General features: G+C 50.6%; 51 protein-coding genes and 1 pseudogene (1 of these 52 running past the window's edge). 30 read left to right on the top strand and 22 right to left on the bottom strand.

What is annotated here, in order from left to right; translation table 11 throughout:
- Positions 1-239: 239 nt before the first annotated feature.
- The 4 genes from ABD028_RS14795 to istA all read right to left on the bottom strand — a co-directional run bounded on the left by ABD028_RS14795 (position 240) and on the right by istA (position 3298).
- Positions 240-920 (bottom strand): hypothetical protein, encoded by a 681-nt coding sequence (locus ABD028_RS14795; protein ID WP_343845923.1) that lies wholly within the window; start codon positions 918-920, stop codon positions 240-242.
- Positions 889-1278, bottom strand: coding sequence for a hypothetical protein (locus ABD028_RS14800; RefSeq protein WP_343845924.1), 390 nt, complete (start codon positions 1276-1278; stop codon positions 889-891). The genes ABD028_RS14795 and ABD028_RS14800 overlap by 32 nt, the downstream gene beginning before the upstream one ends.
- 11 nt (positions 1279-1289) lie before the next feature.
- Positions 1290-1577, bottom strand: coding sequence for a hypothetical protein (locus tag ABD028_RS14805; protein WP_343845926.1), 288 nt, complete (start codon positions 1575-1577; stop codon positions 1290-1292).
- Between the two features lie 185 nt (positions 1578-1762).
- Positions 1763-3298 (bottom strand): IS21 family transposase, encoded by a 1536-nt coding sequence (istA, locus tag ABD028_RS14810; RefSeq protein WP_343845928.1) that lies wholly within the window; start codon positions 3296-3298, stop codon positions 1763-1765.
- A 327-nt stretch (positions 3299-3625) separates the two neighbouring features.
- Here istA and ABD028_RS23300 point away from each other — a divergent pair, with 327 nt between their 5' ends.
- The 4 genes from ABD028_RS23300 (at position 3626) to ABD028_RS14825 (ending at position 5958) form a co-directional block, all read left to right on the top strand.
- Positions 3626-3757: a hypothetical protein gene (locus ABD028_RS23300; protein WP_425542118.1), complete on the top strand. Its 132-nt coding sequence runs from the start codon at positions 3626-3628 to the stop codon at positions 3755-3757.
- Entirely contained in the window at positions 3739-4098 is a 360-nt protein-coding gene (locus ABD028_RS14815) for a hypothetical protein (protein WP_343845930.1), read from the top strand. Before ABD028_RS23300 ends, ABD028_RS14815 begins: the two co-directional genes overlap by 19 nt.
- Positions 4099-4426: 328 nt before the next feature.
- Positions 4427-4735 (top strand): helix-turn-helix transcriptional regulator, encoded by a 309-nt coding sequence (locus ABD028_RS14820; protein WP_343845931.1) that lies wholly within the window; start codon positions 4427-4429, stop codon positions 4733-4735.
- Positions 4732-5958, top strand: a complete 1227-nt coding sequence (locus ABD028_RS14825; RefSeq protein WP_343845932.1) for a type II toxin-antitoxin system HipA family toxin — start codon at positions 4732-4734, stop codon at positions 5956-5958. Before ABD028_RS14820 ends, ABD028_RS14825 begins: the two co-directional genes overlap by 4 nt.
- 174 nt (positions 5959-6132) lie before the next feature.
- On the opposite strand, the gene ABD028_RS14830 is transcribed toward ABD028_RS14825, so the two are convergent.
- The gene (locus tag ABD028_RS14830; RefSeq protein ID WP_343845934.1) at positions 6133-6777 is read right to left on the bottom strand and encodes a dual specificity protein phosphatase family protein; all 645 of its coding nucleotides are present in this window, start codon (positions 6775-6777) and stop codon (positions 6133-6135) included.
- Positions 6778-7049: 272 nt separating this feature from the next.
- Positions 7050-8177: a GGDEF domain-containing protein gene (locus tag ABD028_RS14835; protein ID WP_343845936.1), complete on the bottom strand. Its 1128-nt coding sequence runs from the start codon at positions 8175-8177 to the stop codon at positions 7050-7052.
- A 466-nt stretch (positions 8178-8643) separates the two neighbouring features.
- On the opposite strand from ABD028_RS14835, the pseudogene ABD028_RS14840 reads away from it, so the two are divergent.
- Positions 8644-8976, top strand: a pseudogene (locus tag ABD028_RS14840) (helix-turn-helix transcriptional regulator); the annotation flags it as partial.
- 221 nt (positions 8977-9197) lie between these two features.
- Positions 9198-9983, top strand: a complete 786-nt coding sequence (locus ABD028_RS14845) for an alpha/beta fold hydrolase (protein WP_343845938.1) — start codon at positions 9198-9200, stop codon at positions 9981-9983.
- 179 nt (positions 9984-10162) lie between these two features.
- Here the strand turns inward: ABD028_RS14845 and ABD028_RS14850 are convergent, their stop codons facing one another.
- From ABD028_RS14850 to ABD028_RS14860, 3 genes are all read right to left on the bottom strand, one after another.
- Positions 10163-13876, bottom strand: a complete 3714-nt coding sequence (locus tag ABD028_RS14850) for a TonB-dependent receptor (protein WP_343845939.1) — start codon at positions 13874-13876, stop codon at positions 10163-10165.
- 434 nt (positions 13877-14310) lie between these two features.
- Complete coding sequence (locus ABD028_RS14855) at positions 14311-14973, bottom strand: hypothetical protein (RefSeq protein WP_343845941.1); 663 nt, start codon at positions 14971-14973, stop codon at positions 14311-14313.
- Positions 14974-15089: 116 nt separating this feature from the next.
- Entirely contained in the window at positions 15090-15884 is a 795-nt protein-coding gene (locus tag ABD028_RS14860) for a hypothetical protein (protein WP_343845942.1), read from the bottom strand.
- A gap of 103 nt (positions 15885-15987) precedes the next feature.
- Here ABD028_RS14860 and ABD028_RS14865 point away from each other — a divergent pair, with 103 nt between their 5' ends.
- The 7 genes from ABD028_RS14865 (at position 15988) to ABD028_RS14895 (ending at position 24066) form a co-directional block, all read left to right on the top strand.
- Complete coding sequence (locus tag ABD028_RS14865; protein ID WP_102798923.1) at positions 15988-16329, top strand: antitoxin Xre-like helix-turn-helix domain-containing protein; 342 nt, start codon at positions 15988-15990, stop codon at positions 16327-16329.
- A gap of 1 nt (position 16330) precedes the next feature.
- On the top strand, positions 16331-17065 hold the full coding sequence (locus ABD028_RS14870) for a hypothetical protein (protein ID WP_343845943.1): 735 nt from the start codon (positions 16331-16333) through the stop codon (positions 17063-17065).
- Between the two features lie 418 nt (positions 17066-17483).
- The gene (locus tag ABD028_RS14875) at positions 17484-17903 is read left to right on the top strand and encodes a hypothetical protein (protein ID WP_343845944.1); all 420 of its coding nucleotides are present in this window, start codon (positions 17484-17486) and stop codon (positions 17901-17903) included.
- A 112-nt stretch (positions 17904-18015) separates the two neighbouring features.
- Complete coding sequence (locus tag ABD028_RS14880) at positions 18016-18678, top strand: ABC transporter ATP-binding protein (RefSeq protein WP_343845946.1); 663 nt, start codon at positions 18016-18018, stop codon at positions 18676-18678.
- Entirely contained in the window at positions 18669-21212 is a 2544-nt protein-coding gene (locus ABD028_RS14885; protein WP_343845947.1) for an ABC transporter permease, read from the top strand. Before ABD028_RS14880 ends, ABD028_RS14885 begins: the two co-directional genes overlap by 10 nt.
- A 9-nt stretch (positions 21213-21221) precedes the next feature.
- On the top strand, positions 21222-22634 hold the full coding sequence (locus tag ABD028_RS14890) for a hypothetical protein (protein WP_343845949.1): 1413 nt from the start codon (positions 21222-21224) through the stop codon (positions 22632-22634).
- Positions 22635-22734: 100 nt separating this feature from the next.
- Positions 22735-24066 carry a glycoside hydrolase family 2 TIM barrel-domain containing protein gene (locus ABD028_RS14895; protein ID WP_343845951.1) on the top strand — a complete coding sequence of 444 codons (1332 nt, stop codon included), beginning with the start codon at positions 22735-22737 and terminating at the stop codon, positions 24064-24066.
- A gap of 48 nt (positions 24067-24114) precedes the next feature.
- On the opposite strand, the gene ABD028_RS14900 is transcribed toward ABD028_RS14895, so the two are convergent.
- Positions 24115-24567, bottom strand: a complete 453-nt coding sequence (locus ABD028_RS14900; RefSeq protein WP_343845953.1) for a hypothetical protein — start codon at positions 24565-24567, stop codon at positions 24115-24117.
- 185 nt (positions 24568-24752) lie between these two features.
- Positions 24753-26042 carry an alpha/beta hydrolase-fold protein gene (locus ABD028_RS14905; protein ID WP_343845955.1) on the bottom strand — a complete coding sequence of 430 codons (1290 nt, stop codon included), beginning with the start codon at positions 26040-26042 and terminating at the stop codon, positions 24753-24755.
- 224 nt (positions 26043-26266) lie between these two features.
- On the opposite strand from ABD028_RS14905, the gene ABD028_RS14910 reads away from it, so the two are divergent.
- Positions 26267-28306 carry a winged helix-turn-helix domain-containing protein gene (locus tag ABD028_RS14910; protein ID WP_343845957.1) on the top strand — a complete coding sequence of 680 codons (2040 nt, stop codon included), beginning with the start codon at positions 26267-26269 and terminating at the stop codon, positions 28304-28306.
- Positions 28307-28339: 33 nt separating this feature from the next.
- Here ABD028_RS14910 and ABD028_RS14915 read toward each other — a convergent pair whose 3' ends face one another.
- Both ABD028_RS14915 and ABD028_RS14920 read right to left on the bottom strand, forming a co-directional pair.
- Positions 28340-29236, bottom strand: coding sequence for a metallophosphoesterase (locus ABD028_RS14915; RefSeq protein WP_343845959.1), 897 nt, complete (start codon positions 29234-29236; stop codon positions 28340-28342).
- A gap of 104 nt (positions 29237-29340) precedes the next feature.
- On the bottom strand, positions 29341-30450 hold the full coding sequence (locus tag ABD028_RS14920) for a hypothetical protein (RefSeq protein WP_343845961.1): 1110 nt from the start codon (positions 30448-30450) through the stop codon (positions 29341-29343).
- A 318-nt stretch (positions 30451-30768) separates the two neighbouring features.
- Here ABD028_RS14920 and ABD028_RS14925 point away from each other — a divergent pair, with 318 nt between their 5' ends.
- The 5 genes from ABD028_RS14925 to ABD028_RS14945 all read left to right on the top strand — a co-directional run bounded on the left by ABD028_RS14925 (position 30769) and on the right by ABD028_RS14945 (position 40144).
- The gene (locus ABD028_RS14925) at positions 30769-31392 is read left to right on the top strand and encodes an RNA polymerase sigma factor (RefSeq protein WP_343845963.1); all 624 of its coding nucleotides are present in this window, start codon (positions 30769-30771) and stop codon (positions 31390-31392) included.
- Positions 31382-32395 carry a FecR family protein gene (locus tag ABD028_RS14930; protein ID WP_343845965.1) on the top strand — a complete coding sequence of 338 codons (1014 nt, stop codon included), beginning with the start codon at positions 31382-31384 and terminating at the stop codon, positions 32393-32395. The genes ABD028_RS14925 and ABD028_RS14930 overlap by 11 nt, the downstream gene beginning before the upstream one ends.
- 85 nt (positions 32396-32480) lie before the next feature.
- Complete coding sequence (locus ABD028_RS14935) at positions 32481-35378, top strand: TonB-dependent receptor (protein WP_343845966.1); 2898 nt, start codon at positions 32481-32483, stop codon at positions 35376-35378.
- Positions 35379-35553: 175 nt separating this feature from the next.
- Entirely contained in the window at positions 35554-38235 is a 2682-nt protein-coding gene (locus tag ABD028_RS14940) for a TonB-dependent receptor (RefSeq protein WP_343845967.1), read from the top strand.
- A 415-nt stretch (positions 38236-38650) separates the two neighbouring features.
- Positions 38651-40144 carry a dipeptidase gene (locus ABD028_RS14945; protein ID WP_343845969.1) on the top strand — a complete coding sequence of 498 codons (1494 nt, stop codon included), beginning with the start codon at positions 38651-38653 and terminating at the stop codon, positions 40142-40144.
- 18 nt (positions 40145-40162) lie between these two features.
- Here ABD028_RS14945 and ABD028_RS14950 read toward each other — a convergent pair whose 3' ends face one another.
- Entirely contained in the window at positions 40163-41263 is a 1101-nt protein-coding gene (locus ABD028_RS14950; protein ID WP_343845971.1) for a c-type cytochrome, read from the bottom strand.
- A gap of 202 nt (positions 41264-41465) precedes the next feature.
- On the opposite strand from ABD028_RS14950, the gene ABD028_RS14955 reads away from it, so the two are divergent.
- Entirely contained in the window at positions 41466-42815 is a 1350-nt protein-coding gene (locus tag ABD028_RS14955; protein WP_343845972.1) for a serine hydrolase domain-containing protein, read from the top strand.
- 40 nt (positions 42816-42855) lie between these two features.
- On the opposite strand, the gene ABD028_RS14960 is transcribed toward ABD028_RS14955, so the two are convergent.
- Both ABD028_RS14960 and ABD028_RS14965 read right to left on the bottom strand, forming a co-directional pair.
- Entirely contained in the window at positions 42856-42969 is a 114-nt protein-coding gene (locus tag ABD028_RS14960; protein ID WP_343845973.1) for a PEP-CTERM sorting domain-containing protein, read from the bottom strand.
- Between the two features lie 115 nt (positions 42970-43084).
- Positions 43085-44419: a DUF5690 family protein gene (locus tag ABD028_RS14965; RefSeq protein WP_343845975.1), complete on the bottom strand. Its 1335-nt coding sequence runs from the start codon at positions 44417-44419 to the stop codon at positions 43085-43087.
- 79 nt (positions 44420-44498) lie between these two features.
- On the opposite strand from ABD028_RS14965, the gene ABD028_RS14970 reads away from it, so the two are divergent.
- Positions 44499-45173 carry an HAD family hydrolase gene (locus tag ABD028_RS14970; protein WP_343845977.1) on the top strand — a complete coding sequence of 225 codons (675 nt, stop codon included), beginning with the start codon at positions 44499-44501 and terminating at the stop codon, positions 45171-45173.
- A 26-nt stretch (positions 45174-45199) separates the two neighbouring features.
- Here the strand turns inward: ABD028_RS14970 and ABD028_RS14975 are convergent, their stop codons facing one another.
- Positions 45200-45640 carry a UTRA domain-containing protein gene (locus tag ABD028_RS14975; protein WP_343845979.1) on the bottom strand — a complete coding sequence of 147 codons (441 nt, stop codon included), beginning with the start codon at positions 45638-45640 and terminating at the stop codon, positions 45200-45202.
- A gap of 16 nt (positions 45641-45656) precedes the next feature.
- On the opposite strand from ABD028_RS14975, the gene ABD028_RS14980 reads away from it, so the two are divergent.
- The gene (locus tag ABD028_RS14980) at positions 45657-45887 is read left to right on the top strand and encodes a LamG-like jellyroll fold domain-containing protein (protein WP_343845981.1); all 231 of its coding nucleotides are present in this window, start codon (positions 45657-45659) and stop codon (positions 45885-45887) included.
- A gap of 49 nt (positions 45888-45936) precedes the next feature.
- On the opposite strand, the gene ABD028_RS14985 is transcribed toward ABD028_RS14980, so the two are convergent.
- Positions 45937-47232: a M20/M25/M40 family metallo-hydrolase gene (locus ABD028_RS14985; RefSeq protein ID WP_343845982.1), complete on the bottom strand. Its 1296-nt coding sequence runs from the start codon at positions 47230-47232 to the stop codon at positions 45937-45939.
- A gap of 170 nt (positions 47233-47402) precedes the next feature.
- On the opposite strand from ABD028_RS14985, the gene ABD028_RS14990 reads away from it, so the two are divergent.
- Positions 47403-47828, top strand: a complete 426-nt coding sequence (locus ABD028_RS14990) for a DUF3010 family protein (RefSeq protein ID WP_102798145.1) — start codon at positions 47403-47405, stop codon at positions 47826-47828.
- 791 nt (positions 47829-48619) lie between these two features.
- Here the strand turns inward: ABD028_RS14990 and ABD028_RS14995 are convergent.
- On the bottom strand, positions 48620-50773 hold the full coding sequence (locus ABD028_RS14995) for a S46 family peptidase (protein ID WP_343845984.1): 2154 nt from the start codon (positions 50771-50773) through the stop codon (positions 48620-48622).
- 205 nt (positions 50774-50978) lie between these two features.
- Here ABD028_RS14995 and ABD028_RS15000 point away from each other — a divergent pair, with 205 nt between their 5' ends.
- From ABD028_RS15000 to ABD028_RS15030, 7 genes are all read left to right on the top strand, one after another.
- The gene (locus ABD028_RS15000; protein WP_343845985.1) at positions 50979-51641 is read left to right on the top strand and encodes an ERCC4 domain-containing protein; all 663 of its coding nucleotides are present in this window, start codon (positions 50979-50981) and stop codon (positions 51639-51641) included.
- Between the two features lie 50 nt (positions 51642-51691).
- Positions 51692-52288 carry an acyl carrier protein phosphodiesterase gene (locus ABD028_RS15005; protein WP_343845987.1) on the top strand — a complete coding sequence of 199 codons (597 nt, stop codon included), beginning with the start codon at positions 51692-51694 and terminating at the stop codon, positions 52286-52288.
- Between the two features lie 16 nt (positions 52289-52304).
- A complete protein-coding gene (locus ABD028_RS15010; protein WP_343845989.1) occupies positions 52305-52925 on the top strand; it encodes a LysE family translocator in 621 nt (206 codons plus the stop codon).
- A gap of 84 nt (positions 52926-53009) precedes the next feature.
- Complete coding sequence (locus ABD028_RS15015; protein ID WP_343845990.1) at positions 53010-53495, top strand: GNAT family N-acetyltransferase; 486 nt, start codon at positions 53010-53012, stop codon at positions 53493-53495.
- 238 nt (positions 53496-53733) lie between these two features.
- Positions 53734-54087, top strand: a complete 354-nt coding sequence (locus ABD028_RS15020) for a Fis family transcriptional regulator (protein WP_343845992.1) — start codon at positions 53734-53736, stop codon at positions 54085-54087.
- Positions 54088-54238: 151 nt separating this feature from the next.
- The gene (locus ABD028_RS15025) at positions 54239-55636 is read left to right on the top strand and encodes an MATE family efflux transporter (protein WP_343845994.1); all 1398 of its coding nucleotides are present in this window, start codon (positions 54239-54241) and stop codon (positions 55634-55636) included.
- A complete protein-coding gene (locus ABD028_RS15030) occupies positions 55620-56129 on the top strand; it encodes a hypothetical protein (protein WP_343845996.1) in 510 nt (169 codons plus the stop codon). The genes ABD028_RS15025 and ABD028_RS15030 overlap by 17 nt, the downstream gene beginning before the upstream one ends.
- 41 nt (positions 56130-56170) lie before the next feature.
- Here the strand turns inward: ABD028_RS15030 and ABD028_RS15035 are convergent, their stop codons facing one another.
- From ABD028_RS15035 to ABD028_RS15045, 3 genes are all read right to left on the bottom strand, one after another.
- The gene (locus ABD028_RS15035) at positions 56171-56350 is read right to left on the bottom strand and encodes a hypothetical protein (RefSeq protein WP_343845997.1); all 180 of its coding nucleotides are present in this window, start codon (positions 56348-56350) and stop codon (positions 56171-56173) included.
- Positions 56347-57024 (bottom strand): hypothetical protein, encoded by a 678-nt coding sequence (locus ABD028_RS15040; protein ID WP_343845998.1) that lies wholly within the window; start codon positions 57022-57024, stop codon positions 56347-56349. Before ABD028_RS15040 ends, ABD028_RS15035 begins: the two co-directional genes overlap by 4 nt.
- 170 nt (positions 57025-57194) lie before the next feature.
- A protein-coding gene (locus ABD028_RS15045; protein ID WP_343845999.1) for a sensor histidine kinase crosses the window boundary here: on the bottom strand, positions 57195-57671 show its 3' end. It continues 852 nt past the right edge of the window; 477 of the gene's 1329 nt are visible here — the last part of the coding sequence; its start codon lies off the right edge, out of view — the gene reads right to left on this strand; it ends in the stop codon at positions 57195-57197.

A 57671-nucleotide genomic window follows, 5' to 3' on the forward strand; every position in this document is an offset into this window, starting at 1 on the left:
ATGCGGGGCTGCCACCAGTGAAAGCAGAACAACCTAAACTGGTGTCTGGAAATACTTGACCACTACAGGCCTGGATCTGGGCTTCAAGCCCTATCTGTTGTGCAGCCGTTTGTGGCAGGCCGAAAACGCCAAAAAGTAGTCCAGCAAAATATGTCATTAATTTCATTGTATTGATGTTCTTATGCTTGCTATTGCCAGAGTATTGTCAGTTGTTTAAGCAAGTCATTGCAGACAGCAGCCTAAATCTGATAATTGCTCTTCACCTCACACACTTGACGGCAATCGACTGATAAATTCAACGTTAGACGGTCAGGGGGCAGCCGACGGCCTATCCTGAGCGGTATATCGCGGTTTGTCCAGCGAACAGCCGTGGTTGACAGGCAAGAGCAAAGCAACAATGGCTGTATTTGCTGGTCACTAATTACAGCCAGATCAAGGGAACAGAGGTTTTCATCTCTGACCCAAGCGGTGCGGGTGAGTGAGCTTTTTAGTAGGGTCATAGAAGGGCAGGGGTTATAGCCTTGCTGTTTGGCCTGATTGTCCCACAAATTATTTAGATAGCTTCTGCTAATTAGTAACCCCATCAAGCAAATTAGTAAGGCATAGCCGCAATAGCTGGTCAGCTTATCTGGTTTCTTGGGATCGTGTTTATTAGTTAGGCGCAAATAGACCTGATTGGCAAAGGCAATCGACAATACCAGTAAGCCCAGTCCCGCTGCGGGTAATGCGCTACCCAGATAATTCAGTACTATCAGTGGCTGGTCGCTGTGGATGTTGTTGTTTTGCTCAAGCCTAAATTCCTGAAACAAATAGATGGAAGATAAGGCTGTGATCAACAAGGCCAACGACATAAAGGCGGACAAAAAGATGACCTTTTTGTGGACGGTGTTATTCCTTCCTATGGCGAATCTCGTTTGCATAGAGATAAATGCAGCGGCAAATAAGTGCAACGATGACGATTGTACCGCCGAGGAGAAAGGCTCTTTCATCGCTGGAAATGCTCGTGTCTGTGTAAAGCCCGTAGCACTCCGTTACAAGAATCACTAAAGACAGCCCTATGACTGCATACCAAAAGCGGTAATTTAGGAAGTACCTGCGCCATGCATAACCGAAACTGGCGAGAACATAGAGGCAGGCCAGGGCGAGCAAAATCAGCCACTCCAGAAAATGACCAATGCCAACGCTCTGATCCCATCCCTGAATTACTGAGCCTATTGCGGCGAGCAGGTATGCAAGTGTAATAACAAAGAACATTTTCCAACCAATACGATGTGTCATAGCCATACCTGCTAATGCCAGTGCCCATATGGTATGGCATTTGGGTCTTCTGGAAGCTTTTTCCAGCCATCCGGGTCAAGAACATAGAACTTTTCGAAGTTTTGCCTTTGGGCACCGACTGTTGGCAGCCCTGCAAGAATATTCATTAAACCTATGGCTTCGGCTGAACTTCTTCCTTTTGCGGAAATTACAAATTTAAGGGACGGTAGTAGGTTTAAGTAAATCTTATTTGCCCGGGCTTTATCAGAAAAGACCGAATAAACGAAGCTTAAGGGCTGGCTTAAAATACTGGCAGGCATATCAGACTCCATCCAATTTACTGTTCCATACATTGATAAGCTTAAGAGCAATTTTCGCTATTTCAAGTCCCTTTATGATAGTAAGGCGCCAATCCAGATAAGTTGCTGCGTATTTCGGTGATTCCGATCAGCGATTCCGGAGTTATCCGATCACCTGTTAGCCGTTCTTTTTCATAACTGTTTTTTTACGCTAAGTGATCGGATTGGTCTAGTTTTCTCATCGACTCTCCTGTTAATTCAATTCGGTGACTGTTGTGTAATAACCGGTCTAATAGCGCGTCAGCGATGGTTGGGCTCGGAATGAGCTTGTACCACTCACTGGTCGGTATCTGGCTGGCAATGATGGTGCTGGATTGCTGGTAGCGTATTTCCATGACATCCAGCAAGTCGTTAGCCTGGCGTGCCGTTAATGCCTCCATACCCCAGTCGTCCAGAATGAGCAGTTTGCGCTTAGCCAGGGTGCTCAGTTGCTGGCGGTATGAGCCGTCGGCGTGGCCGATATGCAGCTCGTCCAGTAGCTCACCGAGCCGGTAGTAACGTACGCTGTGATGCTGATCACAAGCTTGTGTGGCCAGCGCACAGGCAAGATAGGTTTTACCGCAGCCGGTTGCTCCACCCTGGTAGTACACGCAGATGATGTGTGCGGTGGCTTCTACCGTAACCGTATGGCTCACCAGACTATGCGGGACGGAGTACGCATGTTTTGCGTACAGCACATGATAGTCAGGCCCGACACGGGCTTGTTTGCTGTCGATATACTCGTAGGGATAGGCCGGTAAGGGCATCAGTGCTGGCTTATCAAACCGGGTATAGAGTTCATAACGAGAGCCAGGATGCACCCGTTGCTGACGGTGATTAAGAGCATGTAACAGTTCACGGATCCGCTGATTTAAACTGCTGAGCGTGTAAAAGTGTTCATGGCGTAAACGCATGAGGATCCAGCGCTCAACAATCAAGACCGCGTTTTCAGCCTTGGATTTATCCTTGGGTTTATATGGCCTCGCGGGCATGACGGCGGCGCCATAATGACGTGCCATGCGCGCATAGTTCTCATTGATAACAGGCATGTAACGATGGGTCTTGGTTACCGCTGAACGCAGATTATCAGGCACCAGCAAACGCGGAATACCGCCAAAGAACTGGAAGGCACGGGTATGCGCCATAATCCAGTCTTCAAGCTGCTGAGAGCGCCCGGCTTCAACATAGGTGTAATTTGAGGCCCCCAAGGTGGCAACGAAGATCTGCGCACAATAGCGAACTTCGCCGGTATCAGGGTTGAGAATGGGCACTGATGGGCCGCAGTAATCAATAAATAGCTTGTCACCGGCAATATGAAGCTGCCGCATGCTACGTTTCAGGTTTTTTACCCAAGCCTGATAATGCTCACAATACTGCGTGTAGCCATAAGCTGTGGCGGTATCTTTATCACGATATTCCTGCCATAACAGCAGCTTGGTCATGCCTTTACGTTTTAGCTCCTGATGCATCAAAACATAATCAGGCTGGCGTTTGTGCCTGGACGTGTTTTTGCCTTTATAGACCACTTTTTCCAGCTCAGTATCACTGGTGTCATCGGGCAGCGGCCAGCTTAAACCGCTGGTGGCAAAGCGCGACAGAATTTCGCTGACAGTGGCCGGGCCAACAGCACAGCACTTACTGATGTCTCTTAAGCTGAGCCCAGCATCAAAACGAAGCCTCAGAATGTCTTTAATCTTGCTCATGTCTGTTCTCTTTCTAGCCATGGTCAGCTTGTTCCTAATTGCATTAAAGTTAGGAAGAGCTTACCAATTGATTTGGTTAGAAAAAGAACGGCATTTCGGCATTCCGATCAGCGATTCCGGCAAACCGAACAGCGATTTCGGAAAATGGCTAAAAGTGATCGGATAAAACCGAAACAGGTGATCGGATTAAACCGAAATGGGTGTTCGGATTGGACCGAAATGAGTGTTCGGATTCATCCGAAACATGCAGTTGCAATTACGGGGCAGGCTGAAGAGTGAACAGATGTTAGCTATCAAGCAACTTCTGACTTCAAAGACCATACAGGAATACTCCTTTTTGATGTTGAACAATGGACAGACGCTACAGGTCATGCCACCGTTTGGTCTGGTACATATTGTTCAGACAAGTGTTATTTCCCACTATCGAAGAGAGCACAAATATGGGTGTTAAAGGACTAATCTCAGGAAGTGTATTGCTGCTATGTACAGGCTGTTCCATTCAAGGTGGTAAAGTTGAACCGGAATACGAATTTACACTGTTCAAGCATTATGCGCTCACTTCCTGTATTGCTCAGGGATATAGTTCCGGCGATGTTTATACAGATTCTGTGGCGGCCCTGAATGGTTACAGAGAACGATCCAGCTTACCATTGGAGGCATTTCAACAGCTAAACCTGTCTATTCAACGTTGGCTGCAAAAGCCCTATAGAGATAGCTCTGGTGAAAAAACAGAAATTGCCGCTTGTGCAGATTTTGTTGAATCCAATGAACTGAAAGAGCTGTTCAAACGCTATAAATAGTTCAGTAATGGCGCATCGGCCACAAGTGATCTGTCCCAACACTTTTGGACACCTTTAAAGTGAGTAAAATCGCTTAACGAGGTGAATAATGTCGGATCAAAGGGTCATAGATCTTGAACCCATAGCTAAAACTTCGTTCTGAATACTGGAAGTCTCGAGCTTGCAGTCAGCACTGAGTTAATACTTCGCTTTTGCTGCAAATAAGCTGATTTTTGGTCTGGCTGCAACTTATACGTCCACAGCAGACTGACTGAATGTTAAGCATGATCCATTTGTTTAGTGACGCTATAATGTCAGTAGCTGTGAATTAATTTGGTTAAATGACATAATGGTGTCACTTATTTCGCCATCAAAAGCCCAAAAGAAGCTTGCGGAGAATGCCAGGGCGAAGCGTCTGCAAATGGCGCTCACCCAGGAGGGGCTGGCGAATCGTTCTGGTGTGCCTGTTCGAACGTTGCGTAAGTTCGAACAGGAAGGGGCTATCTCGCTGGCCTCATTTCTCAAACTTTATATGGTGCTCGGGGGCCTGGATGACATCATTGCCGCCAGCGCACCTAAACAAACGGCGTTTGCATCGATTGATGAAGTGCTGAGTGCGCCCAGCACGCCAAAGCGTAAGCGCGGGACGCGCAAATGAACACAATACCGTCAGTGAATGAAATTAAGGTTGGCCTGGATTTTGGCACTAAGCGTATTGCTGTAGGTCGCCTGGCGGTGCGCGAAGGTAAAATTTATTTCGAATATGCCCGCAGTTTTCTCGAACATAACCTGGAAATTTCGCCGTTCAGACTGCCTTTGCAACCGGGCTTGCAGAGTTTTGATAACCGCTTATTCGAAGGCTTGCCAGGTGCCTTTAATGACAGTTTACCCGATGGCTGGGGCCGATTGTTATTCGACCGTTTTGCGCGTACTCAGGGCATTTTGCCTGCCAGTATCACGCCGCTCGACAGACTGGCCCATATTGGCTCGAATGGGCTGGGTGCGCTTATTTATAAACCTGACTTTAGCCTGGGCCAACAAAACCACAGTATCAGCTTAGATAAATTGGCCTCACAAGCGCAGGATATTCTCAATGGCCAAAGCAGTGATGTCTTGCAGGAACTGATTGCGTTAAATGGTTCCTCTGCTGGTGCGCGCCCCAAAGCCCTCGTGGGGGTTAACGCGCAGCGCGAAGGTATTATTTATGGTGCGAACACACTACCTGCAGACCATACGCCATGGATAGTGAAATTCCCAAATACTCAAGATGGCATTGATGCCGGTGCCATTGAATATGTTTACGCCCTTCTCGCTAAGGATGCAGGCATAGATATGCCGGATGTTCATCTTTTTCCTGCGCAAAATGGCCCGGGATACTTTGCGATTAAGCGTTTTGATTGTGTTGGCTCACAGCGTTTTCATATGCATACCGCATGTGGATTACTGCACTCAGATTTTAGAACGCCAGCTTTGGACTACGAAGACCTCTTAACCTTGACGGGCATGCTGACCCGTGATGTGCGTGAGGTCGAAAAAATGTTCCGGCTAGCCGTATTCAACGTGCTGACCCATAACCGGGATGACCATGCCAAAAACTTTAGTTTTTTGATGGCGGAAGATGGACAGTGGACATTGTCCCCTGCCTACGACTTAACCTTTTCCTCTGGTTCTGGCGGCGAACAAAGCACCACGGTGATGGGAGAAGGCAGAGCGCCTGGCGTTGAGCATTTACTTAAGCTCGCCAAAGTGGCCAATATCAAAAAGCCAAGGGCTGAAGACATCATACAAAGCGTTCAATCCAGCCTGACAGGCTGGCCTACACTGGCAAAACAATATGGCGTAAGCCGTGCGAATATTGCGCTAATCAGCAAAAAACTTTAGCCGCTGCCACAAGTGATGCAGATGCCTTTTTGGAAAAACCTGTGTCTGCAAATCATCCAGCCGTATTCCAGCACTCATTGTTGATCCTATCGTTGTTGATAGTATTCGTTATGAGCAGGTAGTGGCTAAGCCGACTTTCAGATACCAGGCAAAGCCGCTGCCAAAAGCTAAAAGCTAAAAGCCGGATGGGTAACCCTGATAGACTGCGGCATTTGCCATTAAACCCCGGTATTCGGCCTGGCCAATGCCATGCGATGCAGGGGAGTGAGTGGCAACAGGTGAAGCCGAACGGTTTTCACTGATAACATGGTGAATTTTGTGATTCTGCTTATCCGGGCCTGACACGGCATGCGAAGCCCGGTATGTTCCCTTATTAGATGTGTCACTTATGGCCTTTTGCCACTGAGTTTCATTCAGCCAGGTCCAGTAACTCTTGTTGTTAACCTGCCTGCTTAGGCTGAAATTGATGTCGGTTCTGTCAGTCTGGCCTTCTTCCACCAGTTTACCTGCCTCTGCCAGGCTTAAACCGCCGTAGCGAACCAGATAAACAATCAGCGCAAATGAGGTTCTGCTGTTGCCGTTATGACAATGCACCGTCGCCACTTTGCTCTTGCTCAGCTCTTCATGCAGAATGTCTGCCGCGGCGATAAAACAAGGAATGCATTTTTGCGCGGTATCGTCCATACCATGCGGCATTGGCCGCATATCAATTCTGTTGTTTATTTGAGTTCTGCCATGATGGCTGCCAAAGGCAATACATCTGCCATCATCATGCTTTAACTCGCCGCCTCTGTCTTTGATCGTGATTGTCCAGCCCATATTGCCTTCCTTGTCGGATGATATGTATCTGTGCGTGGTGTTATTTAGTAAAGTTGAGTTTGTGGGGTTTCGCACAGATTCTTGAGTTTATTTTGCTTTTAGCTCGACCAATGCAAGTTAATCGTGGCGGGGCTATAAATCAGGAGCGCCAGAGGTGCAATCAGATTGCTCACCTGCCTGATGTTAAAGGCGACGGTGTTATCTTTGATATTGCGGCTTGGGCCGATTTTCAGGCGACGATGGTATGTATAGTTTACTGCTGGCTTAGTGGGCTAATACTCTGATATTACGACCTGGTTGCGGCCGCGCACCTTCGCATCATACAGCGCCTTATCTGCCCGTTCGATAAAGGCAGTGGGACTTTCGTCGCCTTGCTGAGCTACCCCAAAGCTGGCGGTTAGCTGAATATCCTGTATCCATTGATGATGGCTGATAATATTGCGCAATGCCTGGGCCAGATCGTAGGCATCTTTTAGTGAGGTATTGGGGCAGACCAATAAAAACTCCTCACCTCCCCAGCGGGCCAGAAAGTCAGTAAAACGACAATTATTGCTGATTAATTTAGCAAACGCCTTGAGCACTTCGTCACCCACTGTGTGACCATAACGATCATTGACGGATTTGAAGTAATCGATATCAATAAACATGACGGAGAGCACTTCAAGTTCTTTGGTAAATATTGTTTTTATCCCGGCCCTGTTCAGCGCCCCGGTCAAAGGATCCCGCTCTGCCTGGTCTTTTAATTCTTTAGTCTTCACATTCAGCAGTTGGTTTAGCTGTCGCAGTTCTTCTGCTTTGCTTTTCGTTTCAATAAGTTGTTTGCGAGACCAGCTGAGATTAAAAAACAGGAAGCCAACGGCTGAACAGGCCCACAGAGAAATCAGGAAGAGTAACACCTGATTATTGGTGAAATACTTGCCAGTAAACTTTATATGCTCCAGTTCAATAACATACTGACCAGGTTGAATGTTGTTGCCGGTTGACAGCTCTAACATCATTACATTGGTAAACTCAGGCACGGCGTACTTGATGGGGAGTTTCTGCTCTGCTATCCACCAGGATGCGACTTGTAAGCTTTTTAGCGGAATTTCATTGGCTTGTGGGGAGCGCTGTGGCCAGAACTCAATGCCTACGTATTTCCATGTGCCCTGGTCGTCGAATTGCCCATACAGAGGGTTAAAATTGCGCAGTTGGAAGCGTAAGCTGTTGTGCTCTTGATTGATATAGCGCGCTTTGACATAAACTGATGTGAAAGAAGAAAGGTCAATTCCCTGACCGGTCGGCTGTTCTTGCTCATTGAAGAAATTGATTGAGATCTCGCAAAAAGGCCAGTTGTAATCAGAGGCGACAATGTGGCATGTCAGCAGCCACTTCCCGTCTTCTTCTGTCAATGTTGCCACCGAACTTCCGTTAAGGCTTTGGTCCGATATTGCCTGTACATTTTCGACGTTGTCAGGGTGAAGCAATAGTGTTCTTTCCAATAAAAAAAACTGCAAAGATATTGCGATAAACGTCACTATCAGCAGGGTTATTAATGTAATGCTATAGAGCTTTCTGTGCTCCATGAAATCCTCAGTTTTTCAACAATTCCATATTTGTGTTGCTCAATCTTGCAGTGCTTGTCATCCCTGATTTGTAATCAAACAGAACCCTCCCTTAAACACAGGAGAATCATTAGGTTAGAGTACAACTATAGGAGAGCTGTTAGTCCAGGCAATGTTTTAACGCAGAATTTTGCGCAGAAATATTGCTGACAGGCACTTCTCTGAGCTGGCCTAAAGATTGTGGCGACAGCGGTTTGGCCGTGAGATTCGGTTAAGCAACCGGTGACAGGATGATAAAAGGTCAGCGCCGTTTTTTGGGGTATTACGAGATGCTATTCGTCAGCGCCGGGTAGTAGAAATAGGCTATACCAGCCTTGCCGGTAAGGTGTCTAAGAGACTGGCGCGTCCGCTGGGATTAACGGTGTTTGATTCCGCTTGGCTGCTGACCATCTGGTGTGAGAGCGCACAAGATTTCAGACATTTGCGAGTGGATCGTATTCATCATGTGCTTGTCACTGAAAAAAGATTCAGAGATGAACGTGGACGGCGTTTCGCCGACTGTCTGGCACAGGAAGAGCAGAATCTTCGCCAGTTCTGCGGGGATGACAGTGGTAAGCTATCCGTCAATGACCAGCCAATGGAGTCGGTTCAATGATACTTCAATGCTTTTCGGATTTAGGCTTAACAAGCCTTAAAGCCCGGCCCTTAAAATGTGAGCACTTATGGCACGTACCCCGGTTCTGCTGCCTGCAACTGAGGCATTTTCTTTGCTCCTAATGATTCGACCAGGCAAAGCGAACCTACAAATTCCCCACAGATTCACAATACCAATATTGTAGAGTGGCCAGGCAGGTAGCCAAGCAGCAAGGAAAATATATGGGATATCGTTTGCTCAGCATACTAATAGGTTGCGTACTGGTTGTCAGTTGCGTATCTCCTGTAGATAAACTCATTGGCCCGCAAACTGACATACGCGGCGTTGGCACACCTATTGTGATTCTGGAAGCGGGCGCTGGTGATGGGGCATCTGCCTGGGAGCCGCTGCGCTCAAAACTAGCAGAGCATTCACAGGTATTTAGTTACGACCGCTCAAGGAATACGGATGCTTCAATGCACCGCAGTGGAAAGCAGGTAGCCGTTGCATTACAAGCCAGATTGCAGGAACAGGGCCTGAAACCACCCTATGTGCTGGTTGGTCATTCAATTGGCGGCCCATTTGTTCTGAGCTTTGCGATGCTTTATCCCGACCAGGTCGCCGGTATCGTGCTGGTGGATGGACGACCGCCAGGCTTTCGCAAGGCATGCGAAGAAATGGGGGGCAATATGTGTGAAATGCCCACTTGGGCAAAGACGCTGGCCGATGGCTGGGTGGTTGCCGAAGTGAATGGCATGGAACAGACCTATGCAGATTTAGGCGATTTGTCAGCGGTGCCCAATGTGCCAGTGGTGGTGATGTCAGCCACCAAAGGGCCACTTTTTGCTAACGATGGTTTCCGTGACGCCTGGCAGAAACAACAGCGAGAACAAGCTGAGGCCTTTTTGCAGGGTAAGCTGATGTTAATTCCTGATACCGGGCACTACATTCATCATGAACAGACGGCATTGGTTGAAACTGTGGTACTGGACCTTATTGCAAACTGGCGGCGGGCAAACAATCAATAGCCACTGTTGCCAGGATAAAATGTCTTAACGGCTGGCTTTGAAGAAATGAACGGATTACTGGCGGCGTCTATCATCCGCTTTATCAAAGGGCTGTGTTGTTTTTACTTTGTCGCATGAAGTGTGCTTTTTCGCCTTAAACAAGCTTACTGGCTGGGCCAGTAAGCTTGCAGGCGGTGAGGTTAGAAAGTCCAGTTAAGGCCCAGGTAGAAACGGCGGCCGTTGGTCCATTCGTTTACCACAATTTTGCTTAAGTGGTTTTCGTAATAGGGTTTCAGGTCTGCCACCGGAATACCGCTAGCTTCAGACAGCATCTCAAAAGCGGCATCACCGGTAATGGACGATTCAATAATTTGGTTGCCGTCGTCATCGGTGGCAATCACGCGATTGCCGGTGGCAGCGCCATTGTCATCCACTTCGTCAATCCACTTCATCTTATTGATAACCGGCTCATTTACAATCTGCGTAGTATCCAGATAGTGCACGACATTTTCATTGGTTAAGTTGATTGCCGCAAAGCTGGCTATCAGGTTATCCATGATTTTATAAGTGGCTTTAAAGTCTAACTGCGAGCGGGCATCGGTGTAGCGGATACCTTCGTTAAAGCTCCTGTTTGCAAACTCGCTGCGGTAGTTGTAGGAAAGACGGGCCGAGAAATCATCGTCTTCATAATATATTGACGCATTTATGGTGTCTTTCGACTGGCCAAACATAGGCTCTGTCTGGGTGGTAGTTTTAGCGCTAAAGCCGGTTACTTCAAAATATTCGCGTTGTGACGGGTCGCTTTGATGGGTTTCAATATCCGTCATATCGGCGATTTCATAGGCAAACTCAGAGGTGGAGAACGCCTGGTCCGGTACATCGGTATAGGTATAGTTAATCAGGCCACCAAAACCGTTCCCCAGGTCATGCTGCAACTGCACCTCAACCCCTTTTACTTTTTGCTCACCGGTATTGAAGTAGGAGTTGACCACATAGTCACCAAAAATCGGGTAGCCGTTGTTATCCGTTCTGCCTTCTTCACCCAGATAGTCCAGATTTTGAACCTTGGAAGTGGAGCGAACCATATCTTTAATATCTTTCTGGAAGGCGGTAACAGCAAAAATTGAAGACTCGGCAAAGTACCATTCCAGGCCGACTTCGCTATTTACTGAGGTGTAAGAGCCCAGGTTGGGGTTACCTACCGAACCCCGGCGCTGTGCATCCATGGCAAGACGTTCGGCATTGCCTTCTGGTGTCAGATCTTGCTGGCGGCCATCGGTGTAAAGTCGGTAGCGTTCCGTTACCAAATAGAAGTTACTTCTTAGTTGTTCCAGGCTGGGGTGGGAAATATTCTTGGACGCCGCTGCGCGTAAAATCAGGTCATCGGTTAAATTATACGAGACGTTGAAACTGGGCAGATAATCTTTGGTGCTGCTGGTTTGCACCAATGGCACATACTGGTTAAAACCAGCCAGCTCGGCGATGTAATCTGGATCGCTGGGATCGGTCGGATAAGACAACAACTGACCATTTTCGTCTTTGGCCACTTCTTTGCCAATGGACTCTCGCTCAGTATCCACTACCCGCACGCCCAGATTGCCACGGAATTTTTCACCGCTGAAGTTGACCATGGCATAGTAAGCCAGTAGCTCTTCGGTAACATCGTAATAGTCGCCGGCAGATTCTGTCATACCAGAACGACAACCATAGTAGTTGTTAGAACCCGATGCAGCGATGGCGTCTTCACAGGCGCCTCTGTTTGGAGCTAGCTCAGAATGCAGCAGCAGGAAATGATCATTGAGCAGGGCATTACGCTTACCCTGGTTAATATCAAAGTATTCGTCCGGTACATCATGACCTGCGGTGTCCAGACCAGACACCGTGCCACCTACCAGCTCCTCGGCGAGGATTAACGGGAATTTACTGGTTTCATTGGCATAACCATGGAATGTGGCATTTTCGGTGTAGTAGTTTTCGGTACGCTGAATATTACGGTACTTGGCACCGAATTTTACGCTGTCGATATAAAAATCGTTTTCCAGCTCCCAGGTAACATCGCCCTGGAAAAAGTCTTCGGTGTTTTCACGATAACGCGCCGTATTGCGTAAACCGCCCGTCAGCAGGTAAAACTCGTTAGTCGGTGCCAGCAAGAAGTTTTCGGCGCGTTGTTGTGCCGCCGCCAATGCTTCACCACTTAACGACGGATCAGCATGCAGGCCCCAGTAAACTTTACCTGTGTCTGGATTGTAGCCATACCCCAGGTTCACCCCTTCATAGGTGGGGATCTTCAGGGCGGCTTTGTCACCGGAGTAGGGCGTCTCGTAATCGCCATAGCGGGTGGCAAGGGTAGTCATGCGATCCATTACGGTACTGTCGGCCGTTGTCCGTCCTGCCTGAAGTTTGACGATAAAGGCATCTTTGGCATAATCCATGGTCAGGTGGATACGGTCTTGCTCTGTTTCTGTGCCGCTGCGATCGTTGGAATCTCTGCGCACCATTTCACCCCAGCGGGTGTCGCCGGCATAATAGTTGTCGCCATCCCACACCATACCGGCACCACGCACCAGGTTAACACCATCGACTGGGTAGGTGGCTGACAACACAATGTCGCTGACCGGATCCATCACCAAACGCGGATCCACACCCGCCACACCATTGCTGTATAACAATTGGCTCATGCGGAAGGTTTGCGCATATAGGTTGTCGCTCTTGTTGTCGCGATCCGAGCTGTTGCGGTTCAGTTCAAGATTGAAGCTAAGTGAGTCAGACGGTGCCCATTGCAAATTCACTGTGGTATCTAAGCGACTTTCATCGGTAGAAAATGCCGGAGAATAAAGCATGTTACCTATATTTCGTGGTGCCGTTTGCCCCAGCCCCCCGTTTCTTCGATCACCCAAGAACAAACCCCAGGTAGGATCGATATAAGTAGGGTCCATCACCTCGTCAAGCTGCCCCCAGTTATTGGTTTGGTTATTCCATACCCCTGAACTGTTTGGGTCGTTGGTCAGCGAATAAGCACCATTGCCTGCCACGGCCTCGAGATCGCCATAGGTATAGCCGTTTAACGCCATATGTCTGGTAATAATCAGGTTATGCCCATTCATATGTCTTAACTTAATGTCGCTACTGGCGCAGTCTTCGGTAGGACAGGCGATGGGGTTGGTTTGCTGGAAGCCGGTACCGGAACCAATACCGTCGGACTCAAATCCCGAGCGAAAGGCATTACGCTGTTGCAGGCTGACCGCAATGGATGCGCCAAATTTTTGGTCATCAGACACGAAGTTGTAAGCGGTGGAAATCTGTGGTGAAGATTTTTCCGAGGAGTCATTGTATTCCCCCTCAATGTTCAAATAGCCGTAACCATCTTCCTGCTCTAATGGCTTTTTGGTATGCAGAATAACCGTGCCGCCGATACCGCCGGCATCTAAGTCGGCGCGCGCCGATTTATGCACTTCTATCTTTGCCACTCGCTCTGCTGGAATGTTAGAAAAATCAAAGGCATTGCTCTCATCCTGGCCGGGCCGGTATGAGGCCGATTTGGCGGCTTGGCCATTAACCAGGGTGTTGGTGAGTTCGGGGGAGGTACCGCGAATTGAAATCTTAGCGCCTTCACCAAACTCACGTTCAATCTGCACGCCAGGTATGCGCTGCAAGGCTTCTGCCATGTTTTTATCAGGGTTCTTGGCAATATCTTCGGTATTAACCGAATCAACAACAGAGTTTGAAAAACGCTTGTTGTTCAGGTTCTCGCGAAGCGAGGAGCGAATGCCGGTAACTTGAATGACTTCAACGCCCTCTTTTTCGTTGTCAGTAGCAGTGTTTTGCGCTTCCTGAGCAGCAACGGACAAACTGCTGCCTATTAACAGCGCTGTACTTACGGCAATGGCGGTTTTGGATAATGGAATAGCCTTCATACCTTTCCCTTTCGATTTGTTGTGGTCAGTCTTTTGTGTCTGGTTACGGCAAACTGTGCTGGCTTAAAATTGCTAAATGCACCTCTGAGCAGCATTGTTACAACAGCTGTCACAGCTTCTCCGGTCGCTCCGCACTTGCCTGTTACTTTGCGCTTTATAGCCACTGATCGCGCCATGTTAGTTACCGGCGCGCTGAATCAGTGAGCGAGACTAAGAGCAAGTGTTAGGAATAAAATATCACAGCGTTAATGGTTTGTGAAAAATAATTTATTTTTTGTGCGTAACTAAATCCCATCAGTGACTTTGATGGTGTTGCGACCTACTTGATAAATGGATTTTTTGCCACAAAAACAACGCACTACCGTTGCGCTTGCGGCAAAATAGCTTGACCTGCGACGAATATCTTTAGTGTGCCGGTGCTTGTGGAATGTTGATCAGCTTTGTCGGTTTGTGATAGCTGCAACGTCTTCGGCGTCGTTTGTTGTTTGGCGACCTTTGCTATTGAGAGGTAGGAGTAAATTTGTGTTGCTAAGGAAGTGTTGCTCGATAGCGCGGCTGATATTGAGTCTGCCCACCGTTCTTGTTTCAACATATGGGTCAAGCGTCAGCCACAGCGAAATCTCAAGTGCTTCACCATCTTGCAACTGATGCAGCATCTCTGTTTGAATCTTACTGATTATCTTCTTTTCCTTGTCGGAAATGGGCTTACGCGGAACGGAGGTTTCGGCCTTGTCATCCTGCAATTTGTACATCAGTACCCTGTTGATATTGTCGGCTAGATTGTCACTGTGCCAAACGACCAACTCTTCTCCCTGGCTATGCCTTTGAAACCACCGGTTATGCAGTGAGCCAGTATACTCTCCGACATAAAGAATATTCTGCTGCTGGTAGTTTGAACCAAGTATGACCAGATATGCAGATGTGCCGGCCTTGAGAAAATTCCGGTTTGTCGGCTTGAATACTGTTGGTATCTGCCATTCACCGTTTTTGTGAGTATGACTTTTCTCGCCCAACTCAAAATGACCGGCTTTGACAAAGTCGAATCCAAGATAATTCTTATGCAGCACTTTTGTTGTTCTACCTTCTCGTTTAAGCATTAAGTTGCAGAGGTGAATTGTGCAATAGTGCATATGGCACGGCAGGTTACACCGACTGTCATTATATGCCTTATCACAGCAGCATATTAACGCCAGGAGGCTGAATCACCAGGAAACTATTTAGCTGAACTGAAATGAGAGACGGTTGTTTGCAGCACCCACCTGGAATACCTGGCGTTGTCAAAGTGTTCGATAACTTCATCCAGCTTTAGTGGGTACGACAGCATGCCATCCACCCTGGATGCAATACATTTTGATGCGTGAACTTTGGGCTGAATTGCCAACAGTAGCGCGGATTGATGCCGGTTCATTGAAAGTAAAGCCGGAACATAGTTCACAGAACTGTTCTGGCAGCAGTCGAGCACAATAATGTCGAAGTGGTGCAGCCGCAGCACCGCAGCCGCATCGTCGCAACTGATAAAGTAGGTCTCAATGGCTAAATCCACGGCAACTGAATTCAATGCCATCATATCGATAAAGTTATTGCTGACCACCAACACGCGTTTCACCGACATCAATCTTAACCCTGGCATGGCAGACTGAAACTTGCCTGTCATCTGAGGAATTCTAAAGTGTTGGGTGAATTGCTTGGCCGACTTGTAGGCTAACTGCATCGCCTGATGCTTGGCATACTTCACTACACCAGATAATGAAGACGCGGAAAGCCAATATTCGCAATGTAATTCCAATAACTCGTAAAGACTGCGTTTGCGTTCTTCTGCATTAACATAAGAGGGCGGCACGCTGCCCTTCCAAACGGTGACGGCAATCTCCAGGTAATCCTCCACGGGCTCTACGGTAATCTGTGTATTAACAGCGGTGCAATTAAAAACATACCCTGAGTCGTGTAATACAGCTGGCCAAAGTGGCATATCGGAAGCGCGAGTGGGCGGATTTGATGTTGGTTTCACCTTGATCCCTGGTTGATTTTTATTCTATATTGGCGAAGGATACGCGCTTTCTTCAGGGACCAAAGGGCCACTTTTGGTACTTTATGTACAGGGATGAACAAAAATGTATAAAACCGACCGCCCATCTTTACAATCTCAGCAGCTCAGCGTTAACGAAACCGTAAAAAGTCAGCTTCGCAATCAGTTGCTGGTGTTGCGTGCTGCCACCAATCGAACTCAGGAAGAACAAGCCACTATTTTTGGTGTATCGCTGTCTACCTATAAACGCTGGGAAAAAAGCGGACCCGATGTGTTTGACTGGGATTGCTGGGAACGGCTGCTGCATGAAGTGGAAGCCAGAGTCAATAAAGAGCACCGCCAAGCCTATATTGATATGTTTAGAAAGTTTCAGGAAGCGGCAGGTTATTTAAGGAAGTTTCTAAATATGTTTAAGCAAGGTAGTTGAAATGAGCAATATGGTGTTAAAAAAGGGGTTGTACCATATTGCTTTTCTTGTATGTGCTATTTTATTGCTCGCCGGTCTGCAGGATTATGACTTGCTCCAGCAGCTGATCTCTAACACTAAAAGAGAGGAATTAAGCTTACTCACATTAGAGCAGTTAGTTTTTTTTAATTTGATGTTAGGAACACTTGTCTGGGCTTCATTCTATTTTCGTGGGGTAAGCAATAGAGCAACAATTATTGAGTTTGGAATGCTGATTCCATTACATAACTTTATATATTACGGTTCACATAAGCTGTTAGCTGAATTACAGTATGGACTTTACTTTAAGATTCATGTGGGTGTCTTGGCCGCATTTACTTTCGCGTTTCTGTTTAAAAAACGACAAATGTTTAAACGTTGGTGTGCCTGGAAACTACAGAATATCTTGCCGGGTTTAGCGCGAGCAATAGTCAGAACGACTATGCCAACTCACTTGGACTTTCGTTTAAGACGGGTAATCAACTGGTATATTGTACTTGAGGTTGTCTATTTTCTGTATATGCTTGGATACGTTATTATGATGGGCATTCCTAACTCAGGTTCTATTTATGTCACGGAAAAGGATAGTGGACATATACATTCTAGTTTTGTTTACACAGTGCTTTACCAAGTGATAGGTGTTGTATTTCTGGTAGAAATTGTGTTTGCCATACGAAAGGATTGGGATGAACCCGACTTTTTGATTTCTAGAAATTAGATTTTTAAAGGGGCGTTGTGCCCCTTTTTTTTAAATTTGAATGGGCGATGGATAAATAACTTGAACTTCCTGACTCGGAGCGACCTGCTGCGTCGGTTGAGTAGGAGCAACCTCAACACTATTACTAACGATTGAATTCAATATCACTGCAAAAATTAAGTTTAGCATTTTCTAAGTCCTTTAAATGTGTGGGGTAATGTCCCGCGAATTAAAAAGCAAACTCTGTGCCATATATATGGTCAACAAACAGCAGCATAAATCGGCTGGTGGTTGAAAATTGGTCAGCTTTTTGACGCTAACAGTGTTGTTGTCATACAGATTAAGCAAGCGAAGTGTCAAAGAGTTGCTACTACACTCTGGAATCAATGGCATTTATTGCAGTTCGCTGTGTTGGCAGGCTCAGACCGGGGAATCTATCTTGAATATGGCGCTCTTTGGTAAAGCTTTACTGATCTGGCTGATGATTCTGCTGCTGGCCATTGCCAACGGCATATTGCGTGAATCGGTGCTGTTGATTGTGGTGGTGAAAACCGCGGCTTTTATAGTGAGTGGCCTGCTGTTATGCCTGTGTATTTTTATTATGACCTACCTGGCGCTGCCCTGGTTTGGCAGGTTACCTGCCAGCCATTATTGGCGGATTGGTGCATTGTGGCTGGTGCTGACCTTAGCCTTTGAATTTGTATTGGGCGCGGTGATTCAGGGCCATAGCTGGGCACAACTGAGTGAACCTTATACCTTTAAAGACGGTAATCTGTGGACGCTGGTGTTGTGTGTGACGTTTACTTCCCCCTATCTGGCCGCCAGACTGCGTTTTAAACAGGGCAGTAAGTTTTTGTAAAACTTGCTGTTCTGTCCCCGGTTTTTGCCATAGTACAAGCGGAATACTTTCACATAGGTTTCACAAACCTGTCGCTAGCCTGACTGCCATGCTTTTACAGATGGAATGCATTATGACGGTCGGACTGGTACTGCGTGACTTAACCCATCAAATTGCCGTGGCAAAGAACCAGCCCCTTAGCTTGCTGGACAAGCTGGACTTGCAGGTGCCTGAAGGGCAGCAAGTGGCGATAGTAGGGGCGTCGGGCAGTGGCAAAACCACCTTGCTGAGCTTGCTGGCCGGCCTGGAGCCGGTTCAGCACGGGCAGCTTGAGCTTAGCTTAAATGGTCAGCCTTTGCCGCTGTCACAGCTGTCGCGACATAGCGGTTTTGTTTTCCAGCAGTTTCATTTGCTGCCCGAACTGGATGCCATCAACAACGTGGCGTTACCGCTGAAATTACGTGGTGATCGTCACGCCCTGGCCAGGGCTGCTGACTGGCTGGATAAGGTCGGGTTGAATAAGCGCCATGGCTTTGCTGTCAGTAAGCTCAGTGGCGGTGAGCAGCAACGGGTCGCCATTGCCCGCGCCTTTGTTAGCGAGCCAGGTATTGTGTTTGCCGATGAACCTACAGGTAATCTGGATGAGCAAACCGCCACGGACGTAAGTCGTTTGATGCTGACCTGCTGTCGGGCAGCCAATACTAGTTTAATGTTGATTACGCACAATCAGGCATTGGCGCGGCAGTTGGATGCGGTGTACTACCTTCTGCATGGCAGGTTAAGCCTATGTCAATAATCCCCCCGGCTTTGCCAACAAAGTGCGCCGTTATAGCGCTGACCCTGCGCTACTTGTGGTTACAGACCAAGCAGCGCACCAATCTGATCCAACTGCTGACCTTAACCCTGCTGTTTTTCTATTTGAGTTTTATCACTTTGCTGGGCAGCGGTGCGCAGCATTTTCTGCAGCAGAATTTACAGCAGTTACTGGGGGCTGACTCAGTGGTGCAGGGCTATCGCCCGCTACCAGATGATGCCTTGGATCAGTTAAAAGCCAGGGTTGAGCAACTCAGCGAAACACGGGTTTATCGACTTACCCTCACACACCAGCCGGAGCAAGGCAGTGGGCAGGTTAATGCTGAGTTTGTGCAACTTAAGGCGGTGGATGACCACTACCCACTGCAGGGACAAGTACATATCAGTCAAAGTGCCTCTTTAGTGGCCTTGCCCACAGCACATGGACCGGCGCCAGGGCACATCTGGCTGGAACCACGAGTGGCTGCAGCTTTATCCATTCAACTCGGGGATGTGCTGATTCTGGGGCAGGCCAGACTGCGTTTTTCCGCGTTATTGATTGGCGAACCAGACCGGCTGCTGGAAGGGCATTCCACCGACATGCGAGCGATGGTGCATCAGCACAGCCTGAATGTTGTGGCTACTGAGCAAGCGTTAGAAGTGAAAACCTATCGCTATCTGCTGGCACACACTGAGTCGCAACTGCAAACTATTCAACCCATCCTGGCCGCGCACAGTGATTTAACCCTGACCAGCAAAGCACTGGGTAACCATCCGCTGGCCAGTGCCTGGCAACGGGTAGAAAAATTTATGGGCCTGGTCACGGTGTTGCTGGTGGTGATTGCTGCTATTACCCTGGCACTGAGCCATCAAAGTACCTTATTGCCAATCACCCATTTCACCACCTTATGTGTGGCTAACGGTATGCCACGCAGCGATACCTGGCTGGTGGCTCTGTGCGGCAGTCTGTATATGTTGTTCATCAGCCTGTTACCGGCGTTGCTTTTGGCCATTTTAAGCGCCGAGTTGACCGTTATTGTGCTGGCGCAGTTTGATATTGCTATCAGTCTTGACTGGCAGATCAACGGGGTATTAAACGCGGTGTTGCTGGGAGCTGCGATCTTTGTCTGCCTGAGTCTGGGCGCCTGGTTAAACGTCATAAAAACCCCCATCAGTACTTTGCTCAGACAAGCACACAGACCGACCCGTTTAAGCATGATCAGTTGGGCATTGCCATTGTGTGCGGTGGCCGCACTGGTCTGGTGGTATTCAGATAACTGGACGCTGACAACCATGATACTGGGCACATTGGCCCTGTGTCTGGGGTTTCTAATGCTGCTGACCTGGGCGGTGCTGAGCCTGGGACGATGGGGGCTGACAAGCCGGGCGACGTTATTCGGCTTTACCTTGTACCTGATGCAAAAACGTATTGTGGTCAAAGGCGCGCAAATTATTGCACTGGGCCTGAGCTTAACCTTGTTATTGCTCTGTGTCCGTATCAGTCAGGATGTTACTGATGTGCTTGAACAGCTTAGTTTCCGGGAGCAGGGCAATGTGATTGTCAGCCAGGTGGATGACAGGCAAAAACAGGCGCTGGAAGCCTTTGTCGGTCAGCACAACGGTAGTCTCAATCCCTTTTTTGCTTTTCAGTACGCCCAGCTTACCCATATCAATAACGCTGCCTTAGCAGACACAGGTTTGCAACCCAGTGAAACCCTGGCACGTATGGCCAGACCCATCAGGCTGCACTGGCGAACTCAATTAGCCACTAATAATCGTATTGAGCAGGGCACCTGGCCTGATACAGCACAGCTACAAAGCGAATACTGGCCGGTAACAGTGGAAGCCGAGGTTTTTGAAGACTTACAGCTCAATCTGGGTGACATCCTCAGCATGCAATTGGACAGCCGCCAGATTCAGTTGCAGGTTGTGGCAGTGCATAGCTATGTGCGTGGTGGCAGTCCGGTGACCTTCTGGTTTGTGGGCCAGGCACAGGCTCCTATTACTGGCAGCAAGGTCTGGTATATGGGGGATGTTGACCTGCCAGAGCAGGCGTTGGCTGAGCTTGGCCAGCTATGGCAATCCCATCCTGGTATGCGGCTGATTGCGGTGGAGTCGCTGCTTGGTCAGACCCGTTTTTACCTGAATGTATTGCTGGGCATGGTGCTGGGGATCAGCCTGTTTATTGCCTTGTTAAGTAATCTGCTGATGGCCGCTGCCATTCAGGTTCATCTGGAGCAAGACAAAGTGCGCAATGCTCTGCTGCTGAGTTTTGGTCTGGGCAAGGGCGAACAAATTCGTGTTGTGGTGTACGAATGGGCGGTGATCACCTTGTTACCGGCGTTTGCTGCCATGACCAGTGTGTATTTGTGTATGCAGGCATTTTATACCCATGAACTGGGCCTGCCTTATCAGGCCAATGGCTGGCGGCTGACCCTGGAAGCCATTTCTATGGCGCTGGGCATTGCCACGGGTGGGATCCTGATGGCCAGGCGTCAGTTGCAACAATCCGTGCGCCAGTTGCTGACACAGCAGTAGGAGATAAACATGAGATTATTTCGCTCAATCGTCCTGGTTACAGCCATCGCAAACTTTGGTGCTCAGGCAGACCTGCTGGCGGCCGCCCGGCCGCAAATCTGGCCGCAAACAGGCGATAGCCCGGTGCTATTGGTGCCCCAGCAAGATGAACTGGTGCTGATGCGCCAAACCAAGGAGGGGTATGCTTCGCTGGGCAGCCTGAATGTTAAAACACATGGCATACACGCCATGGCGATGGCCAATATCGCCGGGCGAACCTTACCTGTGTTTGTCACGGAGCAGGGCATTGATGTGCTGACAAACGCCGCGTCTTTGCTGCCGCAACGTCTGATTCAGGTTAATCACCTGTACCAGGGACGGCAAATGCAGGACACACTGGCAGCCATGCAACATATCGATTTTGTGTTTGACCTTAACCATGACGGTTTGAGTGATATGTTGCTGCCTGATGCCCAGGGCTTGGTATTGGCCATTCAGCAAGGCAATGGCGGCTTTCATTTGCAGTCTGTGGCGTTACCCCGGCACAGTCACTTTACGGCGCTGAGCTTTGAAAGCCCGTCGGTCAGTTTGTCGCTGCCTTATGCCTTTGTGCAGGCTGATACAAAGGGTGATGGCCGGCGTGATTTGTTGTTTGTTTATGCCGACAAAGTGTGGGCTCTGTTGATGGAAACCACACCGACAAATGCTGATAGCACCTTTGTGCTACGCAGCATTACCAGCGTGGCTGATTATGTTCAACAGCAAGATGAGCGGTTGCGATTTGCCGCTCTGACCGACATTAACGGCGACAGCGTACCTGATCTGATCTTGTATCAAACCAATAGTGATAAGGATACATCACAGCATCTGTTGGTTTACCCGGGGCAGCATAACGAAAACGCTATATTGTCTTTTCGTGCAACAGCACAAGGGCGTATCAAAGTCACCGGTGAGCTGGTAGACGTCGGCTTTGCGGATTTTAGCGGCGATGGTAAAGCCGAAGCCTATACATTGGCCACTGAACTGGGGATGGGCAGTCTCTTTTCGGTTATCAGTGGTGGTGGGCTGGACATGCAGATCCACATGTATCTGCAAACCGATGACGGACAATTCAAACAGACTGACAGTGCCACCCAGACAACGGAATTTGCGCTAGATATGCAAGGCTTGCAATTTGGTACCTGGTTTCAGGCCGCGCCTTTTATCACAGCAAAGCGGCATGATCTGCTGTATCTGGCCGACAGCCAAACCCTCAAGCTTGCTGTAGGTCATCAGCAAAAAGGGCTGGCTGGCAAAGGTAAAAACCTGGCCCGCGCCGAACATAACCGGCAGCACTGGTTTGTGACCCTGGACACCGATAACGACCTTGTCTGGGAGCTGTATCTAAAGGAGTTTGAAGGGAAGGCACTCAAAAATCTGCAAAGAGTGACTATAAAGCCCTGAAAGGTAGCTAAACACAAACCGATAATTAAGTCTTGCCAGAACAACAAATGAAAACTTAGAGTATGTAAGCGCTATCATTTGATTCGGAGACCCGCTGCATATGCCTGTTACACTCTCTGTCCGTATGGGCACTACCCTGTTGCTATTAACCTGTCTGTTGGCTTGTGACAGCCAGCAACATCAGGTCAGTACCGATTCAGCACCGGTTGAGATGAGAGCCGTAGCGGCCGAACTGGTTCAACAAGATGGCCAGTGGCGTATATTGCGTGGCGGTGAACCTTATTTTATTAAAGGGGCAGGGGGCAGTCATAGCCCGGCTCTGCTGGCACAAAGTGGCGGTAATTCGGTGCGTACCTGGAGTACCGACAATGCTGAAGCGGTACTAAACAGCGCCCAGCAAAATGGTCTGACCGTGATGCTGGGCCTGCGCCTGGGCAAAGAGCGCCATGGCTTTGATTACAATGACCAACAGGCGGTTGCTGAGCAAAAAGAGCGGGTGCGTCAACTGGTACTGAAATATAAAGACCATCCGGCACTGCTGGCCTGGGGTATCGGCAATGAAGTTGACCTGTTCTATACCAATACCAATGTATGGTATGCGGTAGAAGAGATCGCCGCCATGATCCAGGAATTGGATCCTAATCATTTGGTGACGACCGTCACCGCCGGTATAGACAAAAGTAAAGCTGAGCTGATCGCCCAGCGGGTCCCCAGTATCGATTACCTGAGTATTAATATCTATGGTGGGCTGGAAAATCTGCCCGCACATTTAGATAGCATTGGTTACCAAGGCGCCTATGTGGTCACCGAATGGGGCCCAACCGGTCACTGGGAAGTGCCGAAAACCGAGTGGGGGGTGCCCATAGAGCAAAGCAGCACGGAAAAAGCCCAGGTGTATCGACATCGCTACCAGCAGGGTATTGCTGCCGCGCCTGAACGGGCACTGGGTTCTTACGCCTTTTTATGGGGGCAGAAACAGGAAACCACGCCCACCTGGTATGGGGTATTTACCGAGGCGGGCAAAGCCAATGAAGTGGTGGATAGTCTGACTTACTTATGGACAGGGCAATGGCCACTTAGTCGTGCCCCTTCTATTAGTGGCTTTAGCTTAAACGGCCAAACTGCCGGACAAAGTGTGCATGTAAAAGCCGGGCAAGCGGTTAACGTGCAGCTGACTTATCAGCCCGGCAGTGAAGATAGTGCATCTATTCGCTGGGAAGTACTACCCGAAAGTACCGATATTAAAGCCGGTGGTGATCCGGAAGCCCGGCCGCAAGCAGCGGTACTGACCGTCACCCCAACTGAACAGCCAGGCCAGATGGCATTCGCCGCCCCGCAAACGCCTGGCCCCTATCGCTTGTTTGCCTATGTGGAAAATGCCACAGGGAAAGTCGCCACCGCCAATATTCCTTTTATGGTGGATGGGCATTAAGGGGCGTCAGGCTGACATACAGGGTTCGATGTGCAGACTGGAGCTGAATTACCAATACTCAACAATACGACTGACCTTGTCACCCTTAAATTCGAACAGGGTCAGGCGCAGCTCTGTGCCGCTGTCACTATGATAGGCACGTTGCACCGCCGCTGCCTGTTTACCCGGAATAATGTGGATCAGCCTATAACTGTCGGGTTCATCGTCCTGATAACGGCCTTGCTTAAAGAAGCTGACCGAGTTGTTGTAAAGGGTCTCCCTGGAATAGATGCCTCCGTAACCTTCGTGCTGATAAATATAGTCATCTGTGTACAAGGCAAACAGGGCATCAATAGCTGCCAAAGAAGATAGATTGCTGTAGGCGGTACGCTGAGCGTTCAGAACGTCTTGGGTCAGCTTGAGTATATGCTGCTGTTGTGGGCTTAAACCCGGTTGGCCGGCAGGCTCTGCATAAGTTGCTTGGCTTACCAATAATGTCAGTAGCAAGAGAAAGTAACGCATAGGTTTTCCTGTTTTATCAAAGGGAGTTGCCGTATATCGTGCTGTTTGTTGCAGGCACTAATCCAGGTAGCGCCGCATATGTTGAATTAAGCCTTCTATATTGAACTTCAGTACCCAGATTGTGCGCCCCTTGCAGTGTTTAAGCTGATCATGCTTATTCATATTCAGTTCCTCATACATGGTTGTTATTTGGGGGGAGATGCCACATCGGCGTTATGGGCTTCGCTGACCATACCTAACTGCTTGGCCATTTGTTGATAATGGGTAAGTAACGGGTCGTTGCTGCTGATTGCCAGCGAAATGGCTTTGGTCAGCAAAGGTTTAGCCTGGTTCGGTTGCCCGGCGGCCTGGTAGGTCTGTGCCAGAGCGGCCAGGGCTTTGGCTGAGCTGGGCTGCAATTGCACCCAGCGCTTACCCAGTGCCAGGGCTTCATCGTATCGCTCAGCCCGGCGCAGCATCATGGCTGCCGCCCGCAAACTATCGCTGTTGCGGGGAATATCGGCATTTGGCCAAACCCTGAAGCCAACCAATTCGCTTAAGTAGGCATAGTAGTTGTCTATTTGCTTCAGCATGCTTCCTGCCTCGCTGTTTTCGCGAAATGCATTAAAGTTCAGGCCAATATCAAAATCCTGGCGGGGAAAAACCAAATCCAGGGCCGACAGCAACGCTTGAGCGGCCATAGGGTAGTGCCCGAAATGGGTAATTTGTTCGGCGCGCACCTGGTAAGCGGGAAATGGCGCCAGCCTGGAGCTAAGCGTTTTTAAAGTGTCGGGCTGAGTAGGAGCTTCCGTTGCATCTGTGGTAGCAGAAGCAACGTACAGATAGCCCTTGTGCGCCGGACGCTTGACCAGTTGCTCGATCAGGCTGTCAATCAAACTGCTGTTTGGGTGATATCCCATGCCAACCACGCTCGCTGCCGCAAACAGGAAGTGGCCGTCAAACAAGCTGGGATCTTTAATCAGGCTATGCGCTGCAAACGCCGCGGTGGGCGACATGCCTATCAGCAAGCGAAAGTTATTACTGCGCACCTGTTGGTCTACCTGTGGCAATAATTCCTGTGCCAGATAGGCGTGAAACGCGTCTGCATCCTGCCCCCAGAAGGTTTTGTCATCCGCTGCGCCAGGCAAACCGCTTTGACTTTTATAAAGTTGCGGGGAAATCGAAATACCGTCATCGCTATGCACCGCCACGACAATGGATTTAGGCATGGCCGCTGTGGTGCCCAGATGGCGGGTGACGCCTACGACCAGATCGGCCAGAGTCCAGGTATCCAGGGTATAGATAACCGGATAGCGGATAAAATCAGCATCCAGATGATAGTCTAGCGGCAGGTAGATATCGGCGCGCATACTGCGCTTTAAGTGACTGGACTCGATAGTCAGGCTGATCTTGTCCTGCAGCATAGTATTGGCATGGGTCCAGCAGGAAAACAACACTGCCCACAGCAGGGCAAACAAAGGGCAAAGCTTGTACATCTTTTCGCACACCTTATTTTGGGGTTATGAATCCATGCCACCCTAAAATAGGCTCGGGCGATTGCCATGGGTGCCCCTTGATTTATCCCTGATTTTTCACTGATGCCTTTATTATTCAACAAGTTAAATTTATTTGTCTGGCAGCGCTGCGCATTAATCTGCGGCTGTTATGGCCTGTGCCTGTGTTACTATTCAAAGGTGCAGAACCATAACAATAACGATTTATGAGCAAACAATTTCTTCTCGGGCAGGCCCAAATTGATCTGACCCGCAATCAGATCATCCTGGCCGGGCAGAAGCAAACCATGCAGCCCAAGGCCATGGCGGTCTTGGCCGCGCTGATTGACGCACAGGGCCAGGTTGTAACGGTAGAGGCCCTGCTGCAGCGGGTTTGGCCCGGCACTGTTGTGACACCCAATACTTTGCAGCGCTGTATCGCCCAACTGCGTAAAGCGTTGGACGATAACAGTCGTGAGCAACGCATCATTAAAACCCATGCTAAACAAGGTTATAGCCTGGAAGTCAGGGCCGAGCTGCCCGGCACCGATCTTGGTTCTGATGTTACTTCTGGCAACCGCCAGGGTTTATCTATACCTCATGTGGTGGTAGCGGCTGTCGTCTTGCTGAGCTTGATCATGGCCGGTTTTTACCTCAGCGCCGATAACGTGCAGTCCTACAATAAACTGCACTATCTGACGACCTCCAGCGGCAAGGAAAGCTTCGCCAGCTATTCCCCTGATGGCCGCTACATGGTGTTTCACCGCTTTTTGGGGCAATGTGACAACCATTTATGGAGCAAAGACTTACACAGTCAGTTGGAATCACGCTTAACTCACGAAGCGGGCTTTTTTCAGCAACATAGCTTTGCCCCTGGCGGCGACCGGCTGGCTTTTGTGGGTAAAAGTATCTGTGGCAAACCTGATGTACCCGAGTGCTGGGAATTGAAAACCCTGGATATCACTGCGGCGCTGGCCGGTAACCAGAATGCGCAAACCCGCATAAGTTGTGATGACGGCAGGCTATACGGGCCGCAATGGATGAATAACGGTAAGATTGCCTTGCTGAAAAAACCACATAATGGGCAATGGCAACTGATTACCTACCATGTACGCGATAATCTTGCGCAGCCCTTGTATGCACCAACAGACCAGCGGTTATACAACCTGGCCTATTCGGCTGGATTAGACACCCTGGCGTTACTGGGAAAAACGGCTGAGGGTAAAGACCAGCTCACCTTGCTTAATAGCAGCGGTGAGGTGCTGTCATCAGTGGTACTGCACTTTCCGCTGCCCTTATCACAGTTTGAGCTGCTCGAATTGAGTTTTCATCCCAGTCAGCCGAAGTTATTGGTGTATAACAGCCAGCATCAGTTTGAAGTGAGCTTCAGTGGCCGTATAACCACAATTAGCCCCTTGGCTGCCAAGGCTATCTATTCATTAGTGTATGCGCCGCATCAGAACACATTACTGGCAGCTTATGGTATGCGGGACTGGGGCTTTTATCTGCATAATCTGTCTGCTGCAGGTGAGCAGATGCGCACCCTTCCAGAAAAGTGGGATTCCACCTTCGCTGACACAGATGCCCGCTTTCAGCCTAAGGGCGAACTGATCGCCTTTGTCTCCAATCGTTCGGGTCAGCAACAGGTATGGCTGATGGACGAGCGGCGCGTCTGGCAGCTTAGCCAGTTTACGCAAGGTTCGATTGCCGGTCTGACCTGGTCTCCGTCTGGCCAGCAGTTATTGGTTAATCATACCGACCGCCTGCTGTTGCTGGATCTCAGCGGCGGTGTCGAGGTGCTGCCCGCACCTTTTGCGGCTATGCAGCTTTATCAGTGGAGTGAGCAGGGCGAAATCCTGTTTTCCACACAGGTTGCATGGCAACAGCGCATTGTTGCCTGGGATCCATATCAAGGGCACTGGCAGCAATGGCATGTGCCAGATAGTAGCTGGGCGCAGCTTGACGATAGCGGCCGGTTGCTCAGCTTGTACAACAATGGCCAGCTGTGGTTGCATGGCCGCGATGATGCAGAAGAGCCCAGGCAAGTGGTAAGTCACATTCAAAAACGCTTTGTCTGGCATCATGGTCAGATTCTGGCGGTGGATAAGACCAACCAGTTGGTGCGTTACCCCATGTCGACCTTACAGGAACTGAGCCGTTCTCCCCTGACCACCACCTCGTTGTATGTGGATGACAGCCAGGGCAGTCGCTTGCTGATTGCTGAGCTTAGCGATGTGCAACAGGATATTGTCGAGTTAAGGCCATAGGCTGGTACTTTCCAACTACTTGTGGGATTTCGTTTAATCCAGCCTGAGTTGAAGGTCGGGTTGACGGCCTTTGCCTTTGATATGGATGGCGTTATCGGTGAATTCCACCAGACTATAGGCGGTTTGTGGGGTATCCAGCATGGCGTGGAAAGTAACAAAATGGATGCCATTGTGTCGCCCGTAATCGCCTTTATGGTTATGACCGTTAAACCAGGCCTTTACCACCGGGTAGCGGCTGATCACTGCCATCACTTGTTGATGATTCCAAAGCTGATGCGGGTCGGCGGGATACAAGGGGAAATGGCATAACAACACCACCTTCTTCTGTTCATCGGTGGCCTGTTGCAATTGCCCATCCAGCCAGTTTAGCTGGTCTTCACCTATGGCACCGTTCCAGGTGGCCCCCAGAGCATACTGCTTAGCTATCAGTGCCAGGTTTTGCTGATGTCTGGCACTGTCTGATGGCCAGCCGTGGTGACTGACATCATTGCCGTCCAGGGTGATAAAGCGCCATTGGCCAATATCAAATTGGTAGTAGCGATCTGGCATATCCAGGGTTTGAGTGATCAGCCCTTTGTATTGCTCTGCCACATCAAATTCATGATTGCCCAGCACATGGTAGAAAGGCGTCTTGCTGTTCGCTGTGATCGCTTTAAGCCGCGCATAGCTGTCAAAGTCCTGGTCGATAAAATCCCCCAGATGCAGAGTGCCTTTGGTCTGATGGCGGTTAATGTCCTGCACCGCCTGTTGCAGTTTGTCAGGGCAACTGCGATACAGGCGCTCGCCTTTATTGTCTTTGTCGGCATACTGGCAATCGGCGATCACCGCCAGGGTAAAGGCTTGGGTATCGGCCCAAGCAGGCGAGCTGATCATCAGGGCGGCCTTGGCAAGCAGAGCCAGCAGGCCGGGATAAAGGGCTTGTTTATACATTTGCTATCCTAAATGGCAATGTTGTTGGCAGGTTATTGGGCCTCATCCTGGCAGCGTCCTTGCCGCCTGAGTTTAGGCTTTTGTATCACACTAAAGATGACGATTTAACGAGCGGCTGAGCGGCATTCCTTTACTGCAGTCTTCCAGTCAAACCAGGACATATAGGCGTATTGGCCACCGTAATAAGCGACTAATCTGCCATCTTCGCTGACCCTGAATCCGGCAGCACCATCGGCACCGCGACCATCGGGCAGACTAGAGCTGCCCACTGTAGTTTGCGCATAAGGCGTGGCGCTGGTGGCCAGGCTAAAGGTGCCATCGGCGTTAAAGTAGGCGCGATACGCCTTCACAATATTGTTGCCGGAATTGGCGCCACAGATATTCTCCCCGGTGTAGGTATGCACCACATACCAGTTATTGGTGCTGTCTTTAACCAGTTGGGCGTTCTGGCCAACACTTTTGCCGCAACCTGTGTTGGCCGGCGATTGATATTGATTGACCAGCATAAAGGCGTTGATGTCCAGCTCACCCTCGGCACTGGTACCGTATTGGAACAAGTCGGCAGTACTGGCTTTGTAAGCTGCACCAGTACCGGCGTTCATATTGTGTAGGATCAGCCAGTTGTTACCCCCTTCCTGCGCCAGCCACACATCGGTGATCTGGACAAGCGGATGGTTTGCCAGTGTAGCGATTTCGCCCTCATCGCCGTCCTGGCTGAATTGACGAATGCGTACCTTGTTTTCATTTTCTGAGGCGATAATCAGATAACCCCGGTCAGGACCGCTTTGTTGTGGCGCCGGTAACCAGGCGATGCCGGATGGATGCTGTTCGGTGATAAACAGTTTTTCCGTCATGGGCAGCGTCTGGTCTTTGCCAATCAGATCTGAGCCATTTGTAAACTGGCTGGCCGACACGCGAAACGCCATGATTTGCCCATAATCACCATTGCCGGTTTCCGAATGGCTGACAAAAGCCAGTGCACTGCCATTGCTGAAGCGGTGGCTCAGGGTCATAGATTGATGGTGGTCACTGATTTCAAAGGCATGATCGCTTTCGGTGTCCAGCGTGAAGTTCTGGCAGCTTTGGCTCAGGGTGTTCAGTGCATCAGCGATGTTGGTGTTAAGACGGGGCTGAACATACGCATCGCTGGTGGCAAAAACCGGGCCGCTGCTGAGTAGTAACAGCGCGGCAACTTGGCTTAATCGGGTTCGCATGGCGTTATCCTTTTTGGGTTAAGAGTTTATATAAGTGAGATCTGGCCCGGCCCAATCTCGCTGGCCAGCACCTACCTGCCTGGAATGACTTAAAGCGCAGGCACATTACCAAAACAAACCAGGGCGCCACTTTTTCCAGCGCCGGGCCGCATTTCATAAAAAATTCACACTCAGCACCGACTATGTCAGCGCTCAATAGGCGTGATCACCGCGCTGGTTTGCACTGAATCTGAAGTTTTTTAAAGATTTTGCGACTTTTGTGAAAAACCGGCCGGGGTTATTTGTCTTGTACTAAACGCAAGGTAGCAAGTTCGAAGTATGTCGTTATCGTCGAAAGTTGAACCCATCGGGGACTATTCCCTTCCCGCCAGGCAAAGCACAAGCAAAAGCCGGGGCAATACCTATCTGCACAGCTTGTATCGGGAGCATGCCGGCAATATTCGTAAGTATCTGCAACGCAATTACGGTTCTGGCCCGCCGGAGCCGGAAGATGTGGTACAGGATGTGTTTACCAAATTTGGTGAAAGTTTAGAGGCCGGCACAGAAGTGCACAGCGCGCTGATCGAAAACCCCAAGGCCTATCTGTATAAAATGGCAGTCAACCATACGTTGAATGCGATTGGCCGGGTCAAGCGTATCAATCAATTTATGGCCGAACAGATGTCTACTGACGATGAGGGACTGGATGAATTAGGCCCTGAGAACATTTGGGCCCGGCGCGACGAGCTTGGTGCGGTAGGCAAGGCAATGCAGTTGTTATCGGAAAAGCAGCGGCAGATATTAGTGCGCAGTCGGATCAAAGGTGAAACTTACGCTCAGATTGCACAAGCCCTGGATTGCAGCATAGCGGATGTTTCCAGGCAATTGGTGGCAGCCCTGGCCATTTTGCATCAGGCCAGCCAGCAGGATGATCACACCAACGGAGCTCAGCATGGCAGATAAGCAATTTCCTACCCGGGACAGTCAGGCCGACATACAGGCATTAGAGTGGGTGGTACAACTGCAATCAGGTCAATTTAGCCAGGACGATCAGCTGGCTCTCAAGGCCTGGCTGGGTCAGCACGCCAGCCATCAGCAGGCTTTTGAGCGGGCGGCCAGACTATGGCAAAACACGGGTATAACGGATGAATTGGTGTTTTGTGCCGAAGCTCAGGGGCAAGCGGTAACAGATATTGCCCGGCAAGGTTGGTGGCAACGGGCCAAACAAGCTTTATCCTGCTGGGGGATGCCATATGGTTTACCGGCGGGGGCGTTTTCCATTCTGGCCTTGGCTGTTTTGTTGGGCTGGCTGTGGCGTGGCAATGGTGCTGACATTCAATACTATGCCTCTGATTATCTGGGCAATAGCCAGGTGCGGCTGCTGGACGGCTCTGTTGTGACCTTAAGTGGGCGCTCATCGGTATCGGTGCAGCTTAGTGACGAAAAACGCAGTATCAAGTTGTTAGAAGGGGCGGCCCATTTTGCCGTAGCTAAAGATCGAGCCAGGCCTTTTGTGGTGTCGGTGGATAACCTACAGGTGTGGGCTGTCGGGACCGCCTTTGAGGTCAGAAAAGCCGAAGCGATTCGCATCTCGGTGGACGAGGGTCTGGTGGACGTGGTGGCCCGTACCCATAACAGCAACATGCTGACCTCATTGCGCGAGGGTGAACGAGTCAGTTTTGATGCCCAGGGGCAATTTTCTGCGGTGCAGCCCTTTGATATAGAACAGCAACTAAAGTGGCGCGAAGGTCGGCTGATTTTTGCCCATGCGCCCCTTCGAGAGGTGCTGGCCGATATCAATCGTTATCGTCAGGTACCTATCTTACTGGCCGATGCCAGGCTGGGTGCGCTGCCGGTTACCGCAAGCTTTGCCATTAGTGATGCAGAGGGGCTGATTCAGGGCTTGGCAGTTACCCATCAACTTAAGGCGTCGCGTAGCGAGCAGCGCATAATGCTGAGTCGCTAAGGTAAAAATATCGAAGGTTTTTATTTCTGTCATATTTTCGCGGTAGCGTGCATGCCTGTGTTGGCAAGTGGAGCGTGGATAAGCGGTGATAAGAGGCAGTGTTGCCATAGGGCTGTTGTTAGGGACGCTGCTTTGCCCGGCCAAAACATCAGCCACTCAAACGGCCATAAGTTATGCGCTGACGATCCCTGCCTTACCTTTGGGCGACGCCCTGCGCCAACTGGCCGAACAATCCGATTATTCCTTACTGGCATCCAGCGACATCCTGCCCGATATTCAGTCCACACCGCTTAACGGCGAGTACTCGCTGAATGAGGCCTTGAGCTTGCTGTTGACCGGCAGCGGTGTTAAAGGGCTATTGCAGGACAAGATGATCTTGCTGGTTGCCGAGGCTGCGCGGCCGGATAAAGTTCAGGCCGCGGCCATGCAAACGACACAAAGTGCCACAAAAGTGCTGGAAACGCTGGTGGTGCGCGGTTATCGCGATAGTCTTAGCGCATCCCAGGCAAAAAAAAGGGCCAGCGCGCTGGTCAGCGATGCGGTGTTTGCCGAAGACATCAGTGATTTCCCTGAGCTGAATTTAGGCGATGCCTTGCAGCGCTTACCTGGTATGGTGGCTGAGCGCGATAACGGTGAAACCCGCCAATTAGGACTGCGTGGTTTAGGACCTAACTTTGTGCGGGTGCAGGTCAATGGGGTGGAATCGCTGGCCACCTTTAACTCGGTGTTTGATCACAGAGGCTCGGCCGGGCGCACACGTAATTTCGATTTTAATATTTTTGCCGCTGAGCTGTTTCGCCTTATCCAGGTGGATAAAACCTACGCTGCCAGTCAGGATGAAGGTGGCATAGCCGGTACCATCGATCTGGTGACGCCCAAACCTTTTGACTATGAACAGGAGCAGGCGACATTCTCGGTTAAAGGTGCCTATAACGACCTTTCTCAAGCTTATTCACCGCGTCTTTCTGCGCTTTTTTCCCGCCAATATGTCAACCTCGGTGCGTTGCTGGCTGTGGCATACAGCGAAACGGACAGCAGTGAGACCGGCCATCGCGATTGGGGGTGGCGGACCTTTTCGCATAAATTGGATGCCTCAATTCCTGCTAACACGCCCAGCCAGCAGTCCGCTGATTTGGTTGGCCCCACCGTCGCTTCGTACACGCTGGCCAACCGGGTACAGCAGCGGCTGGGATTAACCAGTGCCTGGCAATGGCGTGTCACACCGCTTTGGTCACTGGATGCTGATCTGTTGTTCGCGCAACTGCAAAGCGTTGATAAGGAATACAATCTGGCTAATCAGGATCCGCAAGGCCTGCTGGCGCTGCAGTCTGATGCCCACAATACGGTGCGATTTGCTGCCTTTGCGCAGGCCGATATTCGCAGCGAAGCAAAATATTCTGAGGTTCAGACCCGCTTTATCAATGCCACCTTAAAAAGTCACTATCAAGCCAACGAACGCTGGCAGTGGTCCTGGCTGGGCAGTCTCTCTGAGTCACAATTTAGCAGTCCGGTGCATGACAAGATTTTCCTGCAAGCGCCACATCAGCCTTTCAGCTTTGACTATGGTGATGAGCGTCGTTTGCCGGTGAATCGCTACGGTGAGGATTTGCGCCGTGCGGACATTTGGCAGTTGCATCGTGCCGATGTACGTGAGGACGAGATCCGTAACCGCTTTTATACCGGCGAACTGAACGGCCAACTGCGCTTGAATCAGCAACTAAGTTTACAACTGGGCCTGCAATATAAGGATTTTCTCTCTGAAGGCTTTGAGCGCAGGGATGATGTGAGGGGCCTGAATGATCTGGCATTGCCGTTTGTGGCCAGTGCTCTGGCTCATCCGCAACACCCCCAGTATCAGGTGGCCGATGTCGGACAAAGCTTTGACTTGCTGCTGTCTGAGGGACTGATTGGGCGGGTGTCGGGCGGCGCATTTTCCCGTGAGTTGGACGAGGCATCCAATCGGCCGGGAACCGCCTTTGACGTGCAAGAGCAAAACACCGCGCTGTTTGCACAACTGGATTTTAGCTACCGGGATCTGCGCGGCAATCTGGGCCTGCGGTATCTGGATAGCCAGGTGCGAAGCCGCGGCGAAGCGCTGGCTCAGACGCAGGGAGGAAGCTTTACCCCGGTTTCGTTCAGCAATCACCATCACCAGTGGTTGCCAGCCTTCAACCTTGCCTGGGATTTGAATGACAGCCTGACCTTAAGGTTGGCGGCCGGACGCAATCTGTCCCGACCGGGGCTGAGCGACCTGCGTGCCACCACCGATGTCAGCATTGCCGATAATCGGGTCGATAATGGTAACCCCAATCTGACGCCGTTTATTGCCACATCCTGGGATCTGGGTGCCGAATATTATTTTGCTGAGCAGAACTTCCTTGGTCTGGTGCTGTATTACAAGGATTTAGATTCCTACATTGTCAGCCAGACCCGTCTGGTGAGCTTTGACGAGTTAAATCTGCCTGACAGCCTGCTCACTGAAGACCGCCAAGGTCAGCTTTTTGCTTTATCGCAGCCAGTGAATGGCCAGGGCGGCTACATTCAAGGGGCGGAATTGTCCAGCCGTTATGAGTGGACGCCGGGTTTTGGTTTGCTGGCCAATTACACCTATGCCAGTGGTGACACGCATTACCAAATCAATGGCCAACAAGTGCGAGCGCCGCTGCTGGCGCTGTCCCGCCATACTTATAACCTGACCTTGTATCTGGAAAACGCGATTGGCGGTATCAGGCTGTCCACCACCTACAGAGATCGCTATTTTACCCAGCCCGACAATATCAATATGTTTAGCGGCGTAAATGCCACGCAATTTGTGGATGCGGCGGCCTTTTATCGCCTCACCGAGCGACTCAAGCTGAGCTTTGAAGCCTTAAATCTCACCAATGAACCCATCGACCTGTTTGCCTCCCCTGTGGCCAATCGGCCTTTAGTGCACACCCAATCGGGGCGCACCTTCCAGTTCGGGATAAGCCTCAGCCTGTAAAGGTTGCCGGGCCGTGTTGGTGGGGTGTCAGCAGATCTTTAATTTATGAAACTTTTATGAAGATACGCCTTTTGCTGAAAAGCGGGTAAGGGTCGTTTGTCTTGTGGCTGATGCATCAACAAGGCCGCATAACAGCGCCATTTACCACAAGAGCCGTTATTTTGAGGAACCCGCTATGAACTCCCGTATCCGTATTCACAAAGTTGCCATTGGTGTGGCCAGTGCTTTAACCCTGTCGGCACAGGTTATGGCTGAGCAGACCCCAGATGGTGCAAACGCGATTGAACAGATTGTTGTAAAAGGCTATCGCTCCAGCCTTAAAGAGAGTGCGGCCATGAAACAGCAGGCCGACACTGTCACCGAAACGATTCTGGCTGAGGATATCGCCAATTTCCCCGATTTAAACCTGGCCGAATCGCTGCAGCGCATCTCCGGTGTCACCATTTCCCGCGATTCGGGTGAAGGCCGTCAAATTTCGTTACGGGGTCTTGGTCCTAACTTTACCCGTACCCGGGTTAATGGCCTGGAGGCGCTGTTTACCACGGACTCAGGCATTGACCAGCGCGGTAGCGCATCGCGCACCCGCGACTTTGATTTCAGTGTATTTGCCTCGGAACTGTTTAACCGCATCGATGTGCATAAGTCCTATGATGCCAGCCTGGACGAAGGGGGACTGGCCGGTACGGTTGACCTGCATACTGCCCGTCCTTTTGACTATGCGGGATTTCGCGGCGCGGTGTCGACCAAAGCCATTTACAATGACTTAAATAGCAGCACTGGCCCCCGTTTTGCGGGTCTGCTGTCCAATACCTGGGGCGACTTCGGTGCGTTAGTGTCGGTGGCCTATTCCCAGGTGGAAACCATCGAAAAGGGCTACCATGTCTGGTCCTGGCGTCAGGCCAATTTTGGCGCCGACAACGTCGCCCCCTCAGTGGATAACGCGGTCGCCGAGCGCTTAATCAACGCCAGCGGCGCTGACCGGGTCTTTGTGCCCAGGGCCAATAACATTGCCTCCTGGCATAACGACCGGGAACGTTTAGGCATTACCGCGTCCCTGCAATGGCAGCCATCAGCAACAACCAAATGGTCGCTGGATGGCCTGTATGGCAAATTGTCAAATGACCGCATTGAGAACCAGCTTTCCACCGCGGGTACGAATGCCTTTACCGGCGATGTGAATGCGGGCCAGTTGCTGGTTGATGGCGCTATTGTCGGTGATGATTTGATGTATGCCTCGTTTGAAAACCTGGATTTGCGCACCGAGTCCAAGGTCAGTTATGGGGAGACCGCTTTCTATCAGCTGTCTTTGCTGGGCGAGTTCGACCTGACCGACCATCTGCGGGCGACCTTATTACTGGGCACGTCTGATTCGGATTTCGACCAGCCCATTCACGACAAAGTGTTTGCCGAGGCTGAAGATCATGCCTTCTCGGTTGACTGGCGTAACGCTGCTCATGGGCAAAATACCTATGACTTTGATATTACCGATGCCAGTCAATGGTCATTAATGCGCACCGACGTGCGTGAAGATCGCATTGAAAATGGCTATGACATTGCGCAAACCGACTGGAGCTGGGCGTTTGACAACAGCGAGTCACTGGACTTCGGTTTGCAGTTTAAACAGTACGAGTCTTCTGGCTATGAACGGCGTAACCGGGTGGACTGGGAAAACGATCCTACCGCGCCTGAGGCGGTATTTCAGCTAACCGAAATCCCTATTCTGCGCCCTTATGCCATTGCCAATAACCAGGCGACCTTTGAGCGGGTGGAAGCAACCGGACGTATCTCCCGTAACCTGGACGCCTCTTTTAATCGCCCCGGTACGGTATATCAACTGGCCGAAGATACCTTGGCGGTTTATGCCAAGTACAACTTCTTCCGCGAGTTAGCCGGTATGGATGTACGCGGTAATATCGGCGTGCGCTGGTACGAAACGGACCAAACCTCCAGCGGAGAAGTGAATACCGGTGAGGGATTGGAGTATGTAACGTTCAACAAATCCTATGACGACTTTCTGCCCAGCCTGAATATCGCCATGGACCTGAGCGATGAGTGGGTGCTGCGCTTTGGCGCCAACCGCAATATTTCCCGCCCGGCTCTGAATCAATTGCGCGCAGCAGGGCAGGTAGGGGTAGCCGATACGCGTATTGCCGCTGGTAACCCTAATTTACAGCGCTTTGTGGCCGACTCGTTCGACAGCTCGCTGGAATACTACAGCGAGGATCTGCGTTTTGCGCTGGGCGTTTTTTATAAGGATATGGACTCCTTTATCGTCGAGCAATCGGTGACCATGCCCTATGCACAAACCGGTTATCCCTTGGCGTTTTTGGAATTTGACCCGAGGGTGAATGCGCAAACCGAGTTCACCGTGAACCAGCCGATTAACGGCGATGGCGCTACTGTCCATGGTGTGGAGCTGGCCTTGCAGGCGGATATGACCTTTTTGCCCGGTGCCTGGCAAAACCTTGGCTTTGCCGCCAACCTGACCCTGGCCGATGGTGAAACCACCCTGTTTAATGAAGGTCAGGCCTTTGAGGTCACGCCACCGGGTTTATCGGAATTGGCTTATAACATCACGGTGTATTACGAGACGGATATCTGGGGCGTGCGTTTGTCCCATGCTTACCGGGATGATTTTATTGCCGGTGAAGGTGAAAGCCAGAACGTGGTGGAAGGCTATGACGACACCAGTTTCCTGGATTTCAAAGCCTTTTATAACCTGTCTGAGGCGTTGCAGTTGACGGTAGAAGGCAACAACCTTACCGATGAGCGTATTCGTCAGTTCCAGGATAATCGCACCCAGTCGTACACCACCAGTGGCCGCAACTTTATTGTGGGTATGTCCTACAAGTTCTAAGGACAGTTACTGATAACCTGAAACGCCCCGACCCAGTCGGGGCGTTAGAGCCTGTTGACCTTTTGAGTATAGATTTTGTTCAAATCCAGTCCCTTCTGATCACGACGCCGGGCTGCTGGCCTAGTGGGCCTAAGTCAAAGCCCAGCAACCCCGAGCAGGAGGGGCTGGGTTGAAGTGCTTGTGGGCCTTATTACTCACTTATGTAGAATCACTACACCACGGTCGCGCGGCCTTGTATAAAGGGCCCACAAACTGCTGCAAAATCATACTCAAAAGGTCAACACGCTCTATTTACCTATCGCAAAATGATGTCACGCTGACAGCATAAGTATTGCTTACCTGACACTTAAGATTTAAGCGTTGGTTTTGTAAACCGCCTGTTGCTAGATTCTCGCTTCCTAATCAGGAGTGACTTATGTTGAAAGCTGTTGCCTTAAGTGCCTTGTTGTTTTCCCCTGTGTTGCTGGCTAAGACACCGGGGGCGTTGGCACAATCTACCGCCGAATATGCGGTGCAAACCTATGAACAAGCCATGATAGACAGCCTTGCCAGTCTGGTCAGGCATAATACCGTAGCAGTGGAGGGCGTACCCTCACCGGATAATCCTGTACACAGGGCATTTAAACAGGATCTGATCGGCCAGGCGGCTGCATTGGGCCTGGATTATCAGGATTATGGCTATGTGATGGTGATTGGATTGGGGCAAGGTCCGGAAAAAATTGGCTTGATCACCCACGGTGATGTACAGCCAGTCAACCCTGATAAGTGGGCAAAGTCCCCGTTTGAACTGGATATGACCAGTGAGCCGGGTAAATTGCTTGGTCGGGGAACCGAAGACGACAAAGGGCCAATCTCTACGGCTCTATTTGCCATGAAGGCCATTAAGGACAAGCAGATTTCCCTGCGCAAACGGATTGAACTTTATGTCTATATGGCCGAGGAATCAGACTGGGGACCACTGCAGGAATTTATTAAAACCCATACACTGCCTGAGCTGAATATCACCATTGATACACAATATCCCGTGGTAACGGCAGAAAAAGGTTTTGGTATTCTCAGCATGACATTCCCCAACCGGGCTTTGAACACTGCGCAGCCCTATATTAAGCACTTTGAAGGTGGCTTTTTTGCCAGCCAGATCCCTGAAGATGCTAAAGCGGTGATTGCGAACGCATCCAAAGCCTTGTTGGAAGGTATAAAGCAAAAGGCAGCTGTCCAGCAGGGCATGCAGTACGACTATGATTGGCGTGATGACAACTTGATTGTGACTGCCTTGGGCAAGTCTGCCCACTCATCCAAACCGGAAAATGGTGTCAATGCTATTACTCATCTGGCCGATGCCTTGTCATCACAACACTGGCCTTCCAATGCGGCAGGTTCGCTGGTGAATTTTATCAATGACCAATTAGGCACTGGCCTGTATGGCCAGCAGTTTGGCAGTATTGCCTATGCCGACGACTTTATGGGGCCTATGACGGTATCGTCTACCGTACTGAAACAAGTGGATAAGGGCATACAACTGAGCATCAATATCCGCCGTCCGAAAGGGAAAAGTGCTCAGCAACTGGAGCAGGAAATCGATTCGGCTCTGGATAGCTGGCAGAGCCATAATGCTGTCCGGTTGGAAGGTCGCCACTACCGAATTGACGATCCTTTTGTTCTGACTGATGCGCCGCATGTAGAAAAATTACTGGGGGTATTCTCGCATTATTCGGGTATAGAAGATGCCCAACCGGTGTCCATCGGCGGCGCCAGCAATTCCAGATTGTTCCCCAATGCGGTGGGTTTCGGTCCTGCCATGCCCGGCAAGGAGTACACCGGGCATTCAGAACATGAATTTATCACCCGGGAGCAATTTGTACTGAACCTCAGAATGTACACGGCAGCATTGGTGGAACTGGCTAATTAATTCGAGATACTGCGACGCTTAATGCGTTGCAGCATCCGCCTCATCAATAATGCCATCTGCCCGGGTCACCGGGTAGCCCAGATTCATCCAGCCAAAGATGCCTTCCCAGAGGACGGCGGTTTTGCTGTAGCCTTTGTCGCGCAGTTGCCGGATCACATGCTCGGTGGCGGCTCTGGGGCAGGAGCAGTAACCGACAATTTGCACATCTTTGGGCAGACCGGCCAGTTTGTCATCCAGATCGCTGTAATAAGGAAAAGGGATGGCCCCTTCAATATGGGCACGTTGCCAGACCGACGGCACCCGGGTATCCAGTAAAATCATGCGTTTTTTGTCTTGCAGGGCCTGGTGTAAATCAGCAGACGACACATACATGTCGTCTGTCAGGGTAAATTGTGGGTCAGCCCCTTGTGGATTCACTATATATTGCTCCGGCGTCGGCAATGCGCGCAGCGGCACGCTGCTCTGACTCTGATGACGGGCTTTGCTACGCAAAAAAGCAGTGACATTATCAATATCCTGGTCGGACAAAATGCCGTAGAAGGACTTCATCGGCGTACCATCACGACCATTGACAATGGCGTAGCGAATAAACTCATCCTTGTTGTGTGCCAGTGCCGACGGATTAGCCAGCGCCGGGGCGTTGACTCCTTCACCTTGCTCGCCATGGCAACTGGTACAATGCTGTTTAAACACCGCTTCACCTTTGCTGATATCCCCTGCAACCGGGTTTTCACTTAACCTGACCCGCTCGGCGCCGGATTGCCAGAATAGCCAGTAGGTGAGATCCCAGACTTCATCCAGATCCATGGGGCCGCCCACTTCGTCCAGATAGCCAGCCATGGCCGTACCTTCGCGCCCATATGACAAAGGGCGCAAAATCGCATGCGGCACCCCGGATTCAAATAAGCTCTTGCTGCGCAATGAAGGCGCATGGTCATTGGCATAGCCTTGTCGGTCAGCACCGTGGCACAGCGAGCAGTATTTCTGGTAGTTAGCCTCGGCTTTTGCACTTTGTAATGCGTTGAGCCGACGCGGCGGATCCTGTTTTTCATAGACGGGTTTAGCAGCCAGACTACTGGCAAAAGTGAGAGAAGCCAGAATGGCTAGCATACGCTTCATTTTGGTCCTGGGGGCTTTGTTGCCTGAATACTCAAACTTTACCGGTTTTTAACAACATTACTCAATCTGTGTGGCCAATAGCGGCTTTTTGTCGTTAAGCGGGTTTTCAACATGCGGTGATACAAAATTTGAACAATTTCTGGCTGGTCAGCTGTATGTATGAAAGATATCTTATCGCCAGGTAATACTAAGGGAATTGACCATGCGCTTGAAAATAATTGGATTACTTGCAGCATTGAGCTTCAGCCTGCCGGTGATGGCGGATCTATCCGCTCGAAGTAAACAGCAACTGGATAACTATCTGGCCACGCTGGGGCAGCACAATAGAATGATGTTAAGTGTGGCGCTCAGCGAAAAAGGTAAACCCATTTACACCAATCAGCAGGGCTATGCGGCACTGGAAAGCCAGCAGACGCTGAATGCCGATACCCAACTGCGCATCGGTTCAATTAGTAAAACCTTTACGGCGGTAATGGTGATGCAATTGGTGGAGCAGGGGAAATTACAATTGGACTGGACCCTTGGCCAATATTTCCCGGACTTCCCAAACAGTGACAAGATCACCATCCAACAGTTGCTGACCCATCGTTCAGGGCTGTTCAATTTTACTGACGCCCAGGATTATAGCCAGTATATGCAAAGCCCTCAGAGTCACCAGCAGATGTTGGAAAGATTTTTGGCCTTGCCCCCCAATTTCGATCCGGATGAAAAACAGGATTATTCCAATACCAACTATTACCTGCTGAGCCTGATTATTGAAAAAGCCAGTGGTAAATCCTATGCAGAGGTGCTCAACAAGCAGATTGTTGAGCCGCTGGCGCTAAAGCGCACCGGCTATGGTGGCAAGATTACGCCAGAGCAAAATCAGGCATTGTCCTATCAATGGCAGGGGGACTGGCAGCGTGCCACAGAGACCGATATGAGTGTGCCATTCGGGGCTGGCGCTCTGGTGTCTACGGCCAGCGAGTTGAATCAATTTTTTCAGGCATTGTTCAGCGCTAAGCTTGTGTCAGCTGACTCCCTTAAAAAGATGCAAAAAATGCAGCCAGACTATGGTTTTGCGCTTTCCCCCATACCATTTAATCAGTATCAGTTGCTTGGCCATAGCGGCGGCATAGACGGCTTTGTATCGATGTCAGCTTATTTGCCGGAAAAGGGGTTGGCCATTACGGCGTTGTCCAATGGGGTGAATTATTCTTTTAATGATGTGCTGATTGCGATGCTCAGCGCCTATTTTGATATGCCGGTCCGTCCACCTGAGTTTGCTACCGCCATAGACACTAAAGATATGGATTTACAGCGCTTTGTTGGCAACTATGTGTCCAGTCAGTTGCCGCTGGAGATTAAGGTGTTTGTGCAAGACAAGCAGTTGTTTGCCCAGGCCAGTGGCCAGGGCGCCTTTCCACTGACGGCTGTCAATGAACGGGAGTTTGTTTTTGAACAGGCCGGTATACGTATGTCGTTTGACGCAACTGACGAACCGCAGTTTAGCGGATTCGTATTAAAACAGGGTGGTGGAGTCTTTCAATATCAGCGAAAACCGGCTGAGTGATTTGGGTAAAGGCTGAGGCAAGCACCTCAGCCTTTTGCCATTAACGGCGCAGATATTTGCGCGAAGACAAGGCTAGTAAGCCCAGGGCCAGAATAACCAGGCTGGAAGGCTCCGGAATACTGGTTTGATTTCCATTGGTTGAGACAATACGCATACTGGCCCAGGATGTTCTAACAGCATTACCATTTTCTTTTTATTCAATACCTTAGATGTTTTAGTCTAATCGGAAGATACTTCACATGTAAATATAATTGACAGCATCTGTAAAGCTAACTGGTTGAGGAATTGGTGGCAGGTGCTGACAAGTAAGCGGAGTCAGAACGCGTTGTTGGCGTTAGTCTGGTAGAAAAATAGCGCCACGACAGCCAGGTGGTGAGCATGCCAATGATGCCGACCCAGAATCCGGCATTTTTAATCAGCCCTACCCAGTTTATATCGGCGGATAACCAACTAGCGCTTAGCATCAACGCAACACTGCCAACATAGCCACAGGCATCGGCGATGTAAATGAGAAAACCTGCGTTGCCAGGTTTGTCAGTACAGGCCAGCAAACGTTCGAACAGCACGCTGTTAAAGGGCACATAAGCCAGATATAACCCCATGCCTATGGATACCATCCAGATCACGGGGGAGATCAGCTGTTGCCAGTAAAGCCAGGAAGCTGCTGCCGTTATCAAGCAGCCAAAGCCAATACACAAATGGTTGACGGCCAAAGCCCGGCGGTTGCTCTTTATCAGCATCATCATGGCAATAACCGACAAAATCATCAAAGCCACTGGTACTTCGGTGAGGGTATAAATCAGCGGTGAACCGCTGATACCCACATCAGCCCAGATATCGGCAACAAAGTTGTCTCTTAGATCGCGAAACAGGCTCAACAATACATAGGCCAGGGTTAGCATGGCTAATCCCCTGCCATAGTGTTGCAAGTAATCCAGTCTGGCGGCTTTGTCCATTGGTACCCGCGCCCGCCGTGCGGCAATATCATCCTGATTGGGCGATGGTAATTGATCCAGCAACCATACCGACGACACCAGTAACGGCACAAACAGGAGGGCAGTCGCCAGGGGCATCCAGTGCTCACTGATGGCCATATGCAACATCAGATAACTGCCCACCGATTTCACTACCCCAGACGCCACGATAAAACTGGTGCAAAGACCGGCGGCCAGTACTTCTGTGACCCGCCGCCCTTCCAGATAACTGAATACAAACCCCCATACCATGCCAAGCGGCAGGCCGTTTAAAAACATAAAGGGAATATTGTAAGGTGGAGGCACCAGAGCAAAGCCCAATAAAGCCAGGGCGGCCAGGCCGATTAGTTTGCAGATGCCTGCTGCGCGGCCCTGTTGTTTAAGTTCGGCAATAAATTTAATGCCCACCACTTTGGATAGTGCATACCCCAACATTTGTGACGACAGATATAGCACCTTAAGGGATACCCCCCAGTAACTGGCGTCTGCAAACAGAGCAACACTGACAGGTTTTCTAAACGCATACATACAGGCATAAGTGGAAAAAGCGGCCATAATCGCATAGGCGCAAAACAGCCAGGATGGCTGTTTCGAGAGCCATTGGCGCAAAATTCCTTTGGACTTACTCATTGTTGTAATATGCATATGTTTACACTCTGGTATGTACCAGTTTGGTGCTTGCTGAAGATTGATAGCAAAGTGACATGACATGCGAATGACAAAGGTGACGGTTTTTGATTTAGATGACACCCTGCTTGAGGGAGACAGTGCTCAGCTATGGTTGGAATTTCTGTGTGAACAGAACTGGCCTGGTGCGCAGACGGCTTTGCTGAATTGCAGTGCAATGATGGATGACTACTATCGCGGTGCTCTGGATATGCAACTTTATATGCAGCACTGGGCCAGGCCTTTATTGGGAGCCAGTCCCTGCCAACTGGCCCCTGTGCTGGCACGCTTTGTTAGTGAGGTAATTGAGCCGAGGTTTTTCAAGCAGGCCCTCACCAGGTTGCAAGTGCATTTGCAACAAGGGGACCATACTTTGGTGATTTCGGCCAGTCCGGCCATTCTGGTTAAAGCGATCTGCGATTATTTGCAGGTTGAGCACTGCATTGGTATTGATTTGGAGCTGCTGCAGGGGCGTTTTAGTGGCAAGGCGTTGCTGCCTTACAGCCTGGGAGAAGGCAAGGTCATCCGGCTCAGACAATGGTTCAAGGCGCAGCAGCTCGAAGCGGCCAGCCAGCATTTGCACACTGTCTATTCAGACTCCATCAATGATGTACCACTGCTGCAACTAAGTTGCCAGCCACAGGTGGTCAACCCTAATCCGGTATTGCTGGATATCGCCAGCGCCAAGGGCTGGACTGTACACCGCTGGCAGCGCTGAATGAAGCAGCACAGCAAGGCTATTGTTTATCTGTCCTGGGATGTCAGGCTGATGTGGGTTTGGTTTTCTACCATCAGCGCATCGTGTCGCCACAATTCCTCGTCAAATTCGATGATCTCACCACTTTCACTGTAAATGGTGCGCAGCACCCTAAGCCCTAATGCGCCGTCGTTTACCCCTAAGTAGGCGGCATGGGGATTAAACAGGCAGCAGGATTCAATCTGAATCGCAAAGGTTAACTGGCTGTGGCCATATTGATTCTTCAGCATGGCATTGATAGACAGGGACAGATCCTGCTTTTCCAGGCCGGTAAAGTGGCGGTTATTGAAGAATATCCTTTCTACCACAACCGGGCGCCCGTCCACTGAGCGCAATCGGGTCAATTCGGTTACGGTGCTACGACCATCCAGTGCCATGACTTGGCTAATTCGGGCATCGCGCTCAAACTGGTCCTGGTCACTGAACAAACAGCACTGGTATCACGTGGCAGTGGTAAACGACGGCAAACACAATACCTTGTATGTGAATGGTGCCAGAGTGATGCGCACCGCCGAGATTGAACAGCCCGGCGCATTGTTGATGCCTGGCGGGCAGTGGTTGATCGGCGCAAGTAGCAGCGACGGCGACTACGCCAATCCATTCTTCGGTGATATTGCCGAGATTCGTCTGACCGGCCGAGCACTTCAGCCGGCCCAGTGGTTAACCGCAAAATAGATGGATAGGGCGGGCCAGGATTTTTATACAGGCCCGCTTCATAGCCCCGCTACTGATATTTTAAACGGTACATCAGCAGGGCGGCGCGTTTGGCTTGTTTGGGCAGTGAATCCAGCCGCCCCGTTTCTTCCACGGTGTGACCGGCCGTGCCGCTCATACCCAGCCCGTCGATGGCCATATCCACAAAGGCGGCAGTAAAAGACACATCGGCTGCGCCAGCATTTAATGGGTTTACCGCCTCTACCATGCCTTGCCCCAGATCGACACTAACCTGACTGTAAAGGCTTAGCAGTTTACGATTGCCATCACTTGGCCCCATGGGCGGGTAACCTTCGCCGAACACGATATCTCCACTGGTCTGGGGCAGGCTGCGGGCGACTATTGCCCGCATTTTTTCCTGCACCCGCTGTAGCTGCTCCAATGACACCGCCCGAATATCCCCTGTGACAATGGTATGTTCTGCGACGACGTTGTTCTTACCAAAAGTGCTGCCGCTGTTGCTGAGTGGATCATGATTGACTGTGGTACCACCCATGATTCTGCCAGGGTTAAAGGTCAGCAAGGGTTCGCTACGCAGCTCTTCATAAAAACTGTTAAGGATACGTGCGGTTTCATAAATAGCACCTGCGCCGATGCGATCCTGAAAAATCTGCGAAGAGTGAGAGGGGATGCCTTTTACGGTCAGTTGCCAGTCTACCGAGCCACGACGCGAGATGTTGGCGGTTTTAGGGTTGCCATCACCATTTTCAAACCCAAGCGCAATATCTGCCCATTGGGCACCGTCCACCAGTGCTTGCTTTGACTGGGCAAGTGGTCTGCCACTCAGTTCTTCATCGCCGGTCATGACCACCAGAATGTTCATATTGTCCAGCTCGCCAGCGGCTTTAAGCGCCCTGAGCGCTTGCAGAATAATAATATTGCCACCTTTCATATCGGCAATGCCCGGTCCTCTGGCGCGATTGTCATCGAGTTTTTCAAAGCGTTGAAAGGGACTGTCGGGTTCGAATACCGTATCCAGATGGCCAATCAGCAGCATTTTTGGACCGTTACCACCGTGCAGCTCGGCAATCAGATGACCGGCCCGGTTAAATCTGGCACCGTCTTCAAAACGCGCCTGCATGCCGAGCTTTTCAAATTCTGGAATAAGCACATGAGCTACTTGTTTAACCCCGGCAAAGTTCATGGTGCCGCTGTTAATGTTGACCACCTGTTCCAGCAGTCCCAGCGCCTGTTGATTGGTTTGGTCTATATGGGCAACTAGTTTGGCTTCGGTTGCGTTTAAGCCGGCAGCTGCCGGGTGGCTTAGCATGGCGGCTAACGTCAGGGCCAGCGCTTTTCTTAACATAATGTCAGGCTCTTTGAATACCAGGTGCCGCTACTATGGCAAATTCTGCTGCGCTGAGCGACCCCCAGTCACAGGCTTAAGGGTATTCCATTTATTGGTAAAGATATAAACAGGCGTTGCATACCGGTATTAGGCTATAATCGCGCTTTTGCCGAATTCGGGAGTGAAGCATGAGAGTTTGTGGCGTAGAGCTGAAAAGTAATGAAGCCAATATCAGTCTGTTGTCGTTAAAAAGTGGTTTGTTTCAGATCCCGGATTGCCGTGCACGTAAATTGGCGTTGAGTGACAACAGTGCCGAGGGGCTGCGCCAGTTTCAGGCAACTTTTGCCAAACTGCTGCAGGATTATAAGGTGGAGAAAGTGATTATTCGCCAGCGCCCACTGAAGGGCAAGTTTGCCGGTGGGGCTATTGGATTTAAGCTGGAAGCGGCCATTGAGTTGATTGATGGTGTGGATGTGGTGGTATTCAGCAGTACCGACATGAAAGAATCACTGAAGCATAATCCTGTGTCGGTGGACTTTGCCGAAACCGGTCTGAAGCAATTCCAGGAAGCTGCCTTTACCACGGCCTATGCCTGGCTGATGCGCCACGGTTGATAGCTTCTTGCAGTGAAATAAAGAGATACTTCTCGCAGAGACGCTAAGGCGCAGAGAAAAGCACGCAATGACAATACCTTCAGCCTCTCTGTGCCCACTTGGCGATCTCTGCGGCTCTGCGAGAACGGCTTTCGTGCTTTTAGGGCCTTTCGTGATGGAAATTTAAAACCAGACCATTTACCTCACCAAAAGTCACGAACTGGCCTTCGGCTGAAAAGAAGGTTTCTCGCCGTGACGCTGAGGCGCAGAGAAAAGCGCGCAGTGACAATACCTTCAGCCTCTCTGTGCCCGCTTGGCGATCTCTGCGGCTCTGCGAGAATGGCTTTCGTGCTTTTAGTGCTTTTAGTGCTTTTGGTGGTAGAAATTTAAAACCAGACCACGACCTCACGAAAAGTCACGAACAAGCCTTCGGCTGAAAAGAAGGTTTCTCGCCGTGACGCTGAGGCGCAGAGAAAAGCGCGCAGTGACAATACCTTCAGCCTCTCTGTGCTCTCTTGGCGATCTCTGCGGCTCCGCAAGAACGGCTTTCGTGCTTTTAGGGCCTTTCGTGATGGAAATTTAAAAACAGACCATTAACCTCACGAAATGACACGAACTGGCCTTCAGTCGTAAAGAAGGTTTCTCGCCGTGACGCTGAGGCGCAGAGAAAAGCGCGCAGTGACAATACCTTCAGCCTCTCTGTGCCCGCTTGGCGATCTCTGCGGCTCCGCGAGAACGGCTTTCGTGCATTTAGTGCCTTTCGTGGGAGAGGTATTCTGAAATGCAAAGGGGAGCTTGAGCTCCCCTTATTGTTATTTAACGCCCATTTCTTTTAGCAGGTTGTCGGCACCGTCCAGTTCCATTTGCCACAGCATAAAGCGGTGATCGACCTGGATGGAGCGGGTGTTGGCCGGATTGAAATCCCAGTCAGAGATAATGGAATCCAAAGTGCCGTCAAAGGCCAGACCAACCAGCTCGGCTTTACTGTTCAGTACCGCAGAGCCAGAGTTACCACCAGTGATATCCAAAGTGGCCAGGTAATTAACCGGCACAGAATTCAGACTATCCACCTTATACGCACCGTATTGCTTGGCATTGATGGCATCCAACTGCTTCTGTGGTGCATTAAATTCGCCTTCGCCGGTGGCTTTTTGCGTGATACCGCGCAAAGTGGTGAAAGGCGCCCAGGCGTTACCATCTTCGGTACCATGTGCACGACCTTTGACGTTACCGAAGGTAACACGCAGGGTACTGTTGGCATCAGGGTAGACGGCTTTGCCCTGGCTGTGCATAAAGGCAATTTTGGCGCGCATATAGCTGGCATAGGCCTGCTGAATCTTACCTGCCAGTTCTTCTTCATCGGCTTCACGTTTGCGGTCCTGTTTGTACAGGGCCACCGCGGCTTTAACAAACACATCATCAGACTGGGCGAATTGCTCAGGTGTGGCAGTTAGCAGGGCCTCGCGGCTTTCCAGACTGGTCAGGCTGGTGTTGGCGTACCAGCTATCAATCAGCGCCTGAAGCTGTGCTTCGCTCATGTTATCCTTAACGCCCAGCGCTTTGTCGAAATGGCTGTCGCGCAGTTTTTTCGGCTGGGCGGCATACTTTTTCAGATCATGCAGATCCAGCGCTTTTTCCACGCTCACGTCAAAGTTGCGTTCCATCGCGGCCACATAAGATTTGAACTTAGGCAGATCGCGTTCCTGGAAACCGGCTTTACGCTCGTTGTCGGGTTTGGTGTTTTCCTGAGCCAGACGATACAAGGCACGGGCAGTACCCAACAAACGTGGCGCGGCGGCATCCAGCAGATGTTCCTTTCTGTCATTACTGTGGCGCTCGGCCAGCAGCTTTTCAATCGCTGCCAGGTCTTTGGCATAGGCTTTCTTATTGTCTCGGCTGCTGTTTACCCAGGCGGTCAATTCGGCATGCTCTGCCTGCTTGCGAGCCAGCAGGTCACTGTCGGCGAAACTGTCCAACATGCCCTGACGGTTTTTCATATAGTTATTCAAACCGGCGACACGGCTGGCATATTTCAGCTCGGCATCTTTGTTGTCTGCGGTTTCACGGGCGATGATATCCAGCGCATCACGGTAATCCTGCACGACAGTGGGGTAGCTCCATTCGAAGGTTTCAGCCACTTCGCTGGGTAAACGATGGCGGTTGGTTCGACCGGGGTAACCCAGAGCCATAACAAAATCACCTTCCTTAACGCCTTGTTTGGCAATGGTCAGGTGAAAATCTGGCTGATAAGGCACATTGTCCTGACTGAAATCGGCCGACTTACCTTCGGGGCTGACATAGGCGCGGTAGAAGCTGTAGTCACCGGTATGGCGGGGCCACATCCAGTTGTCGGTGTCGCCACCGAATTTGCCCACCCCGGAAGGTGGCGCATGCACCAGACGCACGTCCTTGATTTCAAGCTGCTTGATCATGTAGTACTCAAGGCTGCCGTAGAATGCTGACACCGTGCAGCGGTGCCCTTCGTCTTTCTCACATTCTGCCACCAGGGCTTTCTGGTTGGCTTCAATGGCATCCACACGCTTTTTACCGCTCAGTTTGGCGGTGTTGGCATCGATAACTTTGTCGGTAACTTCTTGCACGGCTTTGGTTACAAAAATGCGGCTGCCGGGGCGGGCCTGCAATTCTTCATCCATGCTCCTGGCTAAAAAGCCATTGGTGAGGATGTCGTTTTCTGCGGTGGCATTGTGGGCGATGCTGCCATAAGCACAGTGGTGGTTAGTGGCAACCAGCCCCTGCGGGGACACAAATGAAGCAGAACAACCGCCCAGACTGACCACTGCGGCCATGGGGAATTCGGTTAGTTTAGTCAGGCTAGCCGGGTCCAGTTCCAGACCGGCCGCTTTTAGTTGCGGGGCGATTTCTGGCAACTGCTTGGGCATCCACATGCCTTCATTAGCGAACACGGCGCTACTGGTCAGAGCCAGGGCCAAAAGGGACTTTTTCATTGTGATTATTCTCGTTATACGACTTGATACAAAGTAACGGATAGTCTTCGTCGACGCTTGCTATGTCAAGAGCACAGGCGCGCAAGTGCCGGGGATTTGCGCCAGTCAGGTGGAAAGCTTGAGTGACAGCTTGTTGCTTTTGTCAATGCTGCCTTATTCAGCACTTATCTATACTTACGACTGAGCTATATATAGATCAGGCAACATGACCAAGGAACACATTCAAATCATCGCTGATGACAGGGAGCAGCAATGCGATATTCCGTCAATTATGGCGAGGTGCACTGAGGTGGAGTTGTTGGTTAAACGTCTGCCGTGTGGTGATTACTCAGTGGGGGGCTGGTTATTAGTAGAAAGAAAAACGGTCAGCGATCTATTGTTGTCTATTGTGGATGGCAGGCTATTTCGCCAGGCATACAAACTAAGCCAGTCTGCCATGGCTGCATTGTTGATTGTAGAGGGCCACTTTAAAGAAAAGGAAAATCCAGCCCTGGATCGACGGGCTGTGTTGGGGGCGTTGGCCAGTCTAACCTTAACATTTGGAATTCCGGTACTGCGCACGCAAACCTGCCAGGAAACTGTCCAGCTTATGCTTTATGCCGCTAAGCAACACCAGTTTATTCAGCATGGCATTGTCAGTCGTGGCGGTTATCATCCCCGCAGCTTGCATAAAAGACAGCTATACGTGCTGCAGGGGTTCCCTGGTATTGGCCCAGCGCTCGCTAGAAACCTGCTGCAGACTTTTGGCAGTCTGTCCGCTGTATTTGATGCTAGTGAAGCAGAATTGAACAATGTCAGAGGCATGGGAGTAACCAAAGCCGCCGGGTTCAGTCAGCTTTTGGGCAGCCAATATAAAGAGAGCCAATAGACATCTTTATAAAATAGACGCCGGGTAGCCATCCCCTTACACTTGGCAGTATGAATTACCTAGCGCATTTATTTCTGGCCCAACCGACCGCCGATTCACAGATGGGTAATCTGCTCGGGGATTTTTGCCGGGGTGTGGATACCTCACAGTTTTCACCGCCTGTATTGGCGGGGCTGGCTAATCACCGAAAGGTGGACCGATTTACTGATAGCCATTCCGAAGTCAGAGCCTGTAAAGCCCTGTTCAGTGCCAGACGCAGGCGTTTTGCTGGCATTGCCCTGGATGTGCTGTTTGATCATTTTCTGATTCGGCATTGGTCGCATTATTCCAACCAGCCATTCGAGGTATTTTGTCAGGCCAGTTACCAGCGCCTGGCAGAGCGTTTAGAGCATATGCCGCTGCGTATGCAACGGGTGGTGGGTAGCATGATTGAGCAACACTGGCTGGCCCACTATACCAGCCTGGCAGGCGTGGGGCAGGCGCTGGACCGAATTGCCGGACGTATCCGTTTCGCCAATGAATTTGTCGGCAGTGTGGAAGAGATTGAGCGTTATTACCCGGCGTTTGAAGCCTGTTTTACGGCTTTTTTTCCAGAATTGCTCAGGCATACTACACAATCGCCATTAGAAATCAGACAACCACAGTAATAAGGAATATTCGGTCGTGACTTTTGTGACCCTGCTGTTATTTTTACCCGCCTGCTTTGCACTGAATATGGCCCCCGGCCCAAATAACCTGCTTGCCATGGCCAATGCCAAGCAATATGGCATCTGGGTTGCCTGTTATGCGGGGGTGGGGCGTCTTGTGGCGTTTATGGGGATGATTGTACTGGCTGCCAGTGGTCTTGCTACCGTGCTGTATGCTTCTGAAACCTTGTTTTTTTTCATAAAAATACTCGGTGGGCTTTACCTGATATGGATGGCGTTTCAGCTGTGGCGAGCTGACCCCGTCGATTCTGAAGAGACCATGGTGCAAGGCAAAAGTCTGATGCAACTGGCCAGGCAGGAGTTTTTGCTGGCTGCCGGCAATCCCAAGGCGATATTGATTTTCACCGCCTTTCTTCCCCAGTTTATTGATTCGGGCAGTGCGGTTGAAAGCCAGTTTCTGGTTCTGGGGGCGTTGTTTCTGGTTTTGGAGTGGGTTGCGATAGCCATCTATGCGTTTTTTGGCCAATCCTTGCGTCACTGGTTTTCCCGCCCCAGTATGAGGCGTTTGTTTAACCGGCTATGCGCCAGCCTGCTGGGGTCCGCTGGTATTGGCCTTTTGCTTGCACCGCGTCAATAATCCGAAGCCTGGACTTTTGCTCAGTCGGTGAGTCAGGCAATATTGTTGAAGTTTTATTCATGGCCAAAATATAAGAAGCAGGTAATGATCAAACCAATCACCAAAGCAGAGTTTGGAGTTTTCTGGCCGACCTTTGCCGATATTATTCAGGCCCGTGAAACCTATGCTTTTGACCCTGATATGACCCTGGAGCAGGCTTATCAGCTTTGGTGCCTGTCACCACAAAGGGCCTACGCCTATATGGATGAGGGCGAGGTATTGGGCACATACTACCTAAGGCCAAATGCTATGGGGCCCAGTCGTCATATCAGTAACTGTGGTTATATGGTCGCGCCCGAGGCCAGGGGCAAGGGCGTGGCCCGCAAGATGTGCGAACATTCGCAGCAAATCGCGCTTGAGCTTGGTTATAAAGCCATGCAGTTTAATAGTGTGGTATCCACTAACAAGGTCGCTATTAATCTTTGGCAGACGTTAGGCTTTGAGATTATTGGCACTATCCCCAGGGCTTATGAGCATGGGCAGCTTGGTTATGTGGACAGCTATGTTATGTATAAGTGGCTGTTATCCTGATAACTGATTATATGAATAGAAAAGCTTAATAAAGATACAGGCGAACTATGTTGGAACAGGTGTTGCAATACTTTTTTCTGATGACATTGATATTTGCGTTGTCGTATACGGTCCGCAAAGTTTATGTATTTGTGGTTAACGGGACTTTTGAGAGGCGCTGTTCCGCGTTGGAGTTTATTGCGTTAATGGTGTTGTCAGTGGTGCTAAGCAGTAGTCTTGATAAGATGTGGCACTGGTGATGAACAAAACCACCACCAAACTGGAAAATAATCTGATTAAGGCCCTGACACTGGCGTGCGAGGAATTCAAACGCTGGGATATGGGCTTTGACTGGCTGACCCATACGGTCAGTCATAATCGCTTTCCCGACAGCCTGGTAGTCACCTGCGTATTTTTGAGCAAAGCGCAGATGCAGCAAGTGCTGAGCGATAGCCTGGATGCCAGAATGCGTAAGGAAATTCAGACCCGTTTGCTGAAAGCCGGTATTCGCCCCAAAGACATTCGCCGCAATGTACGTATGGACAACGAAGAGGATTGCGCCGCGCAGGATAGTGGCAATTGGGCCGCACGACTGGAACGTTTTCGTGGTTGACAACAGGATTCTGGGGCCTATTATATGCGCCTCAGGTGGCAGAGACGCCTGTCCGCAGAAGATGAAATCACTCTGAGCAAATATTAGTAACAGTTCAATTTGAACTAAGTTGGCTTTGCGGAGCGCCATAAAGACTTAGGAGAATTGGATTGTGACAGTCACAACGGATGCCGGTTCGGCATCTTCGCAAAACATACTATCTTCTCCGGCGATCCTGTCGGTATTTCTTAAACTCAGTGTGCCTATGGCCATTGGTATGTTGCTTAATGGTTTGCATACCCTGGTGGATGCCTTGTTTATCGCTCATTTTGTTGGTGAGCAGGCTTTTGCCGCCGTATCTGCGGTTTTCCCGTTGCAGGTGGCCTTGGTTGCCCTGGCAGCATTATTTGCCAATGGCACTTCGGTATTGCTCAGCCGTAGTCTGGGGGCCGGACGGCATCAGGATGGCCAGCGGATCGTCAGTACCGGCAGCTTTCTGGCCTGGCTAATTGCCGCCATGGTGGCGCTGCTAACCTGGCTTGGTGGGCCCCTATTGCTGGCCGCGATGGGATTGGAGCAGAACCTGTACGCCGACGCCTGGATCTATTTAATGATCAATGGGGTGGGCTGCCTGGTGCTATTTAATTTATCCGTGGTGGCCGACGTGCACCGCGGTCTGGGCCGCAGTAATACCTTGTTTTTGATTATCCTGCTGGGTGCGCTGGCGAATATTGCACTGGATATTTTGCTGGTTGTTTTACTCAATTTGGGCGTCACAGGCGCGGCGCTGGCAACCTTAATATCCCAGGGATTGGCCTGGTGGTATGGGATAAGAGCGCTCAACAGCAAGCCGGAATTACGTCAGGCGTTACGGCCTTACTGGTATCGCGGCTGGGCCCGGCGCATCTTATTGCAAGGGTTGCCAGTGACGCTGATGTATTTAGGCGGCGCCCTGGTGATGCTGACCTGTACCGTACAGATTGCCAGGCTGGCGGCTGAGCAGGGCGAGTCGATGTTGGCGGCTTACGGTTTGCTGGGACGGATCAGCATTTTTATCAGTTTGCCGATGATTGCCATGACGCATAGCTGTCAAACCCTGACCGCTTATCACGCCGGAGCTGGCAGCAAGCGATTGGCCAAACAGAGTATTAAGGTAGGGCTGTTGTCAACATCGGGCTATCTGAGCCTGACGGCATTGCTGTTGATGCTGGCCATGCAGTCTATTGCCGGGTTGTTTAGCGACAATCCGCTGCAGGTGCATATGGCCACGGATATCGCCGGATTGTTGTATATGGCCTTGCCTTTGGCCGGTATCAGTGCGGTGGCTATTGCGGCCCTGCAGGCGCTGGGTAAACCGCATCTGGCGCTGGTATTGTCATTGGCCAAAACCTATCTGTTTATGATGCCGATGTTGGTGCTACTGGCCTGCTGGGCCGGGCTGGATATGATGTGGTATGCCTTTCCTGGCGCCGAGCTGCTGTCGGTAACACTGGTGCTATGTCTGGTATTTATCAGTCGTCGCCAATTATGGCCAACATCTGAGGAGGCGGGTTATGCAACTAGCCATTGAAGAAGTAAAGATCCGCGCCAAGAAATTGCTGAAACAGCTGCGTAGTGGTCAGTCACCTGGTTGGATTACGGTGCAGCGCACATCCGAAGACTGGCAGCTAAAGCATGTACAGCTGCTGCTGGCCCGCCAACTGGGGTTTGGTGACTGGCAGCATGCCCACCAGATACTAAGCGGGGCAGTGCATGGTGATGCTAAGGTGGATTTTGGTCAGCTCTGGTATGAGCGCGCTTGCGTCACACTGGTGAACCATTGGTTTGCAGATTACCAACAAGCGCGCCAGACCTTGCATACGCTTGATGATCATTGTCTGTATCCTTTTCGTCGCCAGTTTGTGGTGGCCGCACCGCTGTATGCGGAGCTGTTGGGGCTACCTGTTCTGACAGCCCCAGAATGGCAGCAGACCAACCGTGATTTGGTGAAGGGCTATGGTGGCTCGGGCTGGCAACAACTAACGTTGCGACGTATTTGCCATAAGCTGAATAGCTTAGGATAAAACCGGCCCGTCAGATAAGACGGGCCTAATCAACTGCATGACTAATGACTGCTGAAGTGACGGGGTAGGATCAATTCATCCAACTCGATATTGGCGCACAGGGTCTGCAGATGCCGGTGCAGTTTGTGTTTGATCTCGGGTATTGCGATATCCGGCCTTGCCTGACTAAGCAGAAATATCGCCAGGAACCCTGCACAACGGATTTTGCGGGACTGTTTCATACCCGCCTCATGTAGTCGAAGCTGGCTTTACCCAAACCGACTCTGTACAGCCAGTAAAGCAATACTGCCAGTACCAGCAGTACCGGGATCGCCAGTACGCTGAGATGGCGCATAAATTCAGGGAACAGTTTGGCCTGACCGAGAAAAAATGCGGCTGTGGCCATAAACAGCGCAAAGCACATGCGCCAAATATGTCGTAGCAGCCCCGCTTTGGCCGACAGGCCGCCGCCAACCAGCATTTTCACGTCCATGCTTGCGGCCAGCGCGCTGACAAGGGCGAAGAAATAATACGCCTGATAACCAAAGCCGTCTTTTTTACCATCAAGGCTGTGCTGCGCGTCAATGGCAAAGCCCAGCAGCATTGCTACAATCCCCAGGGCGCAGCCCAGTAACACAAACTCCAGATTGCGACGCCAGTTGCTGCGCGGTTTAACTGCCAGCCAGGCCGTTGCCACCAAATAGCTGATAAGCAGGCCGTTACACAGAGATAACATAATGCTGCGTTGCCATGCTACCCAGGCACCAGAAAGACCGAGCGCCAACATGGACAGCACAAACACAATCCCGAGCTTCTTATGTAGCGGTGTGGCTTTAGCTAAAGCTAATACCCCGAAGCCTGACAGTATGGCGCTGGTGCCAGCCAGCGCATGTAAGGTGATGCTGAATGAAATCATTTGCAATAGGTCCTGAATGTAAACGCCTATTGCTATTACAAACTTTGTGCCATAAGTGAAAAAACTATATAAAACAACGTGTTATGATTGTTTTTGGTGAAATGGGAGGGCACTTAGAGGTGAAATTCCCAAATTCGGGCCAGCATCGTCCCGAAAATGGCATGCGGCAATTACGCCAAGGGCAGCTCTATTATGGCGCAGCAACCCGATCCTTCAGGTCGGTTGGTCAGTGATATTTGTCCACCGTGAGCTTCGACAATCTGGCGGCTCAGCACCAGGCCGATTCCCGAGCCGCCTTGCTTAGTGCTGTAATAGGGCACAAACAGGTTGTCCGTATTGCTGATACCGACCCCGTTGTCACAAATATGCAGGTTTAACCGGTCTGCTGAGCATGTCCAGTGAATACAGATTTCCCCTGATTGTTCTGCTTGTTGCATGGCTTCCTGCGCATTCTTCAACAGGTTGATCAGCACCTGCTGCATTTGCACCGGGTCAAGTTGGACCTGCGGTGAGTCTGCATTGAGCAATCTGATGGGCTGTGTGGCAAATAAGGCGATGCAGTTGTTCAGTAGCTCACGCAAGGATGTGGGTTGTTTGTTGGGCGTTGGCAGGCGTGCCAGCTGTTTGTAACCGTCGACAAAACCTTT

Origin of the sequence: Bowmanella denitrificans (genome assembly GCF_039522935.1) — a bacterium.
Lineage (GTDB): Bacteria > Pseudomonadota > Gammaproteobacteria > Enterobacterales > Alteromonadaceae > Bowmanella > Bowmanella denitrificans.

Bases quoted from the DNA above. Each gene is read 5' to 3' on its own strand.
- ABD028_RS14890 (WP_343845949.1), top strand. From the start codon at position 21,222: ATGAGATTATTTCGCTCAATCGTCCTGGTTACAGCCATCGCAAACTTT.
- ABD028_RS15015 (WP_343845990.1), top strand. From the start codon at position 53,010: ATGATCAAACCAATCACCAAAGCAGAGTTTGGAGTTTTCTGGCCGACC.
- ABD028_RS14805 (WP_343845926.1), bottom strand. From the start codon at position 1,577: ATGCCTGCCAGTATTTTAAGCCAGCCCTTAAGCTTCGTTTATTCGGTC.
- ABD028_RS14850 (WP_343845939.1), bottom strand. From the start codon at position 13,876: ATGAAGGCTATTCCATTATCCAAAACCGCCATTGCCGTAAGTACAGCG.
- ABD028_RS14910 (WP_343845957.1), top strand. From the start codon at position 26,267: ATGAGCAAACAATTTCTTCTCGGGCAGGCCCAAATTGATCTGACCCGC.
- ABD028_RS14940 (WP_343845967.1), top strand. From the start codon at position 35,554: ATGAACTCCCGTATCCGTATTCACAAAGTTGCCATTGGTGTGGCCAGT.
- ABD028_RS14800 (WP_343845924.1), bottom strand. From the start codon at position 1,278: ATGACACATCGTATTGGTTGGAAAATGTTCTTTGTTATTACACTTGCA.
- ABD028_RS14845 (WP_343845938.1), top strand. From the start codon at position 9,198: ATGGGATATCGTTTGCTCAGCATACTAATAGGTTGCGTACTGGTTGTC.
- ABD028_RS14985 (WP_343845982.1), bottom strand. From the start codon at position 47,232: ATGTTAAGAAAAGCGCTGGCCCTGACGTTAGCCGCCATGCTAAGCCAC.
- ABD028_RS14925 (WP_343845963.1), top strand. From the start codon at position 30,769: ATGTCGTTATCGTCGAAAGTTGAACCCATCGGGGACTATTCCCTTCCC.
- ABD028_RS14795 (WP_343845923.1), bottom strand. From the start codon at position 920: ATGCAAACGAGATTCGCCATAGGAAGGAATAACACCGTCCACAAAAAG.
- ABD028_RS14870 (WP_343845943.1), top strand. From the start codon at position 16,331: ATGAGCAATATGGTGTTAAAAAAGGGGTTGTACCATATTGCTTTTCTT.
- ABD028_RS14905 (WP_343845955.1), bottom strand. From the start codon at position 26,042: ATGTACAAGCTTTGCCCTTTGTTTGCCCTGCTGTGGGCAGTGTTGTTT.
- ABD028_RS15035 (WP_343845997.1), bottom strand. From the start codon at position 56,350: ATGAAACAGTCCCGCAAAATCCGTTGTGCAGGGTTCCTGGCGATATTT.
- ABD028_RS14970 (WP_343845977.1), top strand. From the start codon at position 44,499: ATGCGAATGACAAAGGTGACGGTTTTTGATTTAGATGACACCCTGCTT.
- istA (WP_343845928.1), bottom strand. From the start codon at position 3,298: ATGAGCAAGATTAAAGACATTCTGAGGCTTCGTTTTGATGCTGGGCTC.
- ABD028_RS15000 (WP_343845985.1), top strand. From the start codon at position 50,979: ATGACCAAGGAACACATTCAAATCATCGCTGATGACAGGGAGCAGCAA.
- ABD028_RS14830 (WP_343845934.1), bottom strand. From the start codon at position 6,777: ATGGGCTGGACAATCACGATCAAAGACAGAGGCGGCGAGTTAAAGCAT.
- ABD028_RS14950 (WP_343845971.1), bottom strand. From the start codon at position 41,263: ATGAAGCGTATGCTAGCCATTCTGGCTTCTCTCACTTTTGCCAGTAGT.
- ABD028_RS14820 (WP_343845931.1), top strand. From the start codon at position 4,427: ATGGTGTCACTTATTTCGCCATCAAAAGCCCAAAAGAAGCTTGCGGAG.
- ABD028_RS14955 (WP_343845972.1), top strand. From the start codon at position 41,466: ATGCGCTTGAAAATAATTGGATTACTTGCAGCATTGAGCTTCAGCCTG.
- ABD028_RS15040 (WP_343845998.1), bottom strand. From the start codon at position 57,024: ATGATTTCATTCAGCATCACCTTACATGCGCTGGCTGGCACCAGCGCC.
- ABD028_RS14895 (WP_343845951.1), top strand. From the start codon at position 22,735: ATGCCTGTTACACTCTCTGTCCGTATGGGCACTACCCTGTTGCTATTA.
- ABD028_RS14900 (WP_343845953.1), bottom strand. From the start codon at position 24,567: ATGCGTTACTTTCTCTTGCTACTGACATTATTGGTAAGCCAAGCAACT.
- ABD028_RS15030 (WP_343845996.1), top strand. From the start codon at position 55,620: ATGCAACTAGCCATTGAAGAAGTAAAGATCCGCGCCAAGAAATTGCTG.
- ABD028_RS14930 (WP_343845965.1), top strand. From the start codon at position 31,382: ATGGCAGATAAGCAATTTCCTACCCGGGACAGTCAGGCCGACATACAG.
- ABD028_RS14855 (WP_343845941.1), bottom strand. From the start codon at position 14,973: ATGCTTAAACGAGAAGGTAGAACAACAAAAGTGCTGCATAAGAATTAT.
- ABD028_RS14965 (WP_343845975.1), bottom strand. From the start codon at position 44,419: ATGAGTAAGTCCAAAGGAATTTTGCGCCAATGGCTCTCGAAACAGCCA.
- ABD028_RS14920 (WP_343845961.1), bottom strand. From the start codon at position 30,450: ATGCGAACCCGATTAAGCCAAGTTGCCGCGCTGTTACTACTCAGCAGC.
- ABD028_RS14865 (WP_102798923.1), top strand. From the start codon at position 15,988: ATGTATAAAACCGACCGCCCATCTTTACAATCTCAGCAGCTCAGCGTT.
- ABD028_RS14945 (WP_343845969.1), top strand. From the start codon at position 38,651: ATGTTGAAAGCTGTTGCCTTAAGTGCCTTGTTGTTTTCCCCTGTGTTG.
- ABD028_RS15005 (WP_343845987.1), top strand. From the start codon at position 51,692: ATGAATTACCTAGCGCATTTATTTCTGGCCCAACCGACCGCCGATTCA.
- ABD028_RS14885 (WP_343845947.1), top strand. From the start codon at position 18,669: ATGTCAATAATCCCCCCGGCTTTGCCAACAAAGTGCGCCGTTATAGCG.
- ABD028_RS14825 (WP_343845932.1), top strand. From the start codon at position 4,732: ATGAACACAATACCGTCAGTGAATGAAATTAAGGTTGGCCTGGATTTT.
- ABD028_RS14880 (WP_343845946.1), top strand. From the start codon at position 18,016: ATGACGGTCGGACTGGTACTGCGTGACTTAACCCATCAAATTGCCGTG.
- ABD028_RS15020 (WP_343845992.1), top strand. From the start codon at position 53,734: ATGAACAAAACCACCACCAAACTGGAAAATAATCTGATTAAGGCCCTG.
- ABD028_RS14915 (WP_343845959.1), bottom strand. From the start codon at position 29,236: ATGTATAAACAAGCCCTTTATCCCGGCCTGCTGGCTCTGCTTGCCAAG.
- ABD028_RS14995 (WP_343845984.1), bottom strand. From the start codon at position 50,773: ATGAAAAAGTCCCTTTTGGCCCTGGCTCTGACCAGTAGCGCCGTGTTC.
- ABD028_RS14990 (WP_102798145.1), top strand. From the start codon at position 47,403: ATGAGAGTTTGTGGCGTAGAGCTGAAAAGTAATGAAGCCAATATCAGT.
- ABD028_RS14960 (WP_343845973.1), bottom strand. From the start codon at position 42,969: ATGCGTATTGTCTCAACCAATGGAAATCAAACCAGTATTCCGGAGCCT.
- ABD028_RS14815 (WP_343845930.1), top strand. From the start codon at position 3,739: ATGGGTGTTAAAGGACTAATCTCAGGAAGTGTATTGCTGCTATGTACA.